Annotated in this window: 56 protein-coding genes, 2 pseudogenes and 1 riboswitch (1 of these 59 running past the window's edge); of the genes and pseudogenes, 17 read left to right on the top strand and 41 right to left on the bottom strand. The window is 33.6% G+C overall.

The window, feature by feature from the left end:
• A protein-coding gene (locus FS935_RS20270; RefSeq protein ID WP_146950465.1) for an FUSC family protein crosses the window boundary here: on the top strand, positions 1-485 show its final stretch. Its footprint begins 583 nt before the window's first position; the window shows 485 of its 1,068 coding nt (coding positions 584-1,068); its start codon lies off the left edge, out of view; it ends in the stop codon at positions 483-485.
• 686 nt (positions 486-1,171) lie between these two features.
• On the opposite strand, the gene FS935_RS20265 is transcribed toward FS935_RS20270, so the two are convergent.
• The 5 genes from FS935_RS20265 to fabL all read right to left on the bottom strand — a co-directional run bounded on the left by FS935_RS20265 (position 1,172) and on the right by fabL (position 5,440).
• Positions 1,172-2,914, bottom strand: coding sequence for an ABC transporter ATP-binding protein (locus tag FS935_RS20265; protein WP_146950464.1), 1,743 nt, complete (start codon positions 2,912-2,914; stop codon positions 1,172-1,174).
• 262 nt (positions 2,915-3,176) lie between these two features.
• Positions 3,177-3,707, bottom strand: coding sequence for a nucleoside tri-diphosphate phosphatase (gene ntdP / locus FS935_RS20260; protein ID WP_146950463.1), 531 nt, complete (start codon positions 3,705-3,707; stop codon positions 3,177-3,179).
• A gap of 146 nt (positions 3,708-3,853) precedes the next feature.
• Positions 3,854-4,114 (bottom strand): YgaB family protein, encoded by a 261-nt coding sequence (locus tag FS935_RS20255; RefSeq protein WP_146950462.1) that lies wholly within the window; start codon positions 4,112-4,114, stop codon positions 3,854-3,856.
• A 206-nt stretch (positions 4,115-4,320) separates the two neighbouring features.
• The gene (locus FS935_RS20250) at positions 4,321-4,521 is read right to left on the bottom strand and encodes a gamma-type small acid-soluble spore protein (RefSeq protein WP_146950461.1); all 201 of its coding nucleotides are present in this window, start codon (positions 4,519-4,521) and stop codon (positions 4,321-4,323) included.
• A gap of 163 nt (positions 4,522-4,684) precedes the next feature.
• Entirely contained in the window at positions 4,685-5,440 is a 756-nt protein-coding gene (gene fabL, locus FS935_RS20245; RefSeq protein WP_146950460.1) for an enoyl-[acyl-carrier-protein] reductase FabL, read from the bottom strand.
• A gap of 117 nt (positions 5,441-5,557) precedes the next feature.
• Here fabL and yfhS point away from each other — a divergent pair, with 117 nt between their 5' ends.
• Complete coding sequence (gene yfhS / locus FS935_RS20240) at positions 5,558-5,782, top strand: mother cell protein YfhS (protein WP_146950459.1); 225 nt, start codon at positions 5,558-5,560, stop codon at positions 5,780-5,782.
• A gap of 56 nt (positions 5,783-5,838) precedes the next feature.
• On the opposite strand, the gene mutY is transcribed toward yfhS, so the two are convergent.
• Positions 5,839-6,939, bottom strand: a complete 1,101-nt coding sequence (gene mutY / locus FS935_RS20235) for an A/G-specific adenine glycosylase (protein ID WP_146950458.1) — start codon at positions 6,937-6,939, stop codon at positions 5,839-5,841.
• A gap of 237 nt (positions 6,940-7,176) precedes the next feature.
• Here mutY and FS935_RS20230 point away from each other — a divergent pair, with 237 nt between their 5' ends.
• Positions 7,177-8,157: a metal-dependent hydrolase gene (locus FS935_RS20230; protein ID WP_146950457.1), complete on the top strand. Its 981-nt coding sequence runs from the start codon at positions 7,177-7,179 to the stop codon at positions 8,155-8,157.
• Between the two features lie 75 nt (positions 8,158-8,232).
• On the opposite strand, the gene FS935_RS20225 is transcribed toward FS935_RS20230, so the two are convergent.
• Positions 8,233-8,502, bottom strand: a complete 270-nt coding sequence (locus FS935_RS20225; RefSeq protein WP_146950456.1) for a YfhJ family protein — start codon at positions 8,500-8,502, stop codon at positions 8,233-8,235.
• A gap of 111 nt (positions 8,503-8,613) precedes the next feature.
• On the opposite strand from FS935_RS20225, the gene FS935_RS20220 reads away from it, so the two are divergent.
• Both FS935_RS20220 and FS935_RS20215 read left to right on the top strand, forming a co-directional pair.
• Positions 8,614-8,778, top strand: coding sequence for a small, acid-soluble spore protein K (locus FS935_RS20220; RefSeq protein ID WP_146950455.1), 165 nt, complete (start codon positions 8,614-8,616; stop codon positions 8,776-8,778).
• A gap of 35 nt (positions 8,779-8,813) precedes the next feature.
• The gene (locus tag FS935_RS20215; protein ID WP_146950454.1) at positions 8,814-8,975 is read left to right on the top strand and encodes a YpzG family protein; all 162 of its coding nucleotides are present in this window, start codon (positions 8,814-8,816) and stop codon (positions 8,973-8,975) included.
• A gap of 24 nt (positions 8,976-8,999) precedes the next feature.
• On the opposite strand, the gene FS935_RS20210 is transcribed toward FS935_RS20215, so the two are convergent.
• Both FS935_RS20210 and recX read right to left on the bottom strand, forming a co-directional pair.
• Positions 9,000-9,332, bottom strand: coding sequence for a YfhH family protein (locus tag FS935_RS20210; protein ID WP_146950453.1), 333 nt, complete (start codon positions 9,330-9,332; stop codon positions 9,000-9,002).
• A gap of 13 nt (positions 9,333-9,345) precedes the next feature.
• Positions 9,346-10,149, bottom strand: coding sequence for a recombination regulator RecX (gene recX, locus FS935_RS20205; RefSeq protein WP_146950452.1), 804 nt, complete (start codon positions 10,147-10,149; stop codon positions 9,346-9,348).
• 205 nt (positions 10,150-10,354) lie between these two features.
• Here recX and FS935_RS20200 point away from each other — a divergent pair, with 205 nt between their 5' ends.
• From FS935_RS20200 to FS935_RS24045, 7 genes and pseudogenes are all read left to right on the top strand, one after another.
• Complete coding sequence (locus FS935_RS20200; RefSeq protein ID WP_146950451.1) at positions 10,355-11,251, top strand: TIGR01777 family oxidoreductase; 897 nt, start codon at positions 10,355-10,357, stop codon at positions 11,249-11,251.
• A 154-nt stretch (positions 11,252-11,405) separates the two neighbouring features.
• Positions 11,406-12,533 carry an amidohydrolase gene (locus tag FS935_RS20195; RefSeq protein WP_146950480.1) on the top strand — a complete coding sequence of 376 codons (1,128 nt, stop codon included), beginning with the start codon at positions 11,406-11,408 and terminating at the stop codon, positions 12,531-12,533.
• Positions 12,534-13,100: 567 nt separating this feature from the next.
• Entirely contained in the window at positions 13,101-13,661 is a 561-nt protein-coding gene (locus tag FS935_RS20190; protein WP_146950450.1) for a GNAT family N-acetyltransferase, read from the top strand.
• Positions 13,662-14,052: 391 nt separating this feature from the next.
• Positions 14,053-14,181 carry a YfhE family protein gene (locus tag FS935_RS20185; protein WP_146950449.1) on the top strand — a complete coding sequence of 43 codons (129 nt, stop codon included), beginning with the start codon at positions 14,053-14,055 and terminating at the stop codon, positions 14,179-14,181.
• Positions 14,182-14,260: 79 nt separating this feature from the next.
• Positions 14,261-14,455, top strand: coding sequence for a YfhD family protein (locus FS935_RS20180; protein WP_146950448.1), 195 nt, complete (start codon positions 14,261-14,263; stop codon positions 14,453-14,455).
• A gap of 301 nt (positions 14,456-14,756) precedes the next feature.
• Positions 14,757-15,257, top strand: a pseudogene (locus tag FS935_RS24050) (peptidoglycan recognition protein family protein); the annotation flags it as partial.
• Positions 15,240-15,818: a peptidoglycan-binding domain-containing protein gene (locus tag FS935_RS24045; protein ID WP_240050980.1), complete on the top strand. Its 579-nt coding sequence runs from the start codon at positions 15,240-15,242 to the stop codon at positions 15,816-15,818. The pseudogene FS935_RS24050 and the gene FS935_RS24045, both read left to right, overlap by 18 nt.
• Before the next feature lie 111 nt (positions 15,819-15,929).
• On the opposite strand, the gene FS935_RS20170 is transcribed toward FS935_RS24045, so the two are convergent.
• Positions 15,930-17,063 carry a DEAD/DEAH box helicase gene (locus tag FS935_RS20170; protein WP_146950446.1) on the bottom strand — a complete coding sequence of 378 codons (1,134 nt, stop codon included), beginning with the start codon at positions 17,061-17,063 and terminating at the stop codon, positions 15,930-15,932.
• 628 nt (positions 17,064-17,691) lie between these two features.
• Between FS935_RS20170 and FS935_RS20165 the strand changes: the two genes are divergently transcribed.
• Positions 17,692-17,889 carry a hypothetical protein gene (locus tag FS935_RS20165; protein ID WP_146950445.1) on the top strand — a complete coding sequence of 66 codons (198 nt, stop codon included), beginning with the start codon at positions 17,692-17,694 and terminating at the stop codon, positions 17,887-17,889.
• A 488-nt stretch (positions 17,890-18,377) separates the two neighbouring features.
• Here FS935_RS20165 and FS935_RS20160 read toward each other — a convergent pair whose 3' ends face one another.
• From FS935_RS20160 to FS935_RS20125, 8 genes are all read right to left on the bottom strand, one after another.
• A complete protein-coding gene (locus FS935_RS20160; RefSeq protein ID WP_146950444.1) occupies positions 18,378-19,574 on the bottom strand; it encodes a class I SAM-dependent rRNA methyltransferase in 1,197 nt (398 codons plus the stop codon).
• Positions 19,575-19,686: 112 nt separating this feature from the next.
• Positions 19,687-20,655: a sugar phosphate isomerase/epimerase family protein gene (locus FS935_RS20155; protein ID WP_146950443.1), complete on the bottom strand. Its 969-nt coding sequence runs from the start codon at positions 20,653-20,655 to the stop codon at positions 19,687-19,689.
• Between the two features lie 28 nt (positions 20,656-20,683).
• Positions 20,684-21,697, bottom strand: a complete 1,014-nt coding sequence (locus FS935_RS20150; RefSeq protein ID WP_146950442.1) for a Gfo/Idh/MocA family protein — start codon at positions 21,695-21,697, stop codon at positions 20,684-20,686.
• Between the two features lie 5 nt (positions 21,698-21,702).
• Positions 21,703-22,734, bottom strand: coding sequence for a Gfo/Idh/MocA family protein (locus FS935_RS20145; protein ID WP_146950441.1), 1,032 nt, complete (start codon positions 22,732-22,734; stop codon positions 21,703-21,705).
• A gap of 41 nt (positions 22,735-22,775) precedes the next feature.
• Positions 22,776-23,498 carry a ThuA domain-containing protein gene (locus tag FS935_RS20140; RefSeq protein WP_146950440.1) on the bottom strand — a complete coding sequence of 241 codons (723 nt, stop codon included), beginning with the start codon at positions 23,496-23,498 and terminating at the stop codon, positions 22,776-22,778.
• A 223-nt stretch (positions 23,499-23,721) separates the two neighbouring features.
• Positions 23,722-24,750 carry a LacI family DNA-binding transcriptional regulator gene (locus FS935_RS20135; protein WP_146950439.1) on the bottom strand — a complete coding sequence of 343 codons (1,029 nt, stop codon included), beginning with the start codon at positions 24,748-24,750 and terminating at the stop codon, positions 23,722-23,724.
• Between the two features lie 565 nt (positions 24,751-25,315).
• Positions 25,316-25,588, bottom strand: a complete 273-nt coding sequence (locus FS935_RS20130; protein ID WP_146950438.1) for a hypothetical protein — start codon at positions 25,586-25,588, stop codon at positions 25,316-25,318.
• A gap of 230 nt (positions 25,589-25,818) precedes the next feature.
• The gene (locus FS935_RS20125) at positions 25,819-26,940 is read right to left on the bottom strand and encodes an NAD(P)/FAD-dependent oxidoreductase (RefSeq protein ID WP_146950437.1); all 1,122 of its coding nucleotides are present in this window, start codon (positions 26,938-26,940) and stop codon (positions 25,819-25,821) included.
• 202 nt (positions 26,941-27,142) lie between these two features.
• On the opposite strand from FS935_RS20125, the gene FS935_RS23505 reads away from it, so the two are divergent.
• Entirely contained in the window at positions 27,143-27,307 is a 165-nt protein-coding gene (locus FS935_RS23505; protein WP_158638676.1) for a hypothetical protein, read from the top strand.
• A gap of 408 nt (positions 27,308-27,715) precedes the next feature.
• A riboswitch (cyclic di-GMP riboswitch) is annotated at positions 27,716-27,796 on the top strand.
• 119 nt (positions 27,797-27,915) lie between these two features.
• Positions 27,916-30,183: a putative bifunctional diguanylate cyclase/phosphodiesterase gene (locus FS935_RS20120; RefSeq protein ID WP_146950436.1), complete on the top strand. Its 2,268-nt coding sequence runs from the start codon at positions 27,916-27,918 to the stop codon at positions 30,181-30,183.
• Between the two features lie 164 nt (positions 30,184-30,347).
• On the opposite strand, the gene FS935_RS20115 is transcribed toward FS935_RS20120, so the two are convergent.
• Positions 30,348-31,277 (bottom strand): SDR family NAD(P)-dependent oxidoreductase, encoded by a 930-nt coding sequence (locus tag FS935_RS20115; protein WP_146950435.1) that lies wholly within the window; start codon positions 31,275-31,277, stop codon positions 30,348-30,350.
• Between the two features lie 93 nt (positions 31,278-31,370).
• Entirely contained in the window at positions 31,371-31,943 is a 573-nt protein-coding gene (locus FS935_RS20110) for a TetR/AcrR family transcriptional regulator (protein WP_146950434.1), read from the bottom strand.
• 199 nt (positions 31,944-32,142) lie between these two features.
• On the opposite strand from FS935_RS20110, the gene FS935_RS20105 reads away from it, so the two are divergent.
• Complete coding sequence (locus FS935_RS20105; RefSeq protein ID WP_146950433.1) at positions 32,143-33,540, top strand: hypothetical protein; 1,398 nt, start codon at positions 32,143-32,145, stop codon at positions 33,538-33,540.
• 212 nt (positions 33,541-33,752) lie between these two features.
• On the opposite strand, the gene FS935_RS20100 is transcribed toward FS935_RS20105, so the two are convergent.
• The 5 genes from FS935_RS20100 to FS935_RS23500 form a co-directional block, all read right to left on the bottom strand.
• On the bottom strand, positions 33,753-33,929 hold the full coding sequence (locus tag FS935_RS20100; RefSeq protein WP_146950432.1) for a Fur-regulated basic protein FbpA: 177 nt from the start codon (positions 33,927-33,929) through the stop codon (positions 33,753-33,755).
• A gap of 73 nt (positions 33,930-34,002) precedes the next feature.
• Positions 34,003-34,419: a hypothetical protein gene (locus FS935_RS20095; RefSeq protein ID WP_146950431.1), complete on the bottom strand. Its 417-nt coding sequence runs from the start codon at positions 34,417-34,419 to the stop codon at positions 34,003-34,005.
• Between the two features lie 70 nt (positions 34,420-34,489).
• Positions 34,490-35,014 carry a hypothetical protein gene (locus FS935_RS20090; RefSeq protein ID WP_158638675.1) on the bottom strand — a complete coding sequence of 175 codons (525 nt, stop codon included), beginning with the start codon at positions 35,012-35,014 and terminating at the stop codon, positions 34,490-34,492.
• A 13-nt stretch (positions 35,015-35,027) separates the two neighbouring features.
• Positions 35,028-35,243, bottom strand: a complete 216-nt coding sequence (locus tag FS935_RS20085; RefSeq protein WP_146950429.1) for a hypothetical protein — start codon at positions 35,241-35,243, stop codon at positions 35,028-35,030.
• Between the two features lie 72 nt (positions 35,244-35,315).
• Positions 35,316-35,459, bottom strand: coding sequence for a hypothetical protein (locus FS935_RS23500; RefSeq protein WP_158638674.1), 144 nt, complete (start codon positions 35,457-35,459; stop codon positions 35,316-35,318).
• A 395-nt stretch (positions 35,460-35,854) separates the two neighbouring features.
• Between FS935_RS23500 and FS935_RS24310 the strand changes: the two are divergent.
• Positions 35,855-36,074: pseudogene (locus FS935_RS24310) on the top strand (ATP-binding protein); the annotation flags it as partial.
• A 91-nt stretch (positions 36,075-36,165) separates the two neighbouring features.
• On the opposite strand, the gene FS935_RS20075 reads toward FS935_RS24310, so the two are convergent.
• The 16 genes from FS935_RS20075 to FS935_RS20000 all read right to left on the bottom strand — a co-directional run bounded on the left by FS935_RS20075 (position 36,166) and on the right by FS935_RS20000 (position 57,556).
• The gene (locus tag FS935_RS20075; RefSeq protein WP_439116682.1) at positions 36,166-36,933 is read right to left on the bottom strand and encodes a polysaccharide deacetylase family protein; all 768 of its coding nucleotides are present in this window, start codon (positions 36,931-36,933) and stop codon (positions 36,166-36,168) included.
• 140 nt (positions 36,934-37,073) lie between these two features.
• Entirely contained in the window at positions 37,074-38,567 is a 1,494-nt protein-coding gene (locus tag FS935_RS20070; protein WP_146950428.1) for a methyl-accepting chemotaxis protein, read from the bottom strand.
• 267 nt (positions 38,568-38,834) lie between these two features.
• Complete coding sequence (locus tag FS935_RS20065; RefSeq protein WP_146950427.1) at positions 38,835-39,419, bottom strand: CBO0543 family protein; 585 nt, start codon at positions 39,417-39,419, stop codon at positions 38,835-38,837.
• 135 nt (positions 39,420-39,554) lie between these two features.
• Complete coding sequence (locus tag FS935_RS20060) at positions 39,555-41,921, bottom strand: polyprenyl synthetase family protein (RefSeq protein WP_146950426.1); 2,367 nt, start codon at positions 41,919-41,921, stop codon at positions 39,555-39,557.
• Between the two features lie 244 nt (positions 41,922-42,165).
• A complete protein-coding gene (gene licT / locus FS935_RS20055) occupies positions 42,166-42,996 on the bottom strand; it encodes a BglG family transcription antiterminator LicT (RefSeq protein ID WP_146950425.1) in 831 nt (276 codons plus the stop codon).
• 259 nt (positions 42,997-43,255) lie between these two features.
• Positions 43,256-44,668, bottom strand: coding sequence for an aryl-phospho-beta-d-glucosidase (bglH, locus tag FS935_RS20050; protein WP_146950424.1), 1,413 nt, complete (start codon positions 44,666-44,668; stop codon positions 43,256-43,258).
• 37 nt (positions 44,669-44,705) lie between these two features.
• Positions 44,706-46,127 carry a 6-phospho-beta-glucosidase gene (locus FS935_RS20045; RefSeq protein WP_146950423.1) on the bottom strand — a complete coding sequence of 474 codons (1,422 nt, stop codon included), beginning with the start codon at positions 46,125-46,127 and terminating at the stop codon, positions 44,706-44,708.
• A gap of 73 nt (positions 46,128-46,200) precedes the next feature.
• Positions 46,201-48,105: a beta-glucoside-specific PTS transporter subunit IIABC gene (locus FS935_RS20040; RefSeq protein WP_146950422.1), complete on the bottom strand. Its 1,905-nt coding sequence runs from the start codon at positions 48,103-48,105 to the stop codon at positions 46,201-46,203.
• Positions 48,106-48,430: 325 nt separating this feature from the next.
• Entirely contained in the window at positions 48,431-49,063 is a 633-nt protein-coding gene (locus FS935_RS20035) for a histidine phosphatase family protein (protein WP_158638673.1), read from the bottom strand.
• A 186-nt stretch (positions 49,064-49,249) separates the two neighbouring features.
• A complete protein-coding gene (locus FS935_RS20030) occupies positions 49,250-49,780 on the bottom strand; it encodes a response regulator (protein WP_146950420.1) in 531 nt (176 codons plus the stop codon).
• A gap of 80 nt (positions 49,781-49,860) precedes the next feature.
• Positions 49,861-50,895 (bottom strand): Delta(5) desaturase DesA, encoded by a 1,035-nt coding sequence (gene desA / locus FS935_RS20025; protein ID WP_146950419.1) that lies wholly within the window; start codon positions 50,893-50,895, stop codon positions 49,861-49,863.
• Positions 50,896-51,352: 457 nt separating this feature from the next.
• On the bottom strand, positions 51,353-52,831 hold the full coding sequence (locus FS935_RS20020) for a protein adenylyltransferase SelO (RefSeq protein ID WP_146950418.1): 1,479 nt from the start codon (positions 52,829-52,831) through the stop codon (positions 51,353-51,355).
• A complete protein-coding gene (locus tag FS935_RS20015; RefSeq protein WP_158638672.1) occupies positions 52,828-53,343 on the bottom strand; it encodes a glycosyl-4,4'-diaponeurosporenoate acyltransferase CrtO family protein in 516 nt (171 codons plus the stop codon). Before FS935_RS20015 ends, FS935_RS20020 begins: the two co-directional genes overlap by 4 nt.
• Positions 53,340-54,452, bottom strand: a complete 1,113-nt coding sequence (locus FS935_RS20010; protein WP_158638671.1) for a glycosyltransferase family 2 protein — start codon at positions 54,450-54,452, stop codon at positions 53,340-53,342. Before FS935_RS20010 ends, FS935_RS20015 begins: the two co-directional genes overlap by 4 nt.
• 50 nt (positions 54,453-54,502) lie before the next feature.
• The gene (locus tag FS935_RS20005) at positions 54,503-56,011 is read right to left on the bottom strand and encodes a phytoene desaturase family protein (RefSeq protein WP_146950415.1); all 1,509 of its coding nucleotides are present in this window, start codon (positions 56,009-56,011) and stop codon (positions 54,503-54,505) included.
• A 309-nt stretch (positions 56,012-56,320) separates the two neighbouring features.
• Positions 56,321-57,556, bottom strand: a complete 1,236-nt coding sequence (locus FS935_RS20000) for a DUF418 domain-containing protein (protein WP_158638670.1) — start codon at positions 57,554-57,556, stop codon at positions 56,321-56,323.
• Positions 57,557-57,671: the final 115 nt, after the last annotated feature.

The following is a 57,671-nucleotide window of genomic DNA, read 5'->3' as shown; positions in this document are numbered from 1 at the left end:
AGCTTTATTTAAACTATAAGGAAGAACGTAATTATTTTAAACGTGAGTCATATGCTAAGTCGCGTAAATTAGTTCTTTTCAGACAAATGATTGTCACGTCAAACCGTTCACTTGATACATTAAAAAAGCTTCACCGACTTGAAAATGATCTTCATCATATGCCAGAGGAATTTCAAAAAGTCCTTAAGGATGAATTAGACTATTTACTTTATTTTCATGAAGAATCATTATTACGATTTATCGGCAAAACAAAAACACAGCCTTCTCAAGAACTAACAGAAGAAGGTCGCTTTAACAAAAAACAACTAACAAAGGTGTTCATGGAATTCCATCAAAACCAAGATCCAACAGACTTTTATCACCTCCTACCCCTAGTTGCAACAATTATCGACTACAGTGAGCAACTAGAGCATTTAGATACACTTATTTGCAGCTTCCAAAATTACCATAAAGAAGACAACGAAATAAAATTATCGACTGAATAAGGCTAGCGTTGATGCTAGTCTTTTTTAGTTGGCGAATTGAGGGGCAAGTTAGCCCTTTTTAGGTTAAAAGGAATGGTTTTGAAGTTCAAATTGGGCTGTTTTTCATCGGAAAGGTGTATCTGGCTTTGAAACTAGGGTTCGTTCTGCGAAATCTGTCCCAAATCACCCCACCATCTCAGAGATTATCTTCGTTTTTTTAGAATATCAGCGATTTTTTGAATTTATCGGCGATTTTGCCGAAATATCAGCGATTCTTCGAATTTATCGACGATTATCTAGATTTATCAGCGATTCTTCAATATCCGACAAATCACGACACAGATTCACACCACTTATATGTAAAAAAAACTCCAAGTCTCAATAACCAACAAAAACAAACTTAAGTTAGTCATTTTTGGATTGGTTTTTAACTTTATAGTTAGGGATCTGATAGAAATTGTTGTTTTAGACTCTAAACTAAGTCTATCCGACTCCAGATGATGCCTCCTAAAACAAGTATCTGAAATTTATCGACGATTTTGCGGATTTATCGGCGATTTCTCCAAAATATCATCGATTATTCGAATTTATCAGCGATTATCCAGATTTATCAGCGATTCTTCAATATCCGACAAATCACGACAGAACGAATTACTCACACCAAACCAAAAAGCCACATCCCCCAAAAGAGGATGTGACCATACCGACTATTCAATCTGTTGAATCTGAAATAATTTATAATAATTCTCTTGTCTTGTCATTAGCTCCTGATGTGTGCCTTGTTCAACTACTTTTCCGTCCTCGATGAGCACAATTTTATTTGCATGCGTAATTGTGGAAAGTCTGTGAGCTACAATAAATGTTGTACGTTCTTTAGCCAGGTTTTCTAATGCTTCTTGAATAAGATGTTCACTCTCTAAATCTAGAGCTGATGTAGCTTCATCTAATACTAAGATAGGTGGATTTTTCAAGAATACTCGAGCAATTGAGACTCGTTGTTTTTGACCTCCAGAGAGCTTTACCCCTCTTTCACCCACTTTTGTATCATAGCCCTTTGGTAGCTTCATGATAAAATCATGCGCATTTGCTGCTTTAGCTGCAGCGATCACTTCTTCTTCAGTAGCGTCTGGTTTACCAATTAAGATGTTTTCTTTGACTGTGTTACTAAATAAAAATGTATCTTGTAATACCATACCAATTTTTTCACGTAAGCTTTGGGCTTGGTAATCTCTAATATCAAGATGATCTAAAAGAATTCTACCATCTGTCACATCATAAAAACGTGGTAATAAGCTGACAAGAGTTGATTTACCGCCTCCACTCATTCCCACTAATGCGACAGTTTCACCTCTTGTTACTTTTAACGACAAACCCTCGATTATTAATGCTTCATCTTCTTGGTAACGAAAAGAGATATTTTGGAATTCGACTTCTCCTTTAATATCCTTTGCCAGTTTTGCATTTGGTTTATCAACCACTTCATAAGGTACATCAATAAATTCAAATACTCGGTCCATTGATGCAATTGCTTGAGTTAATGTTGTTGATGAATTAATTAATCTTCTTAATGGATTATAAAGCTGTTCAACATAAGCAATGAACGCTACCATTGTTCCTATCGTTAGCTGACCATGAATAACCTGATACCCAGCAAAGCTAATGACGATTAATGGAGCGATATCAGTTAACGTGTTAACAACAGCGAATGTTTTCGCATTCCAGCTTGTGTGATCAAGTGCTTTGTCAAGAAAATTTGAGTTTTCTTTTGCAAATTGATCCTGTTCAAAATCTTCTGTAGCAAAGCTGCGGATAACCGGCATTCCCTGAACCCGCTCGTGCAAATGACCTTGAACCTCTGCAAGTGCCTGTGAACGAACTCTTGTTAAGTGACGCAATCTGCCATAAAAATATTTAACAGATAAACCGTAAAAAGGAAACAGAATGATCGAAACAAGTGTTAACTTCACATCCATTGTTAACATAATTGCAACAGCAATAATAATTGTTGCCACATCAAGCCACACATTCATTAATCCTGTTATAACGAAATTTTTCGTTTGTTCTACATCATTGATCACTCGTGAAATAATTTCACCCGCACGAGTATTTGCGTAATAACGTAAGCTAAGCTTTTGTAGATGAGTAAATAATTGATCTCGAATATCGTAAAGAATTTTACTTGCTGTCCATTGTGCAAAATATTGCCTATAATATTCAACTGGAGGGCGGAGAATAACAAATAAAACAAACATCCCGCCCATTAACGTTAATAATGTATTTGTTTTTTCAGCATCTGACCCAGTTCCACCGATAACATCATCCACAACATATTTAATGACTAATGGTAATAATAGTGGAATTGAAAATTTAATAACACCGATCATAATTGTACCGATAATTTGTAGACGATATGGTCTAACAAATTTCATATATCTCTTTATAACCCCCAAAGAAATCCCCCATTTCTTTACAAAAGGCCCTGTCAAACTTGCTCATTGGTCTGTATAAAGTCTTCATTATACTAATGCCTTGAGTTTGGTTATACCCTTTATAGTCTCCCTTTAAATCCTTTTGTAAGCAGAAATTCACGTTTTTACTTAACAGCTCATAAAAAATACGACCACATATGAAAAAGGCTGACTCTTGCTTATTACACCCCAACATCTTATAATGCTGAAGCACAATATGAGCCACCCTTACTACCCACTACTATTACCTTACATATGTTAAGTATCGTTCATACCACTCATCAATGAATTCTGGAGCAAACGGACCTTTTTTTTGCCGTATCCATCGAAGTAAGGTTTCAAGGTTATTTCTTAAAATTATGTCAATTACTTCAGGATAATTCATTAATTGGCTATGTTCTTCATATTCATCTTCATCCAAAATTGTATAAGTCATATCTGGATAAACCTTTACATCGAGATCATAATCTATGTATTTGACCGCTTCCTCATCCCATACAAATGGTGAGCTTATATTACAATAGTAGTAAACACCGTCGTCTCTCAACATCCCGATTATATTAAACCAATGTCTTGAATGGAAATAACATATTGCTGGTTCTCTAGTAATCCACGTTCTTCCATCTGATTCCGTAACAATCGTTCGATCATTTCCACCGATTATACAATGCTGGGAACCCTTTAGAACCGTGGATTCCTCCCAGACTCTGTGGATGTATCCATTATGCTTATAGCTATGTATTTGGATTTTGTCTCCTTCCCTGGGAAAGCGCACTTTTCTCCCCTTCTTTCGATTTCATTGATCGCTTCATGAAGAATTTCATAAACGTCCACGTAATGTATTTCCTTCCATTATAACGTTTGTGAAATAAAAAAGAAAATAAAAGAAGTCATTCCACGAGAAATGACTTCTAACATTACTTAAGATACAGTTTCGAATTTCTGACCTTCTTCATAAGATCGTATCACTTCTTCTGTTTGTTGCTCAAAAACCCTTTGGATTTTATTTAACTCAACCTTCATATTCTCTATCTCAATCTGAACAGATTGCATTTGTGTTTCATCCTGCAATGCAACCAGTTGTTTTTTAATATCTTGACATCTTTCAATCTCAGACTGTAAATATAATAACTTATCCATCGTCTTTAATTGCTCGCCTACTAATTGATCAAAATTCATCATTACTCTCCTTTCCGCTAAAGAGAAACAAAATAGTGTGTATATATTAAATTCTCCATACTATGCATCAACCCTTTGACTACTTATGTAGAGTAAACAGAGGTTTTGTCGTTTTTTTATTTTTTAATCTTTTTTTTTAAGATGGTATGTTAATTCGCACAAAAAAGACACCTCCCCGTTATTGGGAAGGTGTCTTTTGCATCTGCTAATTAAGAGTTTTGGTTCTTATTAGCTTCAGCTTGTTGGTTGTATTTTTTCACGTGTTGAACATCAGTTGAGCTAGCAAATTCAGTGCCAAATTGGCCTGCACCTGCTTGTCCACCTTGTGCACTTTGAGCGTTTTGTTGTTTAACATGTTGGATGTTTGTACCTGATGCTGTTTTACCAGCTTGGTTGTTGTTCTGTGCCATTCGATATCACCTCCACGAAATATAGATTGTCCCGGAGGTGATTTTTATATCCACAAAAAAATAATTTTTTTATAAAGTTTTTTTACCTTCTGTTTTTAAATTCAGGTATAACCTTAATAAACAAGGATTACTTGCTCAAATATATTTGTAGTGCCAAAGATTTTTAAACTAAAATCGAGCGACCGCCATCAACGATTAGTGTTTGACCTCGAATCATCGAAGCTTTATCTGTTAACAAAAATTCTATTGCGTTTACCATATCATCGATTTCAACCATTCTGCCTGCTGGAGTATTCTTTCTTGCATCTTCTAGTAATTCTTCACGATTAGGGAAATGCTTTAGTGCGTCAGTATCAACCGCTCCACCAGAAACTGCATTAACAATGATATTCTTCGGAGATAATTCCACTGCAAGGTATCTTGTTAAAGCTTCTAAAGCGGCCTTTGATACACCAACAGTTGTGTAATTTTCTAAATAACGTATAGATCCTAATGAACTTGTGCTTACAATATATCCTCCACCATTTATATCCATTAGCTTTGCAGCTTCTTGTGCACAGAAAAGCAATGCCTTACTGTTGATATTCATTGTCCAATCCCAATGACTTTCTTCAAGCTCCATTGCAGGCTTTTGAACACCAGATGCTGCATTATTTACGAATATATCTAATCTGCCAAATTGCTCCTCAATTTGTGAAAACATCTCTTTAATTTTTTCTGGCTTACCAACATTTGCTTTTATCGCAACTGCTTTCACACCAAGCTTTTCGATCTCATTAACAACCTCAAGTGCAGCTGTCTTACTTCTTGCATAATTAACAACAATATCATAGCCTCTTTCTGCTAATCGAATTGCAACTGCTCTTCCAATTCCACGGCTACTTCCTGTTATTAATGCCACTTTATTTTGTTGACTCATATTGTCAGCTCCTCATATGTAAACAATCGTATAGATGTAATCATTGTATCAGATACTATAGTGAAACTTCTATTTTGATTTGAATTTTTACTCGGTAGTAAAGGGGGATTTAACTTCATGTACGTAGGACGAGATATGACAGAGCTCTCTATGATGTCAAAAAAAGAGTGGAAGAAGGAAGAATTAGCTTATTTTCATCACTCACTTCAACAAGTAGTACCTTACTTAAATTCTGAAGGTCAAACCATTCATCGAGAAATTGTCGAAGAAATAGAGGCACGTGGTGGATTGAAAAGAAACGAAGCAGATTGGACTCATGGAACAAGAGTTCAGTATGATTGAGAAAAGAGTAAGGCGCGTTTAGCTCTGATTTCAGAAAAAGAAAAAAGGCTGACTCATTAAGACAAGTCAGCCTTTTTGTAAATTTGATATATTTTTTGATGTGAAACAGGAAACGCATATCTTTGTAGCTCTTCTTCTGTTACAGGTAAGAGATTGGTATCATTAACGTTTTTGACTTTCCCTATAAAAACAGAAATATTCCATATCAAATGAGAAAATACGTGTTCAACAGTTCCTGTTAGTTCTGAGAGCTCTGCCTCAATTCCATACTCATTTAATAGAAATTCACCTAGCTGATCGCGATATGTTTTCCCACTCATGGAGTCAAGCTCTAAATTCGGGTATTCCCAAAGGTTTGCAAGTAATCCCGCTGGTGGACGTTTATGGATATAAAGCTTACCCGTATTATCATACAAAACAGCAGCAGCCATTTGGAGCGGCTTTGGTTTCTTTTTCTTACTTTTAATCGGAAGCTCTGATTGAACTCCTTCATCAAATGCTGTGCAATGTTCACGAACAGGACAAAGAAGACATTTTGGTGAGGTTGGCGTACATATTAATGCTCCTAACTCCATAACTGCTTGATTAAAGGATGATGGATCTTCCTTTGAAATTAATTCATATGTTGCTTCTTCGAATATTTTACGTGTTTTAGGTTTTGCGATATCCTCCCATATTGAAAGGATACGTGATAGTACTCTCATGACATTCCCATCAACTGCTGGTTCCGGGATATTATAGGCAATGCTTAAGATCGCACCTTTTGTATAAGGACCAACCCCTTTTAGCTTTGAAATTTCCAAAGGAGAATCCGGTACCTTACCACTGTATGTTTCTTTAACTTCCTTTACAGCCGCTTGTAAATTTCTTACCCTTGAATAATACCCAAGACCTTCCCATGCTTTTAATACCTCTTCTTCATCTGCATCAGCTAAAGCGTTAATGGTAGGAAACTTGGTAATAAATGCGTTAAAATAAGGAATAACTGTATCAACTCTTGTTTGCTGAAGCATAATTTCTGATACCCAAACCTTGTACGGATCTTGATCCTTACGCCAAGGCAGGTCCCTTTTTTCAGCAAGGTACCAATTTATTAAATCGTCTTGAAATTCTTTTATCGGAAAGCTTTGTAGCTTATTTTGTACATCATTAATCATTAAAATTTTCCTCCGCATGTTATTTTCCTTCATTTTTGGGAAAATAAAGAGTAATGCTATATTTATCACAGCAATCACTTTTATAAGAATAGTACAAGAACTAGTCTTTTTAAAGCATAGATGTTTAAAATAATGCACATTGGACAATATTACCACATATAAATTCAAATGAACCTATTAGGGTTATCAAGTATAAGTACTAACTCCTTTTAGAGTAAATATGAGGAGGTTTATTGTTTGGATACTGGAACACATATCGTAATGGGAATTGCACTAGGAGGACTTGCCACACTTGATCCGGCTGTTGGTGTTGATAATCCTACAGCACAAGCCGTAATGATTGGTACAATTATCGGTTCACAAGCTCCTGATCTAGATACCATTTTAAAACTTAGAAACAACGCCAAATACATTCGAAATCACAGAGGAATTACACATTCTATTCCAGCAATTTTTATATGGTCATTTTTAATCACTGGTTTACTGACAATTTTCATCCCAGAAAGCAACATGCTGCATTTATGGCTATGGACTTTACTGGCAATTGTTCTTCATGTTTTTGTTGATATCTTTAATGCTTATGGAACTCAAGCTTTAAGGCCTTTTACAAAAAAGTGGATTGCTTTGGGCATTATTAATACATTCGATCCTTTTATCTTTTTCACACATATTGTCGGGATTATCATTTGGGTCTTAGGTGCTCATCCTGGATATACGTTTTTAAGTGTATATGCTGTGTTGGTTGGATACTATGTGATTCGTTTCTCGATGCAACGAAATATCGTTAAACAATTGCATGAGCAGCTAGATTACATTGAAGAAATAATTATTTCGCCCACCATGAGGTTTAGACAATGGCATATAGCTGTTATGACAAAGGAGCATTTTCATGTAGCAAGATCAGTTAATGAAAAGCTAATTTTTTTAGATGAATTTGACAGGGTGCCTGTTCCTCAGACTAATATTATAAAAGCTGCTGAAGAAGATGATAACATCTCTGCTTTTTTATCATTTTCACCTGTTTATAGGTGGGAAGTTGATGAATATACAGATCATTATGAAGTTCGGTTTATTGATTTAAGATATAGAAGTAAAGGGTATTATCCTTTTGTAGCAATTGCTCAATTAGATCAAGAATTGAACATTGTTAGTTCTTATACAGGCTGGATTTTCAGCGAGGAAAAACTACGTAAAAAGTTAGAGCTTATTCCAGAATGAGTTAAGGACCAGACGTCTTATGTCTGGTCCTTTTTGTGCCATATATTATACTTAATTCATTAAACAAACATTTAATTAATGCTTCAAATAATCATCATTATTTAATAAATGGCTGTATTTAGGGTTTGTTGCAATGAATTCATGAAGCTTATCACCGTAATGTGTGATGAGTTGACGAACCACCATTTCTGTCATTTCTTTTCCTTTATAAGTTCGACCTGCCTTTGCTTGAGTTGATTCAAAATCCTCCCATAGCAGCTCGACCCATGTTCGCGCTTGAGCGTAAGAAAGTGTTTTATTTTTTTCTAACAATTCATTTGTTAATTGTTCAAAGTACATTTCCATTATTCTCACCTCTAGGTAGGATTAGCTACTTATAATTTTCTTCTGTTGCACTATACTATAAATACGCTTCAATTAATGAAGCTACTGAATGATGATTTGGAGGGGATTGCATTGCGTAACAAACAAACTGGATTTCCAAATATGAATAATAACAAGTTTGAAGGCGAGCCAAGAGCAAAAGCAGAATATGCTTCTAAACGAGCAAACGGCACCATTAACACTCATCCACAAGAACGAATGAGAGCTTCTGGAAGTCGTGAAAATCCTTACTCTTAACTTGCAGTAACCAAACTTGCGGAGGTGCTATTGTAATGGGTACAAATAAGAAGAAAAAATTCTATGATAATTTGTATTCTAACGCATTCACTCAACCTTGGGCTAATCCTAAACATTCGCACGCACAAGTGAACGGAGAAACCCAACAAACCCAAGATCTCATCATTCTTGAAAGACAAACAAGAAAACGCTCATAACCGAGCATTTGAAGACTGACAGTCCTATGACTTGTCAGTCTTCATTAACATGGAAATTGGTAAAGCTTCTTCTACCTCTGGAGTTGAAATTCTAGATCCCCATGCAAAAATCCCATTCATATAACTAATTTTAAAAAATTCTCCAGGAGCACCTTCTACTTCATACGTTTCTTCAGGTTTATAATCTTTAGGATCTAATAAATAAGATTTAGCCATCGTAATTTTACGTTCTAGTACAGCAAATTCATTTATGATTCCTAATTGCTCAGCTTTTCTAGCTTTTTCTTTTAGAGTGCCAATTTCAGTTTTTAATTCATACTCCGTCATTTCACTATATCTTTTTTGATTTGTTGTCATCCTTCATGTCCCCTTATGATTCAGCATCTAAATATTTTTCAATTAATTCAATTGGAAATCCTTTTCGGTATAAAAATTGCTTCATCTTCATTTTATATTGATAGGGCTCTTCATTTTGATACTTTTTCTTTGCCTTTTCAGCATGCTTTTCAAGAGCAGACCATTCCTCTGATTCATCTTGTTCAAATTGTACTTCTTCTAATGCAATTGAAATAATTTGAAAGGAAAATCCCTTTCTTACTAAATGTTGCTCTATTTTTTGCTTTAATAGTACTGTTGATAACTTATTGTTTTTTTTCAAAACCTTTTCTGCATGTGAAATAGCTTCTTCTATTTGCGCATTCTCAGTATATAATGATAGTGCTTGTTCAACAAAAGACTGCTCAATCCCTTTTTCATAAAGCTCTCGCTTAATCACAGTTGGTCCTTTACCATTTGTTTGCCATTGTGTTCGAACATACGCGATCGTAAATTCAAGATCATCTACATATTTATAGTCCTTTAATTTAATGATCACTTCAGCAATAACAGCATCATTGTATTCTTTTTTGCTAAGATAGTCTTTCACTTCTTTAATAGACCGCATACGATAGCTTAAATATTCTAATGCTTTATTATAGGCTTTCTTTATCGAGTCTCCGTATTGTATTTCAATAATATCAAATTCATCAAGTTCTTTGCCTTTTTGCAAATTGTATTTTATAAAAACATCTTGATCTACACTAAAAGCATATTTTTCTCCACTTCCATCATCTAAGAAAATATTCAATCGATCATCTGTTTTTTTCTGAGTTGTAATTTTCGTAATAATTGCCAAATCAATCACCTACTATATATAACTAATTTTTAAACACATCGAAATGTGGATATTTCTACTAGAAAGGGTATAAATGAAATAGATCTATTTTTGCATCTATTTTAAGCAAAATAAAAGAAAATGAGAACTTTATATATTTCAACAATTTTATAAATAACAGTTTAAGAAGATACCCCGTTACTACTAGAAAAGGAAGTGAGTATTCATGAAAATAGCGATTACAGGTGGAACAGGATTTGTTGGAAAACACTTAACTAATCATTATTTAAATAATGGTCATGATGTATATATTTTAACACGAAGTGACAAAACATCTTCTCAAAAGAACTTACAATATGTTCAATGGCTTTCAAATGAAGCAAACCCTGCTTCATCATTAGAAGGAATAGATGTCATGATTAACCTTGCAGGAAAATCAATTAATGATCGGTGGACAGAAGATGCAAAAAAGGCAATTGTTGAAAGTAGAGTAAAAGCAACTAGAGAGGTTTACTCCATTATATCTAAGCTAGAGAAGAAGCCCTCTGTCTTGATTAATGCAAGTGCGATAGGTATCTATGGTACATCTAGAGACAAAACATTTACTGAGGATTCTACAGAGAGAGGTACAGATTTTCTAGCAGAGACAGTAAAGGTTTGGGAAAAGGAAGCATCTAAAGTTGAAGAACTAAATGTAAGAACCGTATTTACTCGATTTGGGATTATTTTGGGCGCGGAAGGTGCGTTACCAAAAATGCTTTTACCATATAAATTATTTGCAGGAGGAAAGTTAGGATCTGGGGAGCAATGGGTGTCATGGATTTCTATCGAGGACCTTGTAAAACTTATTGATTATGTAATTCAAAATGATAAAATCACTGGTCCGGTAAATGCAACAGCACCTAATCCTGTAAAAATGAACGAATTTGGCAAAACTATTGGTAATATCCTTAATAGACCTCATTGGCTACCAGCACCTGAGTTTGCTTTAAAAACAATATTAGGAGAAATGAGTATTTTGATCTTAGAAGGTCAAAAAGTATTACCTGAAAAATTAGAGAAACATCATTTTACATTTACCTACCCTTATGTTGATGAAGCATTACGAAACATTTTAAAGTGATCTAAAACAGTTTGTTTACATTCTCGAATTTTAAAAAACAGTGGTATCTTTTCATCTTAAAAAGACAATATAAAACTCTGTTTATAACAACTATCTAGTCTTGTAGCAAAAATACTTCAGAAAAGTGCCTTGAAGAATGGAGCTCAATATGAATATAAAATCGACACTTTTTAAGCAAGCTACAGTTTATCCTGTAACCTCAGCTGTTAAATATGAAACAGATGTTTTAGTTGAAAACGGCATAATTATTGATATAGGGAAAAATCTCCAAGCAACTAAAGAAGTAAACATTATACAATGTAAAAATCAATACCTATTTCCTGGATTTATTGATGTTCACACACATTTAGGTTTATATGATGAAGGCACTGGATGGGCTGGTAATGACGCAAATGAAACGATTGAACCACTAACACCCCATATAAGAGCATTAGATGGTGTTCATCCACTTGATCCTGCTTTTACGGATGCCATAAAGTACGGAATTACAACTGCTCATGTTATGCCAGGAAGTGCAAATGTAATTGGCGGTACAACATCCGTTATTAAAACTTATGGAATAAATATTGAGAACATGATTGTACAAGAAACAGCAGGATTAAAAATTGCTTTAGGTGAAAACCCAAAACGAATGCATAGCCAAGGAAACAAAGATTCCATAACAAGAATGGGAATCATGGGAATGCTACGTGAAGCTTTTTACAAAGCAAAATATTGTGATGAATCAGAGGATTTCCGCTCTATTTCAATAAAGAAAGCATTACGTCGTGAGATACCTGTGAGAATTCATGCTCACCGTGCAGATGATATTATGAGTGCTATTCGGTTTGCTGAGGAATTTGACCTGGATTATCGAATAGAGCATTGTACAGAAGGACATTTAATCGCTGATGAACTTAAAGAAAAACATGCTAAAGTGTGTGTTGGTCCTACCCTCACAAGAAAATCGAAAATTGAATTAAAAAATAAGAGCTGGTCAACTTATCAAGCACTTTCTGAAAAAGGTGTAGAGGTATCGATCACAACAGATCATCCATATACTCCGATTCAATATTTAAATATTTGTGCCTCTATTGCTGTAAGAGAAGGATTTGATGAACAAAAAGCACTAGAAGGAATCACCATTACAGCAGCTCGTAATTTAAGAATTGATGATATTCTAGGCAGTATAGAAATAGGCAAAAATGCAGATTTAGTAGTTTGGAATCATCATCCATTTCATTATTTATCAAAACCTCTTATAACAATGATAAATGGGAATATCGTATATAAAAATTGTTAGAAAACACTGAAAATACTATTTCAATATTACTTCTAACTTGAATACATTACTGTTTAATACTATTTCTAATTAAAGCATTAAACCGTTATCATAATAAACTTTTTTAAATAAAAAAATTTACCAAATACAAAAAAAGCCTTGTAGAATAACAACTATATTAAGATAAATATTTTTTTTTTGTAAATCGACAAAAAAGGAGTATCTTTTTCATTTAAATTAACGTATTATACTCCAAGGAGCGATAAGAAAAAGAAAAAAGAGCAGGTGCTTTGATCAACCCAGGCAGGTTTAAGACTACAGAAAAACAAAGGTGCTCTTCACCTGAAAATGCTGTATGACTTATAGTTTATTTTGGGAGTATATCAACACGAAGCTGCTTACTTTTAATCTTTCTTATCTACAAAACTTAATTAGTAATGGGAAGGCAAATGGTGCGCCACCATCTTAACTGGTTCTAGTGGGTTCGATTCCCACCCCGAAATTTTTTAAACGCAAAATCAATATAAAAAAATTTCGAGGGTGGGTAGACCATAACACGTGGAGTCTGCCCTCATTGGAGGGATCCAAATGCTAAAAAAACGTGATGTACATGATAGTCATGCACTTTATGATCACATGGTTCACCCTGATGTCTTCCCATTTGTGCGCCACAAAGCAAATTCATTTGAAGAATATTTATTTTTAACAAAACAAACGGTTGAGGCCGAAGAACGTGGTGAATTGATATCACGTACCATTTTAGACGAATGGGGCTCTCCAATTGGAACGATCAGTCTTTTTGATATTCAAGATAATGCTGGATTTTTAGGAACATGGATCGGCAAACCATATCACGGAAAAGGCTATAATAAATCGGCAAAAGATGCATTCTTTCATGAGCTTTTTTATGAACTAGATATCGAAACAATCTTCTTACGTATTCGCAAGAAAAATGTTCGATCAACTAAAGCTGCTGAAAAACTGCCATACGTTGTTAATGCAAATGAAACTAGAGCTAATTTACTTGAGCAGATTAATAATGGGGAAGATTTGTTTAACCTATTTGAAATCTCAAAAGATCTATATACATTTTACACTTATCACCAAACATCTGAAGCTGATGAACATCAACATCTTAAAGAAGCATAACGATAATAATAGCCAAGAGAGTTTCTTGAACTCTCTTGGCTTTTTAGTATTTGGCTATGTTAAAGCTTAATGTTGATTTTTAGAACTTTGTTGATTGGAGGTGAATATATGAGACTCCTTCTTAGAGAAGCGTGTCAAAGGGAGACCCCACAGGCGCGCAGCTTACGAGGAGGCTCCCGGACCTAGGAAAAAAGGTACTTTTTTCCCGGGAAAGCGAATGCCTGTAACGGAAATCAACAACAAAGTTTAACAAAGCCTAGTATTTAGCGTAAATACCCTATTCTCATCGTCACCGATATGTAAGCTTCACACCCTTTTCTTGTTTGGTATGAACTATCACTTATTTGTCCACAATAAGGAAGAATACTTTTATTATGAGAGGATGTTTAAAATGGCTGTAGATCGAAAAAAGCGTGATAAGTCAAAAAGTACTCTTTCTAGTATGCAAGAAGTAACATATTCAAGAGAATTCCAAAAAGCTGATCGTGCCGGTGGATACATAAGTAAATCTAAACATTAACTTCCAACATGAAAAGTATGAAAAAAAGCCATCCTAATGATTGAACATTATGTTCAACATTCAAAGGGGGGCTTTTTTCATGGGTAGAGGACATCAGCATAACCATAAAGCACGAGACAAAAATTCAACCACTTTACCACAAACACCAAAAAACCTTAAAAAAGATGGTGTTGATGAGGAATTTTCTAGAGAGTTAGCTGATCAAGAGGATCTTGAGGCTCAAGCAAGAGCAAATGCAGCTAATCAACGTCAAAGTACAAATAGAAATTTATAATGCTTACAGGAAAAAGGGTGAATTTTCACTCTTTTTCCACAATTGTGGATAAGAATAAGGAACATTGTGGATAACATTTATGCCAAACTGTGGATTTTGTGGATATATCTGTTGGTATCTTTAAAATCAATATAACTTTTTCCACAGCTATTGTTAATAAATATTTATTGAAATTACATAGATTTGTTAATATTGTGGATAAAATAGATTCATGCTTTTTTGATACACATAATAACTTCTGACCTCATATACTTAAATGGAACAACTTTGTCAAAATTGTATATGACAGGAGTGAAAATAAATGGCTTATGAGATCACTCGAGATTATATTCGCACTGGTAATTCTAGACCAGGTATAAATATAGGAACAGTTCGGTTTATAGTTAGCCATGATACAGGTAATCCTGGTTCAACAGCGTATGGAAATCGTAACTATTTTGATACACAGCAACCTTCTGCCTCTGCACACACCTTTATTGATGATAATTATATTTTAGAAATCATTCCATTAAATGAAATAGCTTACCATGTTCGTCCAAGTGTTCCAGGAGATAATAGGCGTTATGGAGCAAATGCAAATGACGCTGCAATTGGCGTTGAGTTATGTCATGGTGGTGGCATTAATTTTCAACTAGCATATGATCGGTATGTATGGTACCATGCCTACTTATGTGACAGATTTAATTTAAATCCTAATTCAGATATTATTGCTCATGCGACACTTGATCCCTCAAGAAGAACAGATCCTATAGGTATATTAAGAAGTAATGGAATTTCCTGGTCAATGTTTATAGATGATGTTGTCGAAGAACTACGAGATTTCTCTGGAGAAGTTGATGAAGACACACCATCAAATCCTACACCTTCTCGACCTCAAAGACCTACCGCAACTTCAAGACTACCGATAGGTGAAGGTGATTCAGGCTTATTTGTAAGAGATGTACAGCAGCAACTAATTGATGCGGGCTATGGCTTACCTCGGTTTGGAGCAGATGGAATTTTTGGAGAAGAAACAGAAAATGCAGTAATGAGATTCCAAAGAAATTATAATCTAGCTGTAGATGGCCTAGTTGGTCCAGTTACAATTTCAAAGCTACAGCAAGTTTTACAACAAAAAGTATCAGCACCTGATTTCCCATTACCCAATGGTATTTTAAGACGCGGTGATCAAGGAAATGCTGTTAAACAAGTTCAAAGAGCTCTAAATCAAATTAATTTTAAACCAGGTGCTATTGACGGCATTTATGGTCCTAATACCGAGGATGCAGTGCGAAGATTTCAATCAATGTATGCAGCATTAGCTAATGATGGAATATATGGTCCTAACACAAGACGTTATATTAGAATGGAATTAAATGAGTAAATTATACGTATAACCATTCCGTAGAAAACATATAGTAATATTACAGCAAAGAATTAACAACAAGAATTAACCAAGAGGATCTCTCATAATTTGAGAGATCCTCTTGATTCTTTATTCCTCTATTACAAGCTCTCCTCTGTATAACTGAGCCTTTTTCAATGTTATATTTATTTCTTTTGCAATTTTCTTTAATTCTCTTACTTCTCTTTCTGTGACAATTGAAATGACTGTTCCCTCATTCCCCTGTCTTCCTGTTCGACCTGAACGATGCACATATTGATCACTACTTAATGAAAGATCATAGTGAATTACATGTGTAAGTCCAGCAATATCTAATCCTCTAGCAGCAACATCTGTTGAAAGCAATAACCCTTGTTTATCAGTTCTCAAGCTCTTCAGTGCTGCTTCTCTCTTCTCTTTACTTGTATCACTATGTAATAGATGAAGATCAACACCTTTAAACTCTAATTTCTCTGCAAGAACATCCAGATTACCAATATCTTTAACAAATCCTAAAGCCTTCATTGGGATATTCTTCACTAATCTCTCTAGCATTGATAGCTTTTCTCTCTGTTCACATACAACATAGGTATGATCTACTTTTCCTACTGGCACTTCATCAAGACCTATCTTAACTATTTCCAGGTTACTCTTCATAAAGTCTCTAGCTTTTGATTCTGTACTTTCATTTAATGTTGCAGAAAACAACACAATTTGTCTCTCGTTTAATGTTGTTTTAATGATTTCTTTCAATGTGTTCTTATGTTCTGCTGCTAATAGTTGGTCTCCTTCATCTAATACTAATGCTTGTACAGCATGCATTTTTAGCTTTTTCATTTTTATTAATTCTTGTAATCTTCCAGGCGTACCAACAATAATTTGCGGGCTTTTTTTCAGCTTTTCAACCTGGCGTTTAATATTCGCACCACCAATAAAAGAAGCGCTTGTTAACCCGCTACCTTCAGACCACTTCTTTATTTCATCAAAGATTTGCATAACAAGCTCTCTTGATGGAGCCAAAATCACAACTTGAGCTGATTTTTTATTTTGATCAATACGATTAAGTAATGGTAGAACATATGCTAATGTTTTCCCAGTTCCAGTCGGAGATTCTGCAATAACATCCTTCCCCTCTAAAATTGGTGGTATTGCTTTAACTTGAATAGCTGTAGGTGCTTCAAAAGTAGCTTTCTTCCAGTTATCCTGTATAAATGGTTTTAATTCTTGTAAAAAGTTTTGTGTCATAGTTATTCTCCTTTTGCTTTGTCTACTTTAATATAGTTAAACCTTAATGGTGTTTGCAGAGACCCAATCACCAGAGGAAATGATATGTAGAAATGGACTTGCTTTATAAAAAATTATTTTTCACTAAAGTGGCTATTATTATGAAACATAATATAAAAGTCATCACTTATAGTACAGCTTTATATCAATAAAGGCAAAGATATTTTCTATTAACTGTGAACTGTTATCTTAAGCGTTAACCTAAATCTAGTTTTTATAACAAATAATGACTTCTCCAACTTATGTTTCGCCATATTTCCCCAGAAATAATTTCCTTTCAACAATTACTGATAAGCTAAAAAATTCATAAAAAATCGCTGACAAAATTTCTTTGATTTTTTTATAAAAAAGATGTTTACTCCATTTAAAAACAGGGTAATACCACCATTAGCACAAACAAAAACATTAATGTATGCGGTTATTTTCACATTTAACTTCCTCTTGATTTAGGAGATTTTTTAATAAAGAAACAAAGTAACAGTCTAAAAACGTGCTATATACCTAGAAGAAAAAGATGGTGCAGTTCGGAATTTATTTTATTACACCTGTAGAAGCAGGTAGAAAAATATAGAGATAAGGTGGGAGAATAATGGTTAGACACATCCAAATAAAAAAATTAAACGAGATTAACGGTGAATTATCAACAATTTCAAGTGAATGTGAACGTGCCTTTTCAGCATGGATTAAAGATCGTAGTAATAATACATTATTTAAAGAATATCGTGAGCTTCTTAGTAAACGCGATCGCGTTATAAAAGAATACAAATCTTGTATTGTTGTGAATTAAACTTTTGATGCGTTGTAAAATGCGTTTTTAACGTATTAAGTAAAAGCTTTATTCTAAAAAAATGTCCCTGTGTACCTTTGATATTTCTCCTTAACAATGCTCTCATTGTAGGGAAATATTTTTAAGAGATGGTCTATTAAATTTAATGATATATTAATGCTTAATGCATGAATTCATTTAGGAATTCATGCTTTTTATGTGTTTCTGTAGTTGAAGTTATATATTATTTGATAGGAGCAAGTATTGTTAAACAACTAATGATGACGGACATTTTGGCTGTGGGTGCTTCTGCTTTTGTCCCTCATTCGCTCGATGAGGCCCATTTTAACTGTGGCTGCGCCTGCTTTTGTCCTTCATTGGTTCGACAATAACAATGAACCCTACCCTTTCCTTGTAAGAGCACCACCTTATTAGCTTCATACCGCAAGCACTTCATACTTCCACAACAAAAAAGATCAGCTCTCATTATCAAGAGTCTGATCCCCCGTTTATCCTTCTTTTTTAATAAATACAACTTTTAAATAATTACCCTCTTTAAAATCTTTAGAAGTTTTAAAATCCTTTGGCAAACTATATTCTTCTAGAATGTTATATTTCTCTCCTGATTCTTTAAATGCTTTATCAATAAAGCCTTTAAATTTATTCATACCGAATGTGCTACAGTTCGTTGAAGCAACAATAACACCGTTTTTATTTGTAATTGCGATGGCCTGCTTTAATAAATCAGGATAGTCTTTTCCAGCACTAAATGTATGTTTTTTGGATCGGGCGAAGCTTGGGGGATCCAAAATGACCATATCAAATCCTAATTGTTTTTTAACAGCGTATTTAAAATAATGAAATACATCTTCTACGATAATATCTTGTGCTTCATAATCAATATTATTGATACTGAATTGTTCAATTGTTTTTGACTTGCTCCGATTTGCAAGATCTACACTTGTTGTTTTAGTTGCTCCACCTAGTGCTGCTGCAACTGAAAATGCTCCTGTATATGAAAAGGTATTTAGCACACTTTTACTATTGGCATATTTATCACGAATCGTTCTACGTACATCCTTTTGATCAAGGAAGACTCCAACCATCGCGCCTTCATTTAGATAAACTGCAAATTTGATTCCATTTTCCTTTACGATCAGAGGAAAGCTTGCTCGCTCTCCTGATACAAAATCATCGTCTTCAATATATGTACCTTTGCTATCAAAGCGCTTTTTCTCATAAATCCCTTTTATTTCAGCTACATTTTTTAGTGACTGAATTATTTCATCTTTGAATGTGTAGATACCTTCACTATACCAACTTATCACATAGTAACCATCATAATAATCAATCGTTAATCCACCAACACCGTCTCCCTCTCCGTTAAAAACTCGGAATGCAGTTGTATCGGGATCTTCAAAAAGTGGTTTTCTTGCAGAAAGTGCGAGCTTAATCTTGTCTTCGAAAAACGCTTGATCAATGACTTCGTTAGGATTAAAGCTTAGCACCCAGCCTCTGCCTTTATTTTGGATTCCATAATAGCCTTTTGCAAGAAAGCTTCCTTTTTCATCAACTAAATCAATAATACTTCCCTCTACCTTTAAAACATTGGGATTTTGGATTGCATCATTATTAATTAGTGGATAACCTGATCTGAAAAATTTAACAAAATCTTTTTTCACTTGAACTCGAGCTGCTTTACTCATTTCTTCACCACTTCTTTATATATTTCCGAAAAAACGAACCTCTTCCATCATACCCATTCTTTCATAAAAAATAAAACCCCTCTTGGAAATCAAGAGAGGTTTCTATAAAGAATTATACCCACCACATTTGTGACGGAGATTCTTTAATTAATACAGATTTTAAATTTGTCACAGCGCGTTCAAAGCCTTCGTCAATTGACATAATAGGGTCTTCATGCTCAATACTCACTACATAGTCGTAGTTATAAGTACGAAGTGCACTCATCATGTCATTCCATTCTGTTAAGCTATGTCCACAACCAACAGATCTAAATGTCCATGCTCTTGTTTGTACTTCGCCATATGGCTGCATATCTGTTAGTCCATACATGTTTACATTATCTTGATCAATATATGTATCTTTAGCATGGAAATGGTGGATCGCATTTTCTTTTCCTAAAATTTTAATAGCAGCTACTGGATCAATGCCTTGCCACCATAAATGACTTGGATCTAGGTTAGCACCAATTGCATCACACGTTGCTTCGCGTAGCTTTAGCATTGTGTAAGGAGTATGAACTAAAAAGCCACCATGCAGTTCAAGACCAATTTTCACATTATGCTCTTGTGCATATTTGCCGACTTCTTTCCAATAAGGAATTAGTTTTTCTTCCCATTGCCATGTTAAAACATCACCATATTCATTTGGCCAAGGAGTTACCGGCCAGTTAGGGTATTTTGCATCCTCAGAATCTCCTGCAGTACCAGAGAAAGTATTAACAACCGGAACATCTAGTAAAGAAGCTAGTTTGATTGTTTTTAATAAAGTATCATTGCTTTCCTTTGCAAATTCTTTATCAGGAGAAATTGGATTACCATGACAGCTAAATGCGCTGATAATTAAATCTCTTTCCTTCACTTTTGCTATATATTCGTTACGTTTTTCTTCACTTTCTAACAGTGCATCAAGATCACAATGTGAATTTCCTGGATAACAACCAGTACCAATTTCCACTGCATTTAGTCCTGAAGCCTTCACTCGATCTAACATATCTTCAAAGGATTTATCATTAAAAAGTACTGTAAAAACACCTAGTTTCATTAAAATTCCTCCTTTGGGGTCAGACCCCCTACTTGTTAGCTGATTGATAAATACGATCTATAATTTGTGACACCTGTAATGCTTCTTCCGGCTTTACGACTAGTTCTGTTTTACCAAGACATGTATCAATGAAGTTTTTTGCTTGTTCAACACCAGGGTCGTCTTCTCCTGGAATCCATGCTGCTTGGCTGTTCATCAGCATTCCGTTTTTTGTTGAATATAGCTCTAGTGGGAAAACACTTAAGCCCCCTTCAACTCCTGAAATACTTACATGTTCTTGGTCATCCAGAATATTTGCTGCCCATGATGTTTCTAATAAAAGAGAAGCACCATTTTCAAACTTAATATATGCTGTTACATGATCATCTACGTCAAAGGTTTCATGATCAAATGAGCCCCATTGATTAACGCTATTTGGTGTTTTACTTAATGTATTATATGTGCTTCCATTAACTTCAATATGTTTAGGACTTCCCATTAACCAGATTGCTAAATCTAATAAATGGCAACCATAATCTATTAAGCTTCCACCACCTTGTAGTGTTTTATTAGTAAACACTCCCCAGCCAGGAACTTTTCTTCTTCTTAATGCTTGGACTCTTGTAACAAGTGGTGTTCCAACCTCTGTCATTAACTTTTTCGCTGCTTGAGCGTTTTTCATAAATCGATAATGAAAGGCGATAGCAAGAACCTTATTTGTTCTTTTTGATGCTTCAAGCATTTTCTCACATTCTTCTGCTGAAAGAGCCATTGGTTTTTCACAAAGAACATGAACTCCCTCCTCTAAAGCTGAGATTGTGATTTCAGCGTGAAACTTATTTGGTGTACAAATGCAAACAGCATCAACATGCTCAAACATATCCTTGTACTCTTCAAAAACATGTTTTATCGTAAATTTATCTGCTACTTCCTGAGCTCTTTCTTTATTAACATCACTAACAGCTGTGATTTCACAATCATCACTAAACATTTGAAATGCTGGGATATGACGTCCTTGTGCAATCCCACCTACACCGATGATTCCTATACGTAATTTACTCATAAAAATCACTCAAATACTTTTGCAATTGTTTTAGTTTCATTTGATTTAATTGCAGCAAGAATAACAGCTAAAGACTTCATACCTTCTTCACCAGTAATTAATGGCTCTTTATTTTCAACAACAGCTGATACAAAATGATTTATAACATGTGTTGTTTGTTGGCCACCTTCATCATTTGACTGAATTTTACCTAATTCATAGTTCACTGTTTCACCGTTTGTATATTGAACAACAAGTGAATACGCTGGATTATCTTCAAGGCGAATAATTGCTTTTTCACCATAAATAATTGTTGAGTTATCTTCTTTAGCTGTGTAAGACCAGCTTGCAGCTAACGTTCCGATAATTCCACTTTCAGTTTTAAGTGCACAAACAGCTGTATCATCTACATCAGCAAATTCTTTTGCCGTTGTTTCAATAAATGCTCCAACCTCAACAATTTCTTCTCCTAGTAGATAGCGAAGTAGATCTGTTTTATGAACACCTAAGTCACCCATTGCACCAATATAAGCTTTTTCTTTAACAAAGAACCAGCTATCTTTTCCATCAACACTCCAGCCCTCAGGTCCTGGATGTCCAAATGCTGTTCTAAAGCTATAAATCTTCCCAATTTCGCCACTTTCAATCAATTGACGTGCAAGTTGATGTGAGCGAACAAAGCGCTGATTGTGAGCAATCATTAATTTCTTATCATTTTTCTGTGCTGCTTGGATCATTGCATCTGCTTCTTCCTGAGAAGTTGCCATTGGCTTTTCACATAAAACATGTAATCCATTATTTAATGCCTCAATAGATATTGGAGCGTGTAGATAGTTTGGTGTACAAACACTAACTGCATCAACTTCACCACTAGAAATCAATTCTTTATAGTCAGTAAAGGCTTTTGCTCCATATTTATTAGCAATTTCCTTAACACGATCTTCAACGATATCACACACTGCTACTAATTCTACCTCTTGACTTGCTGCATATTCTGGAAGATGACGAAATTGCGCAATACTTCCACATCCGATAACACCAACTCTTAATTTACTCATCATTATTTCCTCCTAAGATTAGATATCTATATTTAGTTATATTATTTTTCGGAAATTGTTTCTAATGGCTGTGCGTTCCCATAAACAGGTCGCTTACGATCAACTGGCTTCACATAGTTTACTGCGTTTTTAATTACTTGTTGAATTTGTTCATTATGATATGTTGGGTATGTTTCATGACCAGGGCGGAAGTAGAATATTTTTCCATTACCACGCTTGAATGTGCAACCACTTCTGAAAATTTCTCCACCTTCAAACCAGCTAGTGAAAATAAGCTCATCAGGTGCTGGAATATCAAAGTGCTCTCCATACATTTCTTCTTTTTCTAACTCAATATATTCACCAATTCCTTCTGCAATTGGATGAGCAGGATCTACAACCCACAGACGCTCTTTATCATCTGCTTCACGCCATTTTAAATCACAGCTAGTTCCCATAAGCTTTTTGAAAATTTTCGAGAAGTGACCAGAATGTAAAACAATTAATCCCATACCATCTAAAACTCTTTGCTGAACTTTTTCTACTATTTCATCTTGAACTTCATCATGTGCAAGATGACCCCACCATACTAAAACATCTGTATTTGCAAGAACCTCATCTGTTAGTCCGTGTTCTTGCTCATCAAGAGTTGCTGTTCTCACTTCATGATCTTCTTTTTGCAAAAACTCAGCTATTGCGCCGTGAATACCTTTTGGATAAATTTCACTTACTACTGGGTTTTTCTTTTCATGTCTATTTTCGTTCCATACAGTTACTTTAATCATCATTTTCCACCCTAATCTATTATTATTTTAATTTAGTCTACTGCCGTAACTATTATTGCTTTTATAGGTTATTATTCTTCACGTATTCAAGGTGTTGATTTCTGAAAATATCTAAGCCAATAATAAAATGCTCTATATTAACAGAATCTATTCCTATTTCTTTTGTGAACCGGTTAACTAACGATAATAATGTGATGAGATTAGATGAACTCACCTCCTTAATTTATTCCATTTCTTTCGTTGAGCTTCTAATAACAAGTTCAACTGGTAGCATTATTTCTTTTGCTTCAACTTTATTTGTCTCAATTGCTTTTATCGCTAACTCAGCTGAAAGTGCACCTTTCTTAAATACATCTTGACGAATCGTTGTTAAGCTTGGTGAAGAATATTTACTAATCATCAAATCATCAAAGCCTACAATCGAGAAATCATCAGGCACTTTTATTCCATGATCATTCAGAGATTTGATAATACCTAATGCTGTAATATCAGATGACGTGAATATTGCAGTTATTTCTTTATTTCCAGCAATTTCTTTACCAATTTTATATCCATTTTCAAAGGTGTTATAATTTCCTTCAATGGTCATTCCATCTCGAAAAGCAATATTCGCTTCAGCTAAAGCCCGTTTAAAGCCAAGAAAACGTTGACCATCAACAGCTATATCTATTCTTCCATTTGGAATAAAGCATATATTTCTATGTCCTAAATCGATTAAGTGTTTTGTTCCTAGATAACCACCTAACTCATCATCTATCCGAATGTTCGAATAGTATTTTGCATAATCCTCAAAAGAATCAATAAAAACTAATGGTATAGATAGCGTTTTCATTTCTTCAAAAACATGTTCAGGAAATGTTCCTAAAACGAGCAAAGAATCTAGATTACGTTTCATAACCCAAATTTTACATTCATCCGCTTTTGAAATACCTGAAATAACAAAGTCATAGCCGTTTGTACGACATTCATATTCAATTCCACTTAATAATTCACTATAATAAGGATTTTCTTTAAAAAGTGGTGCAAGTGTGTCACCAACTAATGGCAAAATAACACCTAACATTTTAGATTTTCTTTTTGATAAACTTATGGCTGTGAAATCTGGTTGATAATTTAATTCATCAATCGCAAGTAGCACTCGTTCTTTTGTCTCGTCTGAAACTTTGTTTACTCCATTGAGCACATAAGATACTGTTGCTGGAGATACACTGGCATGTTTAGCTACGTCTCTAATTGTGATTTTCTGATTCATTTTGCCTCCGGTTAAACGGTTAACTAACTTTGATGATATTATATAATACGCTTACATTGAGAATCAAGTCTTTCTTTACCATTTATTATTTTTATCTCTAGCTTTTTTATGTATTTTTCTACTTTATTTGCTCTTTTTTTATTTTATTTGCTCTTTGGGTTAGTATATTTGAATCCTTTGTCATTATATTTGCTGTTAATGAACTTTTATTTGCTAATATTCAGCTTATATTAGTTTTTCGACAAAATTCCACAATATTAAATTCAAAACTTCTATTACTATTAGGTATAAATTCTATATAACTGGTAAGAATCTATATTATTACTAATAGATTGCGAGGGTTTCTACATGAAAACTATTTTACCTGCGATTTTCCTAGTGTTTTTTACATTTGTTGGCTTTAGTGTTTATTTCCTTTATCAGCTAAGTGTTTTTGCTATAAAAGTGATGGTTTACACAGTTTAAGTTTTTCATTTAATAGTATTTATATAGTTTCTAGTTATAAGTACAGAAATTCATACTAGTTACATTACACGAAAAGAAGGTGCGCAACTTAAATAGTTGTTCACCTTCTTTTTGGAGAATAATTTCCACGCGGCATATATTTTGTAAAATAAGCACCAACAAGTATGAGAATCATCGTTACTAACCAGCTACCTATTCCTAATAAGTTAAACCAGTACCCAAATAAATTCACTGCTGCAATCAGGAAAAAGCATATCGAGGTTAAGCTAGTTTTAAAACCAGCAATCCCTAATTTCTTCCTTTTTCTCACAGTAAAGTAGATTGAAACAAATAAGCTGATGAAAAGAATTATTGAGAGAATGGTTTCGATCATCTTTCAATCAACTCTCCCTTCTTAAATAAGTGCTGTTTTCACAAACTTTGTTGCTTTTAAATACACGAGAAATCAGCACAGTAGTAAGTCTAGTGGCATCTTTTCTTCTTAAAATGGTTACCTTTTATGCGAAAATATACTATTTCCACTGTATATTTTGGTTACATAGCAACAATCTTTCAGAAAAGAGCCTAAATAAACGTTTAATTAGAAATGTGACTTGCAGCTTCTTACTCCGCAATCGCACCAGCAACCGGGTATTGATCCAAGTCAATTTCCAGATCCATATCTAGTGCAAGGTTTGCTAGCTGTAAACCTAGAAAAGGACCACTTGTTAAACCAGATGCTCCAAGTCCATTCGCTAAAAATAATCCAGAGTACTCTGGTAATGCACCTATAATTGGCAGAAACCCAGGGGTAAAAGGCCTAAAACCCACTCTTGTTTCTACAAATGTACTCTCAGCTAAGCCAGGAGCAATTTCTAGAGCTTTTTCTAATATTGCATGCACTCCACCTGCAGTCACGCGATGATCAAAGCCTGCTTCATCTTCATGTGTTGCACCGACAACTATACGACCAGCTTCAAAGGATAAAATATATTGATTATTCGGCGGCATAATTACTGGCCACTTACCTGTATCAGCATCATTTATTTCAAGATGAACAATTTGCGCTTTTTGAGGGGTTACTTTAAAACAAATTCCTAGAGAATCTAATAATTGCTTTGACCATGCTCCACCAGTAACAATCACTAAATCTGCTGTTAGTTCTTGTTCTTGTATTTTCACACCTAAAATTTTCTTATTGTTCGTGATTAGAGAAACTGCATCATCCTTAATTAGTGTCGCACCATTCTTAATGGCACCCTTCATCAATGCATTACACAGTGCTCTTCCATCAACACGTGCACCTCCACTTACATACACAGAGCCATACCCTGCTGCTATAGGTGGAAATAATTTTTGAGTTTCTTCTGGAGGTAAAATCTTTACTTCTCCGATTTCAGGTGCTTCTTCACGCCGTTTGATTGCTCTTTCAGCCATTTTCTCTAATTTTTCAGTATCCCTATTTAGGCTTATCGCACCAACACGACGATATCCTGTCTCTGTTTCACCATCTTCTTTTAACTTCTCAATGAGCTCTGGGTAATACTTTGCACCACATTTAACCAGATGGTACCAGGCTTTGTTTCGTCTTTGTGAAACCCACGGACATACAATTCCTGCTGCTGCAGCAGTCGCCTGACCCTTATCTTTTCTGTCAATAACCATTACATCAGCACCATATTTAGCTAAATGGTATGCAGTTGACGCCCCAAGAATACCTGCTCCTATCACAATAACCTTCTTCATTCCAAGCACCTTTTCCTTTATTTTATACCTCAATTGTAACCTAACAAGATCAGCAGACTCAATTTATGTTAATAAGATAGCTTTTTGGTTTATCTCATTAACGTACTGGGGGACAGTCCCCATCAAGTCCCCATCAGACGACTTTAACTCCTAAAGATGCTAGTAAAACATAGAGTGAGTTTATAATATAGGGGGGAGTATGATGACAGCTACACGAATTTTTATTTCGTTAACAATGAGAACCGTTTTGTTTATTGTTTTTGGTTTAGTAACTAATAACTACAGTATTTACCTCTCATTAATTAAAACAGATAAAATCTCATCTAAAAAAGATGCACATCAATTGATATGCATCTTTTTTAGGTGAAAAATTTATATCATTCTACTCATGTAATGAAGTGTCCGCCTGTTAATAGGTAAATACAGTTCTTACTGCTAAAACTAAAAAAGTGAATAAACCAACGTTTGATTTCTTCATTTCCACAGCCCCTTTACCTTTTGTTATATTAACTATACAAAAGTAAAAAGATGTATTCTACATTCATGTTATATTAACTGACACTTTTTCTGATTATTCTTAAAATTAATGTTGTTTACATATCTTTTAAATATCACCATATCAAAAATGCTAAATAAATAGTATAATAGAACTATACATTCTACAAAATTTACGAAAATAACGATAGTAGCTACTCAGTTTGGCAGCTTTTCAATTACCAAAAGCCATGTAAGAGTTATTTGCTGTAATATCGACTCAGCAACTCAACAATAAAATAATTGAAAAAGGCAAACCTATTGAAAAATGGGGACGCAAAGCTACAGACCTAAGGGAGACTATGGTGGCTGAGTTACCAATGAGATAAAAGTTATGTCTCTTTGGATATAACTTTTTTTTATTTAGACTTTTTTCTTCAAATTTTGTTCATTCAGTTCAGGGCACTTATTAAGAACTACGCTATACTTCGGGGGATAAATATGACGAAACTAAAGGATTCTCCAGTTTTTTTTCTACTTGCTCATATATCCATATTTTACGTATGGATTTTAACCATGCGCAGCAACGAAGCTCTTTTGTTAGTAGGTACTACCTTCTTTGTTCTACTTGGAAATATAATTAGTTTAACATGGCTCATCAAGACGTATAAAAGGGTTAAAGGGAATGAGAAATATTTCTGGTTATTATTAAGCTTTGGAGTTCTCACTTCATTCATTTCCAATGTTATCTGGTACATAGATGGCATTAATGGAGTTGTCCATCTTCCAGGCTGGACTAACTTACTTTGGGTTTTTACCTACCTATTGTATTTAGCAGCATTAATTTTCAAAATGATTTTGCTGAAGCACACTGTCGATTATCGACCTTATATGTTTAACTTAGTTATTTTTATGACAGTGGCAATTGCTTTAAGTATTCACTTCTTAATCGAGCCTATCTGGATTCAATCAGACTATTCGATTGGTGCTACGATACTCACAATAGCTTATCCAATCTTTGATTTAGGTATCATTTTTTCTTCTGTTTATCTTTATTATATTTCTAGAAATACTCAGTTAAAAAGAAGTTATCTATTTATTACAATGGCATTTACCCTTCAAATTCTAGCAGACTCGATTTATGTTTATTTATTACACTTAGGTATCTATCAAATTGGCAGTATTATTGACCCATTTTGGACAATATCTATCTTATTATTAGGTATAGCTGGATTACAATTTAAGAACGAATCGTCTAATCATAAAATAATTGAAAAAGAACCACTCAGCAATATTGATATCTCTATCCCATATATTTGTGTGCTGTTCCTATTAATTCTCGTTATTTCTAGCTATAAGAACGATCTAAATGCACTAAGTATGGGCTTAACAGTTTCATTCCTTCTTATTTTAATTCGTCATTTTTCGTTCATTCGTAAAAATCAACAATTAGTAAACGAGTACAGATATCTTGCTTTTCATGATCAATTAACTAGTCTATATAATCGCCCTAAATTCCAAAGTGATCTTCAACTAGTTTTAGAAAAAGCTACTAGTGATCAAACAAGAACAGCTCTTCTTCTATTAGACTTAGATCGCTTTAAAAATATTAATGATACACTAGGTCATTATTTTGGAGATTGTTTGTTAGTAGAGGTTGCTAACAGACTAGAAAGCACTGTGGCAGAACATGGGACCACATACAGACTCGGTGGAGATGAGTTTGTTATTGTGCTTCCCGATACAACAAAGCCAAAATGTATCACTGTTGTAAGAAAGTTATTAGCTGATTTTCAATATCCTTTTTTCATTGAAGGATATGAATTAACTGTATCACCAAGTATTGGTATTAGTATGTTTCCTGAGAATGGGGAAACAAGTGGTGGACTGCTAAAACATGCAGATGCTGCTATGTACTTGGCTAAAGAAAATGGTAAAAACACATTTCAATTTTATGATGAAGCATTGCATAGACAGCTAGCTTACAAAATGGAGATAGAAAATGGCTTAAGAAAAGCTTTTGATAATAAGGAATTTTCTCTAGTTTATCAACCTAAGGTTGAATTAAAATCAGGTGAAATCATTGGAATGGAAGCGTTATTAAGATGGCAGCATCCAAAGCTAGGCTTCATTTCACCAATGGAATTTATTCCTGTTGCAGAAGAAACAGGACAAATCGTCAATATCGGCCATTGGGTACTAAAAGAGGCTTGTCGCCAAAATAAACTGTGGCAAGAACAAGGTCTGCATAATCTATCAGTTTCAGTAAATGTATCTGTTCGCCAATTTCAAGATAGTAGCTTTTTAAACAAAGTATCTTCGATTTTAGAAGAAACTGGGCTTAGTCCTAGGTGTCTTGAATTAGAAATAACAGAAAGCATTATGCAAGATATTACCCACTCTGTAGACATTCTAACTCAAATACGAAGTTTGGGAGTTAAAGTATCGATTGATGATTTTGGTACAGGCTATTCTTCTTTAAATGTTCTAAAGGACTTACCTATTGATACACTAAAAATAGATAAATCATTTTTAGAAAATATGTCAGATTCTATGAATTCAACAATGATAAAATCCATTATTAAATTAGGTTTAAACCTCAAATTAAATGTAATTGCAGAAGGAATTGAGACAACAGAGCAAATGGAAAAATTAATTGAAAATCAGTGTAATTTAGGACAAGGCTATCTCTTTTCACACCCACTTCCTCCAGAGGAATTTAGTATGCTTCTTCAAAAAGGTAGCTTTTCAAAGAAATCCCTTACTTAATAATTAATGCTTCAAAGAAGAGGTTGGGACATTATAAAAAAATCATCCACAAAGTCGAAAAAATAAAGACCCGAACTATTAGGCGAAAGATTAATTGAACGTCACCTAGTAATTCGGGTTTTTCACTTTTGCTTAAACACATATGTCCCATTCTCTTTTTACACTTAGTACGAGTTCATCACCTGCAAGGTATGCGCCATACCATCTTGATAGGTTGTTCGTGGTATAACACCCATTCTTTCTTCATATTTTGAACCATCTAACACAAGTGGATCTTCGTTTAAGTAATACATTTCTACATATTCTTTCATCATCTTATCAAAAAAACCACTAAATCGTACCATACTTTTAGTTACAGTCGATACTTTTTTTGAATATCCCGTGGTATTTTTGATTACCTCTACAAGCTCTTCACCGGTAATAGTTCCTGAACCTGGAATATTCCAGCATTCACCATATGAAGCGTCAGAAAGAGCTAATTCAACCAATGCCTTCGCTCCATCTGGTGTATAAATGTATTCTCTTTCAATCTGCTGATTTCCTACAAACATGGCACGCTTATTTTTAACAATAGATTGAAGCATATAATGAAGAACAGTGCTTTTTGCATAAGGTCCATAAAAGTCTGGAAAATGGGCAATCACAACAGGTACCTTTGATGAAAGAGCAATTTGTTCTAGCTTCAAGCGAATATTACCCTTCTTTGTATGAGGCTTTTTTGGAAAGTCTTCTGTCACTTTCTTTCCAAAGCATCTTCCATACGCATAAACATTATCTACAATTGCTAGCTTAGCTTTGTACTTTTCACTAACTTGCAAGATATTTCTTAGCATGATTTCCTGTTTATTATTCCACTCATTATACGGAAGATTCACAGCATGAAAAATTAGGTCAACATCGTGTGCTACCAGTTCCAAATCTTCAATCTTAAACACATCACCTGGTTGAATCGTAATTTTCTGATGTTTATCAAAAATCATGCGAAGTCTATTCTCAGATCTTGCAAAAGCTGTCACTTCAAATCCTCTGTTAGCTAATTCAAAAGTTAACGCACTTCCCATTCCGCCAGACGCCCCTAAAACTAATGCTTTCATTTTTTATTCCTCCATCAATTTATTGGCTGCTTTCGCTTTAAAAAATATTTTATATAGATTTATTAACCAGTGTTCAATAAAACTCAAAAAAATTTATTTTTTTATTGCTTTTATCAACAATCTACAATGTGACTCTGCAGAAACACTTATATCATCAAAGCATTGTCCCTTAAAACAAAAATGTGCTACAAAACCATGAAGTGATAAAAATACAAACCATACTTCCTGTAATGTCACAGAATTATCTGTTAATACAGTTAAAGCTTGAGCAAACTTCTCAAAACTGTGATTTGGTTCTTCTTGAAGAAAGCTTTTGAGTTCTTGGTCTTTTGTTAAAAACATTGTTTCATAATGACTTGGATTATTAATACCAAAACGAATAAACTCAAGAAAGATCTTCATAAGCTTCTGCTCATTTGGCAGCTGTTTCTCCATCACCCGATCAAGCTCAGAATCTAACAAGGAAAAGCCTTTTGCTACTAAAGCATAAAAAAGATCTGCTTTATTTTTAAAATGGTAATAAATTGCACCATGACTGCAATCTAATACTTTGGCAATTTTTCTCATCGAAACATGATCATAGCCTTCTTGAATAAATAATCCTTTAGCTGCTTCTAGAATCATTTCTTTCGTTAATTCTTGTTCAACTGATTTTCTAGGTGTCATGATGTTACTCCTTTTTATTAACCACTGTTCAATAAAATAATAACCCTTTATTTTCCATCAGTCAATACAATATTTTATTAATAATGGTAAACTATAACTAATGAATTCATTCTAAATTCATTACATATAGAGATAAATTTCATATTTTCCTCGACTAGTGTTACAATTAACATAACGATGTGTGAAGGGATTGATCGAGATGAGAAACAACTATATTATTTCTGTGAAAGATCATAAACAAGACATCAATTTAACTGTAAGAGGACTCTATTTTTTTCAAGGATTTCAAGTCCTAGAATCCTACACACCACAAAATGACAAATGCTATTATCTGTTTTTTTATAAAAATCAATTTCTAACTGGAAGAAAAACAACAAAGATAAAGCAACAATCGTTTCTTAAGCAAATTCTTACAAAAGGTGTTTCTATTTCATCTCCTCATCCATTACTCACTTCATTTCTTACAAATTCATCAATTTCTACATTTCCTTCTTTAAATACACTATGGAAAAATATCAATAACATTTTTCCAAAGGATGAAGCCTTTCATATTTTATCTGCCTTTGATTGTTATCTAAAAAAAGAAGATATTTTGGCTTTAATGAAGAAATCATTTCTCCAGTTTCGTAGAAATGGTAAATTTCTTCATGCATATCGTATTCTACAAATAGCTAGAGAAAAATACCCAACGAACAAGTGGGCTACCTCTTTAATAACTCATATGGATTACCAGAAATATTCAATCCATTATCAATCTGAAATTGAAACATTACTCACATATGACCCCCTTTATGCTGAAAACCAGCTTTATCTTCACAAAGAAACCGACCACATATATGCTCTCCTCCAAAAAAAATTACGATCTGAATCAAGAATAATTGAATGCCTTTCATTGCATTGCAACTATTTATCAACAAATCCCCAGAAATTTGACGATTATTTTCATGATATTAAGACTATTCTTCAATCTAATTTCACAAAACAGGAAACAATAGATATCCTATATATTCTATACAATCAACAAAGCTTTATTGAGAACAAAACAAAAATTCAAGAGCATTTACTATCTCATCTGAAATCTGAAAAGCTCTACAAAGATATATTCATGATACTAACAGAAAACAAAATACCTCAAACTTTAAACCAAACTGATTTACTAATAGAGGCAATTGCACATTTAGATGCAAAAGCACTTTCTTTTGATACCTTTCTAGCTGAAAATCTTACTTCTACAAATAATCAGCAGCTGGAGAAATTAATTGTCACTCTTCTTCCTAGATTATTTGAAGCACATGATATTAAATATACTTATAACTGGCTAAAACCCTTGATGCATATGTCATTACCATCCATTAATACAATTAAAAAGATGTATGAAATCAGTGAAGAACCTGACAAACAACTGGATATGGGAGAGTTATATTATGAATTAAAACAGCTTCCACAAGCTATCGACTGTTTCCTCTGGGATATTGAGATGAACCCGACTAACTCAAGTCCAATCAAATGGTTAATCAAGCTTTATGGAGAATTAGGAATGACTGAGGAATCAAAAACTTATCAATACTTATATAAAGAGATTCAAAAGAGTTCTTAAAGTATGAGGTAATAGGGATCAATAAGAATCTAGATGTTATTAAAGAAAGCAAATAAAGACCCGAACTATTAGGCGAAGGATTAATTGAGAGATCACCTAAAAATTTGGGTTTATCATTTGCTAAAATAAATACTTATATCCAGTCTCTCCTGATCTTTGAAATTAAATTAGTGTCCTATATAATGCAGTAATCACTAATTTGTAGTTCTATATTAAATTGAGTCGCTAACACGCCTTCCTGTTAACAGTTTATATTCATTTTCTAACTCACTTAATGTTAATTCATATAACTGACGATTATCAGTAGATTTATAGCAATCTAATTTTATTAACAGTTGAATTGTTTGCTCTTTTCTATGTTTGATTGCTTTTTTAAATATATCTCCCATTTTTCTTCACACCTTTTAGAATATTACTTTTACGTATTTTTCTATGTAAGTGTTTGGCAGCAAGATCATCTCTTTATGACATAAATAGATTTTCAGACACATGACTTAAATAACTCTCTAGATTGAGTTTAAGCTGTTTTGATTCTTTTAGGCTTTTGGTAGATTGTAAAAATGCTGCTTCATCACCTTTACCTAGTGATTGATCAATAACGTAATTTAAATGATTAATTTTTAGCTCTATATCTACTAAAGAAATGATCATTCCTTGTGTAAAATATCTTTCTAAATCTTCTAGAGCCATATGAAAATGCCAATCATTATTAAGCACAACTTTGATATACCAGCCGTTATCAAACATGTATTGACGATCATTTGTTACTTCAATAATATCCTCTTTCTTGATCTCTAATGAATCTTCATGAGCTCCATCTGGACAGAAGCATTCAATGATATGCTCAAACGTTTCTACAGCAATGAAATAATGATGCATCAAAATCTCTCCTTTACATTTTCAACTGAGCTTTTAAAAAATACATTTTACCCTGAGAACAGTTATCTATTTAATGCAGATACTTAGTCTTTGTAGTTGCTAAAGAGTTCAAGTTAATGTTATTTTCCATACATTGATCTGTGAACGGACAATTCAAGCACTCTTTCAGTGAACCTACTTTTTGATAATCCTTTGGTTGAATTAAAGCACTCTTTAAATAATCGATGTACATAACACCCTTTGGAATATCTTCCTCTTTTGGAATATGTGTAAACCTTCTTCCTTCTAATAAAGTAATTATTTCTATTTTTTTAGGAAGTATTCCAAATGCTTCGTATGAAAATACCGCAATTAAACTGCTATATAACTCTATTAATTCTTGATTTACTTCAAGAAGAAACTTTTTTATCTTAAAATCATTTGGCGAAGAATCAACTTCTTCAAATGTTAGTGAAAGCTGTGCTTCTAATTCTTGTTTATTTGTATTAAGTTTTTCATACAGAGCAAACGGTGACTGATAAGGTGAAATAAATTTCAGCAGATGATCTGTTGTTTTTGCTAAAACAAGATAGTAATCTTCTTTTGAATGAAACAATGAAGGATTAACCTTACTCCAATTTTGTTTGTTTTTCACCAGGTAGCTGGTGATATGCTTGAACAACCCAATTGATATGTACCTGAACAACCTGCCTCCATCTTATTTGTCCTTCTTTGAAGGCTAATATATGTTGAAAGTATAGCTTATAGGGACACTTTATAAATGACTCTAAATGATGAATTTCATCATTATATTTTTCTGTAATTTGATGGATATTATTGATCATATAGGGAATTATTCCTTTCACTATATTTAAAGACTCGTTCAAGCTGTGAGCTTAGTTAACTATCTGGTGATATTACATTTTCAACATAATTATGTCGAGCATATCTATTCCACAACAAGAACAATAGTCCCTTGTGAAATCATCTTCTATATCAAGAGTCTCAGTAAATCCGCAATCATTACAAATGTTAACCTCAACAGAACCTGTTCTCTCCATAGCTTACCCTCACATCTTTAATTGAAAATGATTATCATTATCTATTTATCATTCTAATTGAAAACAGTTATCAATGTCAAGACCCTGAATCCTTCCTTCATTACATTATTTGGATAAATATTAGAAAAAAGGCAAAACCCCTTGGGTCATGCCTTTGTTTTATAGTGTTTTTTTAAAATATTGACTCTGTTAAACTTTGTTGATTTCTGTTACAGGCATTCGCTTCCACTGGAAAAAAATTACCTTTTTTTTTATTAAGCGAGGGAAAAGCCCGATTATAGGGTCGTCATAGAGCTTATGAAGGACATGAGTGAGGGGAAAGCCCTATCAAAAGTCCGTCATAAAGCTGATGAAGGACTTGAGCGAGGGAATGCCCTATCAAATGTCCGTCATAAAGCCGGAAGGACTTGAGTACCTATTTTATTAAATGTTAATGGACTTATTGAACTTAAAAAGACAAAGCTAGAAAACCGTTTGTAATCTCAATTCAAGCACTATGGAAAGTATAAATTTTTAATTATTGATGAAATTGGTTACCTTTCAAATGACAAAGAAGATGCCAATCTACTTTGTCAGCTAATTGATTTAAGATATGAAAAGAAAAGTACTATATTCTTGGATTTTTGCTGAATATCTTAATGTAAGGTAATTCCACAAAAAAAGAATAAAGAGCTTTCACCTCTTTATCCTTATCTAAATCCTATTTTTACTTTTTATAAGGTATATTTAACAATTCAGGAACAGTTTTAAATGCCATACCTTGTTCTCTTAAAGCAGGGATTATTAGCTGAAGGGATTTTATCGTATTTGTACGATCAGCATCCCATTCTCCTCCGTCGTGCATAAGAACAATTGCACCAGGCTCAAAGTTACTTAACACATTATAAGATATTACCTCTGGAGGTGACTCGCGCCAATCTAATGAATCTACTGACCAGCCAACAATTGTATAATTCATTCCTTTTAGCTTTTCTACTAGTTCATTATATAAAAATCCATATGGAGCACGAAATAGCTTAGTTCGGTAATTTATTTGTTTGGCTAACACTTCTTCAGTTGTTGAGACTTCTCTTTCAAGTGTATTTATATCTGCTTCTTTTACAAGATTAGGATGCCAATAAGTATGATTTCCAATAACATGTCCTTCTTCAACAATCCGTTTAACTATATCAGGGTATTTTTCTACCCGTGCTCCCATTAAAAAGAAGGTTGCTTTTATATTATATTCCTTCAGGGTATCTAAAATTTGCGGAGTAAAACGTGGATCTGGTCCATCATCAAATGTTAAGGCAACACTATTGTCAGTTTGTTGACCTCTTAACACAACCGTTTCAGGATATCTTTGCTGTAAGACGATATTTGAAACAGGATATCGAACTCTTTCCTTTTCTTCTGGACCACCTTCTAAATTAGGTATATCCTGTTGTGCATCTACTTGGGAACTTAGAGATATGATGATACTTGTAACAAACATAATCATTACGAAACCCATTAAACTACGTTTTTTCATATATTTCTCTCCCTATTAATTAATCACAGTATTATTTTTCCATAAAAAAATCCCCTTATCCACTTTATAAAAAGTTAAAATAAGGGAATTATTTTATCATCTATTTATGAAATAGATGTAAGTGATTTCTCGACTGCTTTAATACTACTTACACTTGTTGTGTTAGCATCTAATATATTTTCTAAAGTAGCCATTAACTCCTCTAAAGAAGCACTAGATTGTTCACTGACTGATGCCAACTCTTCTGTAGAGCTGTTAATCACTCCTACAGTTGAATTTATTTCTAAAATTAAATTATTACTAATATCAGCTAATTGGGAGAGATTTACGATAGCCGAATTGATTTCAGAAAATGATTGGTTTGTCTGTGTTGTTACTGCATAGCTTTTAGCCATTTGTTCTGCTATATGAATCATCCGATTACGTGTGTTGTCCGATTGCTTTGTAAATTCACTAAGTTGCTCTGAAATTTGTTCTGCTGATTTTGTTGTCATATCAGACAAATTACGAATTTCATTAGCTACTACAGAAAAACCAAGGCCATGTTCTCCAGCCCTTGCTGCTTCAATACTAGCATTCAAAGATAAAAGATTTGTTTGATTTGCAATTTCTTTAATCGTATTACTAAATTGATTTGTTACGGCTAATTTAGTGTTTAATTCACTTATTTCATCTGACATTGAGTCAATTTCTTCTTTAAATTTGCTAATTATTTCCGTTAGATCTTGCACTTGTCTTTGACCATGCTTGGAAAGCTCACTTGTTCCTTCTGTTTCTGCTTTTAAAGTTGTTATTGATTGTAACATCTTTTCTACCACTTCTGTCATTGATGAAACAGATCCATTAATTTCGACTGTAGCTTCATTTTGAGCATTTACGCCAGAAGCTATTTCTTGAAAGGTTGCATTCATTTCGTGAAATGATTGGTTATTTGTTTCACTTGATTTCGAAACAACGCCCATATTTTTCGAAACCTCACTCACCAATTGAACAACTGAGTTTTTCTGTTCACTTTGCAAAGCTAAGAGAGACTCAGTTTCCTTTCTTGACTCTACCATTTGCTTCGCAAGATGAAGTGTAACTTGTAACAAAGAAAAGATTAGTATTGTAATTAATCCATAATAAATTATATAAGTAATCTTGTCTTCTTGAGAAATACTGATTACATCAGATTGACCATACAGTAAATATAACATCATCAACAACCCATAAACTTGAGTCAATATTGATAACTTTTTATCCATATATATAAGTGCTAATATAATGAGAAAGTAGATTGAAAAAACGTTTGAAACTGCTGGTTGTAAAACTAATGTAATTGTAGTGGACATGGCAGATCCAAAAACGGCGATATATCTTATGTAATTAATGAATACCTTTTTAAAATGTAAAAAAGTATAGCTGCCCCAAACAAGTAACTGAATGACTACTAAAAGTATTTGGTGAGTTTCCATTGCAGCTCCCATTGTAAAAATAGCAAACAGTGTAAGTGCAGTGACAAATGTAATCGCTTTAAAAACTATTGAATTGCGTCTAATAATGTTTTCCTCTATTGTTGTAAGATTATTATTTACAACTTTCTCTTCTTGTTTCTCCATAGTAAATCTCCATTCTCATATTAACTTGTTATTCGATATAGTTAAATTATACTATGGAATTCTATATTTCGACATATTTTTTATAAATAAAAATACTTTCTAAGTATATTTACATATTTCTATTAACCAATGACCAACCCCATACAGAAATTTTAGATATTTTTATCATTATAGATAAACAAATTTCTTCTCTTGTATAAAATAAGGCTTTTAGCCATCCTAAAAAGAATGGCTAAAAGCCTTATGGTGCATCCAAAAATAAATTTACTATTTGTAATTTAGCTCTATTTTTTTAAATCTCTTGATTATTAACCAACAAATCACTCCTAATAACCAATAAATCGGAAAGGAATAAATATTTCTCCATGTTATTTCTTGATAAATATTTAGCATTTCCATTACAGGCTCTGCGATAAAAGCTAAAAATGCTGATAAAATACCGTTTGCAATGAGGAATTTAGAAGCTTTGTCTCCAAAGCGTTGATAAACATACATAAATGGTACGATTACGATTCCAACATCATAAGGATATAATTGTGGAATTAAATATGGAGTCAATCTTACAGGATACGTCCAGACCATTGCATTACTTCCAATTGAATCAAGGATAATTGCTGAAACACCATAAAATAAACCAAAGGAAGTAATTTCGATTAGCCTTTTCTTATCTATAAATTTCCACCATGTAATTGGGGCCAACACACTAAGAATAACTAAAAACCACCATCTTGCTGTTAAATAGTTATGATTTTCCCAATATTGATTAAGAGATTCAAAATATGTTTTCTCAACTTCTATTAAATGATCTATAGGTAAGGAATTTAGTGTGTATAAATTAAAAAGCTCGAACATAAAGATTTACACCACATTTTTCTTTTTATAATCTATTCTGTCCAAAAGAAAGATATGTAAGCAAATATAGTACAAAAGTATGGATTAAATTCAAAAAAACAAACACTCATTGAGCATTTGTTTTTATGTTTATTTCTATTTTTCCCTGTGCACAATGTAATTAACTAAATGCTTTAAAAACGTTGTACTACGAGGTATATGCTGTAAAGATTCAATTGCGGTACAGTAGTGCTCCCACATCATCTTTTGTGCACCTAATGATCCTAGTATCGATACAAAGGTTGAGTTGTTGTTTTCTGCATCTTTTCCAACAATTTTCCCAAGTACCAGCGAATTTCCCTCAACATCAAGAAGATCATCCTTAATTTGGAATGCTATCCCCGCATGATAAGCAAATTTTTTCAATGCATCTATTTCTAGAGTTGGTACATTAGCAAGGATAGCTGGCATGATAAGAGAAGCTTCGAATGCTAATCCTGTTTTGTAATAGCTCAACATATTCAATTGTTCCTCTGTTAATGGCTTTCCTTTCGAATCCAAATCCATAATTTGACCTTTACACATGTCCTCGGTTGTTTTTGCTGAATATTGAATTAACCGAAGAACAGACTTCGTGTCAAACGTATCAAGAGATGCTTGTTCCCAGATTGCTTTTTGTGTTAAAAATAGACCTGTTAACTCTGCTGTTGCAATATTATAAACTTCATGTAACGTTCGATGTCCTCTTCTAATTGATGCATTATCCTGTGACGGAAGATCATCAAAAATTAAAGAAGCTGTATGCATATATTCTAGTGATCTTAGAAGTGGTGTTATGGCAGACTTATCAAGACCATACTCATCTACACCCATGATCCATGTTATGATTGGCCTCAATCGTTTACCATCACCTGTTAAACTATAGTTGGCAGCAGCTGTTATTGGATCATTGATCATTGATTCGTCAACAATTCTCTCAATAGGTAGGATCATATTAATCTCTTTACGAACTGTTTCGATCGTTTCTGAAAATGTGTCCTGCTCCTTTTGCTCTTCTCTTAAATTTGTAACCATATGATCTCGTAGCAGTTTGTCAAAAAAATCAACATCATCAGCTTTATTAACAAGCTTTTGAATAAGGTCATTAAAATTTGTGTTTCCAGTCGTAAATAACTCCATGACTTCGTTATACTTTTTCTTACCCATTTTCTCTTTATATCTCTTCAATCCATTTATTGCACGATTCAAGATAATTTCACGTGCTTTTGAGTCTGATTTATACACATTATGAATCAAATTTGAGATAACTGCCCAGTATAATTCAAATGGGTTGATAAGATCAGATCGTTTATCATGATATGTTAGATAATAGGTATATGGTGTGACAGCACCCTCGTCCAAGTCATCGAACATATCTGCAAAATCATCTGCAAGTTGATTGTAAATACCATAATAAAATGTTCTTTCATCAAAGCCCTCATCTTCTTTTGCGCTTATAACAGATCTGATAATCAAACGTGATGAAGAGGATTTTAAAATGATCGGGATATAAAGCTCTTCGTTCGTGTAGGTAGGATCAGACAGGTGCTTTAGCCGATCATCTTCCTGTGATTGAAAGAATATATAAGATTGCTCAAGAAATGAAGTAATTGTATCTTGCTGCTGATTATCTTTAATATATTGAAATGCAGCTTTTAGTTCAGCATGAATATAAGATATTAACTCCTTATTTTCACCCGACCATTCATTAATGTCTGGTACAACCCCTGTTAAAAGTGATGTTCGAATCAACCTTGAATATTGCTTCTCTTCATGGGCGGATAAAATTTTAGCATCAAGCAGATCATCTATAAAGGGATATGTTAGACCATAGCAATACCCAAGCCTAATCGCTACATCAAGCTGCTTTGTACGGTCCTGTGGGGTTACATCTTCATCCATTTCTTCATTCACATGCAGTATAACTCCAGCAATAATTTTAATTAGCTTCCTTTTTGCATGTGCAGCATCCATTCCCTCTGGGATATTTGCTGATACAGTTTTTAACTTATTCATTAACCAAATAAATGTAGCTTCTACATCATCTTTTTGTGCCATTCTGTATAACATAGCCATACTGAAATCTTTCTTTTTTTCTCTATCTATTAATCTACTTTTTAAATTGCTAACAACTTTTCTAATTTTATCTTGCGTTTCAGGTGTATCCAATGCTTTTCCGAGATCACGCATATAAATGTAAGAAATGCTTCGATCAAGATAGCTATCAAGCTTACCTGTATAATTTAACCACTGGATATAATTGTGATAGTCGTTTGAATCCGGCTTACCTCTTTTTCTAGAAAAAATGGAAAACAACGAGGTATGACGAATATGATTTTGTTTCCACTGTTGAAAATCCTCTGTCAGGTTAGAAACATAGGTCTTATTCGTAACTTGCTCATAAAGCGAATTAAAATAAACAGCAGCCCTCTGCTCACCCAGCTCATAACATGTATCAGCATTCTGTATTAACTCCTCATTCATACACACATTACCTCTACTTAATGAATTTCTTATCTATATATAACATCTTAAAGGGTGCCTGTCACTCCCCGTTTTTTCTTGTTTCACAAATGTTCCACATGTTTTCAAGTGAATCAGTCTTATTTTTAGAAAAAACCCCTTATTTTCCTTCAACTAGGGAGATAAGGGGTTTATCATTTATATTTAATTAATATTGAAGTAAAAATTAAAATATTCCTCTATAGAAGGTTCCCTCGCTAGTTAATTAGCGATTAATCACTCTTTCAATATGGATTGTTAAATATAATTTCTCATCGTTCGTTAGTTTATAATCAAATTGTTTTCTGACATAATCATTTATTTTTTCCGTGCATTCATAGGCTTCTTTGTGTTTATTTTTTACGGCCTCAAAAAGGAAGTCATCATCATTTTCCATATACGTTTTATTATATAATCTTTGGGCAAAGAACTTTAGGTGAGTAACGAATCGAAAAAAGTTTAATGATTCTTCATTAAACTCCATTTTAAAGTGATATTTAACGATCTTTAAAATATCTTGCATCACTTTTGTAATGTTAACAATATTAGGCATTTCCTCATTTAGTTCTGCATTAACAATATGCATAGCAATAAAGCCAGCTTCATCTTCAGGCAAAATAATTTGTAGGTTTTCTTCTATCATTTTGAGAGCCTCTAAGCCTAAAGAGTACTCATCTCTGTAAAGCTTTTTAATTTCCCACAACAATGCATTTTTTATATCTAACCCTTTTTTATTTCTTTCAATTGCAAAATTGATATGATCTGTAAGTGATATATAAATGCTATCGTTTAACTCTCTACCAAGCTTAACCTTAGCTGACTTTATAATTTCTTCTGCTACCTCCATAATTTCAATGGAAACTTCATATAGAAGGGTTTTGAATCGTTCAGTCATATCTTTATTCTTCAATGTAAAGGTTTTCTCAATCTTTTCTTCATCTATTGAATCACCTGGTCTTTTTTGAAAAGCTATACCTCTTCCCATAATGACTAGTTCAACATTCTCTTCATTAAATACACTGACTACATTATTATTAAATACTTTCTCTATTTTCATATAATCACCTAAGTCTTTGATTTTAATGTTTTCCCGTTCATATAACGTTTTTTGTATTTAATAACAGATTTTCTCATATAATCTCTATATTTTAAATAAACATATTTAAAGCTATACATTGAAGTAATCGCTTATATATCATCTCAAAACTAAATATAATGTCTTAATATACTGATTTGTTAAAGACCATAGGAGAAAGACTGTTTCATTTCAAAGAAGGAAAGCTACTGTAATGAGCTTTCCTCTCTATGATATAAATTTAAAAGTCTTCTCCATTTGTTGCAATTACATTTTTATACCAATCAAAACTTTTCTTTTTATAACGATTATTCGTCCCTTTTCCTTCACTATCACGATCAACATAAATAAAGCCATAACGCTTTTTAAGCTCTGCAGTTGAAGCACTTACTAAGTCAATTGGGCCCCATGAAGTATAACCCATAATTTCTACTCCGTCGCCAATTGCATTTTTCATTTCTTTAATATGTGCATCTAAATAATCAATGCGATAATTATCTTGAATAGATCCGTCTTCTTCAACTTTATCAACAGCTCCAAGACCATTTTCTACAATGAAAAGTGGTTTTTGGTAACGATCATAAAGCTGATTACATACTGTTCTTAATCCTACAGGATCAATTTGCCATCCCCACTCTGAAGATCTTAGATGAGGATTTTTCACACCTGCTAGTAGATTTCCAGCTGTTTTCTCATCATTATGTTCAGGCGCTGTACTTGCCACAAATGACATATAGTAACTAAACCCAATATAATCCACTGTGTTGTCTTGAAGAAGTGCTAAATCTCCTTCCTCCATTTCAATTTCAATGTTTTTTTCATTGAAATAATTCATCATATAAGTAGGGTAATAACCTCTTGATTGTACATCTGAGAAGAATAATGTTTTACGATCTTGTGTTAGTGCTGCAAACATATCTTCAGGTTTTGATGTATAAGGATACGTAATCATTGATGCAATCATACATCCAATTTGTGCACCTGGGACTATCTCATGACCTGCTTTTACTGCAAGTGCACTTGCTAAAAATTGATGATGTGCAGCTTGGTATATATCTTGTTCATTCTTTTTACCATCTTCAAATAATAAGCCTCCACCTGTAAAAGGCGCGTGTAAAAGAACATTAATTTCATTAAATGTCATATAATATTTTACTTTATCTTTAAAACGAGTAAAAATTGTTTTTGATAATCGCTCATAGAACTCAACCAGTTTACGATTTTTCCACCCACCATAGGTTTTCACAAGTCCAAGTGGCATTTCATAATGAGAGATAGTAATCACTGGTTCAATATTATATTTTATCAGTTCATCAACAATATTTTCGTAAAATTGCAGTCCCTTTTCATTCACTTCTACTTCATCACCATTTGGAAAAAGACGTGGCCATGAAATTGAGAAACGAAATGCTTTAAATCCTAATTCTGCAAATAATGCAATATCTTCCTTATATTTATGATAGAAGTCAATACCATCATGATATAAATTAAATTGCTCCATAGAGAAATCTGGAGGACACATAATACCATTAGGTGAGACATCTGCAGTTGATAGACCTTTGCCATCCTCATTGTATGCACCTTCTAATTGGTTAGCTGCAACTGCACCTCCCCATAAAAACCCATCTGGAAATTTTCTAGTCTTTGTATTCATTATGACTCACCTCTATAAATTTTTTGGTTATCGTTTATTAAAGAACTTCTCCATTACTTTCAATAACCTTCTTATACCATTCAAAACTATCCTTTTTAGAACGTGATAATGTTCCTTTTCCTTCATTATCCTTATCTACATAAATATAACCATAACGTTTATTCATCTCGCCTGAAGAAGCACTTACTATGTCTATCGGGCCCCAGCTAGTATATCCAATAATTTCGACACCATCATCAATCGCTTCAGACATTTCTGTAATATGCCTTTTCATGTAGTCAATTCGGTAGTCATCATGTACTTCACCATCATCTGTTAACTGATCCAGAGCTCCTAGACCATTTTCTACTACAAATAACGGTTTTTGATAGCGGTCATATAATTGATTTGCTGTAATGCGGAATCCCTTTGGATCTATTGTCCAGCCCCATTCCGACTTATCCAAATATGGATTTTCAATCGATCCAAAAACATTACTAGATGTCATATTATTAACCTTAGGATCTGTGCTTGTCGCGCGACTTGCATAATAACTAAATCCAATATAATCTACTGTATGTTTTCTTAGAAGCTCTTCATCTTCTGCTTCCATCTCAATCGTTAAGTTATGATCTTTTAAAAATCTCTTCGCATAACCTGGATATGCACCGCGTGATTGAACATCAATAAAAAAGAATGATTCACGATCTTTCTCCATAGCATCAAACACATCGTCAGGGTTACATGTATACGGATAAGTCATTCCCGCAGCTAACATACATCCAATTTTCGCATCTGGACTAATTTCATGACACGCTTTTACTGCAAGTGCACTTGCTACTAGCTGGTGATGTGCTGCTTGATATTTAATTTGATTTTTGTCATCATCTTCTTCAAAAACAAGACCAGCCCCTACAAATGGTAAATGTAAAAGCATATTAATTTCGTTAAATGTCATCCAGTATTTCACTTTATCCTTATATCGTTTAAACAGTGTTGTTGCATATGTTTCAAAGAAGCCAACAAGTTTACGATTTCTCCAACTTCCATAATGTTCAACTAAATGTACAGGAACATCAAAATGAGCAATTGTCACAACAGGTTCTATATTATGTTTTAATAACTCATCAAATAGATTGTCATAAAATTTTAATCCAGCTTCATTCGGTACTTTATCATCACCTTTTGGAAAAATTCTTGCCCAGGATACAGAAACTCGTAGAGACTTAAAACCCATTTCTGCAAAAAGAGCAATGTCCTCTTTATAAAGATGATAAAAATCTATGGCATCATGTGATGGATAAAATTCTCCCTCAATTGGTTGAAAAGAAGGAAGTTTTCCAAACATTATGTCCCAACGTTTTGATCCTGTTGGTAATAAGTCAACTGTAGTTAATCCTTTACCATCTTCTAGATAAGCTCCTTCAGCTTGATTAGCAGCAATTGCGCCACCCCATAAAAATCCTTTTGGAAATGTCATGATAAAACTCCTTTTTAAAACGATATGTAGAAAGGTAGATGGATTTATCTCCATTTACCTTTCCTCTTATTAATTATTTTGCATTAATATGAAACAAAGACTCTCCAAGCTTTATTGGTTTTTCTCTAGCCATCTCTATTTCATAATCCTTATGGTTTGTAATCACGATCGGTGTAGTGACTGGTAAACCAGCTGATTTGATTTTCTCAATATCAAATTCAATTAATAGTTGACCTTTTTCTACACGTGCTCCTTGACTAGTATGAGCAGTAAAATGTTTTCCCTCAAGCTGTACAGTATCCATTCCAATATGAATTAAGATCTCTACACCTTGATCTGTTAAAATACCAATCGCGTGGTTTGAAGGGAATAATGCAGAAACTGTTCCAGCAGTAGGTGCTAGTAACTTACCTTCAGAAGGTTCAATTGCTACTCCTTGACCTAATGCCCCAGAAGCAAAAGCTTCATCATTAATTTCTGCTAAATTCTTAACTTCTCCTTGCAATGGACTACCAATCACTTCACCTTTACCTGTTGCATCCATTGCATTTGTAACTGTTACATTATTTACGTCTTCTTTGTTATTCTTATCTTTACCCATTCCGAACAAATACGTCAGAATAAACCCTAAACCGAAAGCTACAACAAAAGAGATTAATAATCCCCAAACTCCAAATGTAATTCCTTCTGTTGGACTAATGAATGATGGAATTCCAAAGATTCCAAGACCACCAATCATATAAATCTGTGAACCTGCTGCTCCAATAATACCGCCACCAACACCTGCAGCAATACAGCTATAGATAAATGGCTTTTTAAGTGGTAATGTTATTCCATAAATGGCTGGCTCGGTAACTCCGAAAATACCTGATATGAAAGCAGGAATACTTAATGTTTTCAATTTCTGTTGTTTTGTTTTTATCCATACTGCCAGAACAGCACCAATTTGTGCGAAAGATGCAGCAAAAGTTGTAGCTAAAACAGGGTCAGCACCCATTGTTGTAAGGTTATTAATAGCTATTGGTACAAGTCCCCAATGAAGACCAAAAATAACTAATAGCTGCCATAATCCACCAACGAAGATCCCTGCAATAATCGGGCTTAAATTATAAATAGATAGAGTTGCCATTCCTAATAAATTACCTGCCCAAGTTGCTATAGGGCCAATCACGATAAATGTAAGCGGTACCACGATTAAAAGTGTGAAAAAAGGTACTAAGAATGTTTTTACTACATCTGGTATAACTTTTCTTAAACGCTTTTCAACTATTGATGCAAAATATGCTGCTAAAATAACTGGAATAACCGATGAAGCATAACTCATTAAGATAACTGGTACACCTAGAAATGTTATATACACTGGTGATTCAAACATAGTTCCTGTAAATAATGTATAAAGCGGTTCACCAGCTGTTAAACCTGCTAAAGTCGGATAAACTAACGATCCCCCAATAGCCATACCGATAAATGGACTTCCACCAAACTTCTTAATTGCTGTATATCCTAAAAATATTGGGAAGAAGTAGAATAACGAATCTCCAACAGCATTTAGTATTTGATAAGTACCTGATGTTGTTTCTAACCAACCTAAAGCTAAAAAGAGTGCATTAAATCCTTTGATCATACCTGTTGCTGCTAATACACCAAGAATAGGTGTAAATATGCTTGCAATAATATCTATTAAGCTAGCTTTTTCCTTCGTTTCTTCTCCATCAGCTGGAGCTTGTGCTTTTAAACCACCTATTTCTAATACCGTTTTATAAACATCTGGCACATGGTTACCAATAACTATTTGATATTGGCCGCCACTCTTCATTACTGTGATAACACCATCCATATTTTTAAGGGCATCTGTGTTTGCTTTGCCTTCATCTTTAAGCTTGAATCGTAAACGAGTAATACAATGGACTACACTGGAAACGTTTTCTTTTCCACCGACATTTTTAATAATATCTTTAGCCAACTGTTCGTATTTCATCATTTGTCCCTTCCTTCTCGGGTGTTTTTAGCCAAATAAAAAACCTGAGCCGAATAGAATACACATCTCGCGAAAATGTGAGTTTCTATTCAGTCCAGGTTATGCCCACTTAAGGTAACATTCCTATAACGGAATTTATTAGGTTTTATTTGATATATGTAATTTATCATGAAAAAAAGTATATGTCAACGCTTTCATAAATGTTATTTTTGGCTTTTTAATATAAAGTGAAGTTTCGTTATCAGAGTATATTAATTAGGTGAAGTCTATATAAAATTAAAGTTCTCTATTTCTATATTCATGTAATTAGAAGAGAAAAAAGATATTACAGGTCTTTCTTTCCCTTTTCTTGAAATGAAGTATCAGCTACAGTCTCAATTACACGCTTACCATTTAAGTAGCTAACTACTGTTACACTACAATTTTCATGAATAGTAAATTCTTTGCTATTGGTTAATTGAATAATGTAATTGCCGATTGTAACGCCATGAGAAAAAATCAAAACATTTCCTCCCTTTGATTCATGCTTTTTCACAATTTCTTCAACTGCCTGTTCAGTTCTTGCAAAAAGCTGTGAATAAGACTCACCTTCTGGAGCTGAAGCATCTAACTCTAAACTAAATAAGGTTTCAAGTGCATTGCCATATTGTTCTGAGATTTCTTGTGGTAATAAAGATTCAAAAACACCAAAATTCATTTCCTTTAAGCGCGTATCAACTGATAAAGGAATGTCTCGATCTCCGATAGCATATTTTGCCGTATCAAGGACTCTCTGACTGTCGCTAGCATATGCTGCTTCAAAATGTATATCAGTTAAACCCTTTCCAACAGATCTTGCTTGTAGAATTCCTTTTTCAGTAAGTGGTGAATCACAAAATCCTTGCATTCTTTTTTCAACATTATATTGAGTTTCACCATGACGAATAAAATAAAGGGTAACTTTTTTTTCATTATTCAAGTGTACACACATCCTTTTTTCGGTTAACTAGCATTTTACCATATTAATTTTAAATTTATTTACCTTTTACTAGCTGTTTATCTTATTGATCCTATTAAATAACTACTACCTTACTATTAATTTGAGCGTTAACATGCACATGAAAAAGAAGGATAGATTATTTCATCCATCCTTCCTTTTCATCTCTTACCCTGTAGGCAGCTTCATTTTATCCTTTATAGTCGTCAAATAGCTTCTGACAGTTCCTAACGTTTTGTTATGTGGTTTAGAAGTGTCAGTACTGTTTTGATTACTTATCAAAGAATTAACATTTTCACTATTTGTATCATGTTGATTTTCTTCCAATAAATTAGGAGAATATATGCGGATTTCATTCATAATGCTTCGAATTGCCTCAGTTAATTCCTCACTAGGAGTATCCTTTAAAAGATAGCCTCTTACATCATGATTGATAATTTGTTGAAAGCTGCCAGTTTTTGCAAATGTCGTTAAAACCATAATTTTACTATTATAAGGCTTTAATTTTTCTACAATACCTGTTTCAAACATATCTAAATCCATTAAACATATATCAGGTTGAAGTTCGTTAACAAGTGTAAGAACTCCCTCTACACTACTTTCTTGCCCGACCACTTTCATATCATCCTCTAAATCGAGCAGGGATCCTATTGTCCCTAACACTAACTCATGATCCTCTGCAATTACAACTGTAATCATTTATGTTCTCTCCTTATGGGTGTTACTAAGTAAAGATTCTCCTTTACTAGTGAAAGGAGAATCGGTCAGGTCTTCTAAAATTAAAGCTCAGGCTTTGGTTGAGTTGAACGTGTAGTTATAGCTTTTCGAGCTAATGACTTCACTTCTCTAAAGCTTACAAAATTCTTAGCATCTTCATCCCAAAGACGGAAACGAAGTGATTTTAAGCTTGTTGCAAGTGAAATGGTTGGTACATTTTGTAATGGCTCTGTATTATTATGAGCTTCTTCAAGCTTATAGTTAGGCACTCTTGGGCTCAAGTGATGAACATGGTGATAACCAATGTTTCCAGTTAGGAATTGCATAAATTTAGGCAGTTTATAGAAAGAACTTCCTTCAACAGCTGCTAAAACATATTCCCACTCACTATTTACTTCAAAATAAGAATCTTCAAATGTGTGTTGTACATAGAACAACCAAATACCAATTGATCCTGAAATCATGAAAATCGATCCTTGCACAAGTAGGAAAGATTGCCATCCTAGTGTTACACATAAAATTGCTACTAAAGCTGCAATAATTAGATTTGTTAAATATGTGTTGTTACGCTCTTTCTTCCTTGCATTTTTACGGTTAAATCTATTCTTCAAAAGGAAAACATAGATTGGACCAAGGCCAAACATAACAATTGGATTACGGTAGAAACGATAAGCTAAACGTATTTTTAGTGGTGCTTCTTTATATTCTTTTACAGTAAGTGTCCAAATATCTCCTGTTCCACGCTTATCTAAATTACCACTTGTCGCATGATGAACAGCATGATCGTGTCCCCATTGATCAAACGGGAATAATGTTAACACACCCATCATTGTTCCAAGAATTCGATTAGCACGACGACTTTTAAAGAAAGAGAAATGCGTACAATCATGGAATATAATGAAAATCCTTGTTAAAAATCCTGCTGCAATTATGATTGGTACTAAAGCTAACCAATAAGATATTGCCAAGCTTTGATAAGCAAGAATCCACAAAATTAGAAACGGGCCAACAGTATTAATTATTTGCCATATACTTTCCTTTGTTGTTGCTTTTTCATAGGGAGCAATTTCTTTTTTCAAAGTTTTAAGATTTGACATTTAGTTAATTCCCTTCGTATGTGATGTTAAGTCTTATTATAGAGATCAAAAAATATCATTGTAAGTAGTAGGTGTCATATGCAGGGTATGACATATGTCATATGATAAGAAAAAAGCCTGTATTCACGCGGGTTTTTTCATTTCCGATAGTTATTATTTCCATTTTTTATTTTACTATTATGTGTTTTTATCTTCTTTTTTCAGTGAGAATTTATTCAAATATCATATCAGCATCTATTGACTTAAGTGATTGTTAGCAGCTTTGTGTGAATGAGTAAAAGTGACTTATACGATAGTTACAGGTTTCATTAAGTACTATCCTTCAAGAAGCGAAAAGCATAGGTTCCGAAAAAAAGTACAAATAAAAAAGATCTGACTCAACTCTACTAATAATAAAATTCCCTTTAACAGGAAAATGTTTCTTATTAGTAAGTGGGGTCAGACCCTCATTTAAGTATTACGTTCCACAGTAAGTTCGATAAGGTCCTGATGATTCAGGTGGTAACGAACAGTAACTTGGTTCCATAGTGTCTTTATATGGATTTGAAAGTATTTCAAGTAAGTTCTCCATTACACTATAGTCTTCATTTTCTACTGCTGCCTTTAATGCTTCTTCTACCCTGTGATTTCTCGGAATTACTGCAGGATTACTACTTTTCATCAATTCATAGGTTTGTTCTAATGACTCCTCTTGTTTACATAATCTTTCATGCCATTTTTGATGCCACTCAGAAAATTCTGGTGTATTAAACATATCTACATTGCTATCTTCACTTTTATCATGAGATAAGGCTCTGAATGTATTCGTAAAATCAGCACGATTGTTTTTCATTATTTCTAGAAGATTTTCAATCAACGATTCATCTTCTGCTTCTTCTGTAAAGAGACCTAGCTTTGCTCTCATTCCTGTGAGCCAGTTGCTATGATACAATTTTGGAAACTCTAAAACAGCATCCTGTGCCAATTTGAGAGCTTTTTCCTCATCTTCATCTAATATAGGAATCAAGGCTTCAGCAAATCGAGCTAAATTCCAGCCACCAATTTTAGGCTGATTTCCATAGGCATAGCGACCTTGAACGTCAATCGAGCTAAATACTGTTGCTGGGTCATATTCATTCATAAAGGCACATGGACCATAGTCAATGGTTTCGCCACTGATTGTTACGTTATCAGTATTCATCACACCGTGGATAAATCCAACTAGCTGCCATTTTGCGATAAGTGCAGCTTGACGTTTAATTACCTCATTTAATAAAGATAGATATTTATTTTCATCTGAAGCAATCTCCGGATAATGACGTTTTATTGTATAGTCAGCCAAGTCCTTTAATTCTTCAATAGTAGTAAAGTTGGTCGCATATTCAAATGTACCTACGCGTAAATGACTAGATGCTATACGAGTTAAAATTGCACCAGGAAGCTCTGTTTCCCGTCTGATCTTTTCTCCAGTTGCCACAACAGCTAAGCTTCTTGTTGTTGGAATACCAAGGGCATACATGGCCTCACTTATAATATATTCTCGAAGCATTGGTCCAATAGCTGCCCGACCATCACCACCACGAGAGTACTTTGTTCTACCTGAGCCCTTAAGCTGTATATCAACTGTTTCACCCTTAGGGGTAATTTGCTCACCAAGCAGCAACGCACGTCCGTCGCCTAGCATATTAAAATGTCCAAATTGGTGACCAGCATAGGCCTGAGCAAGAGGTTTTGCATCTTCTAGCTCCTTGTTTCCAGCAAACATTGATAAAGTCTCTTTACTTTGCAGCTCTTTCGCATTTAAACCTAAAGTCTTTGCCAATTCATGGTTAAGAATTATCATCTCCGGTGAACTCACAGGATTTAGATCTTGAATTGTGTAAAATGATTGAGGCAAACGAGCATAACTGTTATCTATATTCCAACCTATTTGATTACTTTCTTTACTATTAGTCATGTTATCTCCTTTATGTTTGATTGCGTGCCTGTCACGCCCCGAGATTTGTCGAAAGAATTTCGACAATATCCGGGTCGTGACAGGCACCGTATCAACCGATATCGATTGTATCGCTGAATTATTATAAACGGGATGTTAAAGGAAAATGCATAGATGATCATAATAATTCCTGAGAGTGGATCATTAAATGTGAAGAAAATTGGAGCAGGAAGGATTTGTAGCCAGTGAGATAGTTCTGCTCTTTTTGTTTCAAGTAAAAATCGTTCGATTCCTTCCTTACTTCTAATATTAATATTCTTCTTTTTTATTCCGCCCTTCGTCCAATCTCCGCCATCTGGAAGCTTTTCTTTCCATCTTTTCACTTTTAGTTTCTCATAAGTAATGATTTCCCACTGGTTAACAGCGTCAAGAAGGGTGAATTTATTTATGAAAGCTGCATTAAACTTAGAAGGAATATAAGCCCCAAGCAGATGAATTATTAGCCATAAAAGCACATTAAGTAGGAAGATCATAGCTCTTGATCATCTCCATGCTTTGTCATAATAATTGTGCGACCCTTCCATGATGTATTCTTTAAAACATACGTTTTAAACAATGAAAAACAAAAAACAGCGAGAAAAAAGAGTATATGTAACGGAAATAGAAAAGCATCTAAAATAGTAAAATTGCCGATCACTTTTAACATTTTATAAAATAAAAAAGAAATTGTACTATATATAATAAGAAATATATAAGGATTATCCACTATTATCGTGAAACTGTTTGTTAAAAAAGTAAACAAACTTGAAATCCACAGCACTATAAAAATCATCAATACAGGCTGTGTCTTTTTTGAGCCAGATGCAAAGCTTTTACCCCAGCCTTTAAAAACACTTGAAATTCCATTATGATACATCCTCATATTAATCACATCATATCCACCCACAGCATAAACCGAATTGTTACGTGCAGATGCATGCTGAACAAACGCAAGATTCTCTACTACTTCACCTTTAATCGACTCGTGTCCACCAATTGCAAAATAGCTAGTACGTTTGCAAAGCAAACTTTGGCCAAAACCACCTTTTTTGATTAATCTTTTGCTTAACAAAGTTGTCACACCACTAGAGATAAATACAATAAGATGAAAAAAACTAGAAAATTTCTCATAAAACTTATTCATATGATGATAAGGATGTATCGTTATTATTTCATATTTGCTGCTTTCAAAGAAAGAGATAGCTTTTTTCAACCCATTTGGTGCAAACCATGTATCTGCATCTACAAACATAAGATAATCACCTTTTGCAACTCTTGCTCCATTCCAGCAAGCCCACGATTTTCCTAGCCAGCCTTGTGGTAACGGTGGATTATCAACTACCTTAACATTATATTCTAAGGCAATATTTTTTGTTTGATCTGAAGAATGATCATCAACAACAATAATCTCAAGCGGTTGATCAGCTTGAGATTTAATTGAGTTAAGAATTGTACGAATTGTTTCTTCTTCATTTCTTGCAGGAATAATAATAGACAGTGATTTTAGAGCACTTTCTACATTCTCGAGATTTTCTAGCTTAATTTTCGGTACATGATAGCACAAAATCAGAAATAAACTAATAGCTAATATCCCAGCAATCATCATTTATCTCCTTTTTGAATAAATTTCATTGATTATTACTTGTTATCACATTATCCGATTCTTTTTCCTTCCTTATTTTCGTCCTCTAAAATAAGATCTGCTGTTAACTGACCTGACAATGTAACCATCGGAACTCCTCCACCTGGGTGAGTTGATCCTCCTACAAAATAAACATTTTCAAATAGCTTACTTCTGCTAGGAATTTTAAATCCACCATTCATCTTCTTATCTGTGACAACACCATAAATAGAACCACCATTTGCCCCATATAATTGCTTTAAATCATCAGGAGTAAAGCTATATTCAAACTCAATTGATTCACGTAAATCTGACATTCCCATACGCTCTAGCTTTGAAAGCACTAGCTCTCGATAAGAGTCTTTATACTGCTCCCATGTTTCCCCTTCCTTAAGAGGTGGAACATGAGTGAGAACAAATAAATTCTCTTTCCCCTCAGGAGCTTGAGAGGAATCTGACTTTGATGAAATACCAATATATACGGTAGGATCATCAGCTAATTGCTTTTTATTAAAAATTTGATCGAACTCTTTCTTTGGATCTTCTGAAAAGAAGAAATTATGATGAGCTAAATGGTCATATTTTTTATTTACACCTAACAATAGCACTAACCCTGATACAGTTGGTTCGTATTTCTTCTTCAAATCCATTGTTGCCCGATTTTTTTCTGCTTCATCACTTAGCATTGATTGATAAAAAGGAATAACTTCTAAATTTGAAACAACTAAATCAGATGAATATTGCTCACCATTTTCAGTTATCACCTTATTAACCAAATTTCCTGTTTTTGCGATTTCTGTAACTGTACTATTTAGATGCACCTTAACACCTAGCTCTTGTAGAAGCTGTTCCATTGCCTCTGCAATCTTGTACATTCCACCTTTTACATAATACACACCAATTCCAAGCTGAACATGTGCAAGCTGACTAAGTATTGCAGGTGCTTGATATGGTGATGATCCAATATACATTATTAAAAAGTTCATCAATTGTTGAATATGTTTATCTTTGAAGAATTTACTTGTTGCTTGATCAAGAGATTTCATCGGATCCATCATTAATAATTCTTTTAATGGATGTTTTTTACGTAAATCTTGTAACCCACTTATATTCTCTTTATAGAAGCTTTTCATCATGAGGTCATATTGCTTTTCGCAATATTGAAGATAAGAAAGAAAGGATTGAGAATCTTCAACAGATACTTTTTTTATCTCTTGAAGCATTGTTGGTAAATCACTTGTTAAATCAATTTTAGTTCCATCCTCAAAAAAAGTTCGCCAACCTGGCTCAACTCGTACAATATCAAGATAATCATGAACATTTTTCCCAACATCTGAAAATAGCTTTTCAAGTACCCATGGCATCGTTAAAATCGAAGGACCTGTATCAAATGTAAACCCACTACCTTTACGAATATTAAGCTTTCCACCAAGTCTTTCACCTTTCTCCAAAATTGTCACATCATATTTTTCAGCTGCTAAACGAATTGCCACAGACATACCGGCTAATCCTCCACCAATGACAGTCACTTTTTTTCTCAAAATATTTTTCCTCCTAATTTAAACTTTTTTGCTTTTAGACTTCAAAAAATGTACCTTAAGATAAAAACAAATTGTTAACAATCTCTCTTTCAGTTAGTAGTCGTCTATGTAAATCATTATTTCCCTTTTTTACTATGATCAACACATTTGGTAGAAAAATCAATAATGTGTGTGTTGTCATGAACGTTAGTAAATAAAAAAAGTCCATTTAAGGACTTTTTAATTGTAAAAATATACCGTTTTTCACTCTTTTCAATTGAGCCAATTTCATACCACCATAACGTATTTCTCTCTGATAAACGATATGATTTATTTAGAAACTTTATTCTTAACAGTGCTCACCTTTTTAATTGCTTGAAGCTTTCCATAAGTAACAGATCTCCATAACCATTCAAATGGTCCGAATTGATAAGTTTTTAGCCAGTAATAACTTACTAAAATCTGGAGTCCAAAAATGACAATACAGATAATTGTTCCTGTTAATAAACTAATGTTATTATACAAGCCACCTAAAACAAAAAGTGCCATACAAATAAAAGTCTGTAATAAATAGTTTGTAAGAGCCATCTGTCCGACGTAACTTAATGGACGCAGTCTTTTTTGCCATTGCTGTTTTCTTAATAGTAGAGTTAACGTTGAAATGTAAAAGAAACATAAAGTTACACCAGTTAAACTCGTAAATAACTCAATATAAATAATGCTTTTAAATCCTGTTGCAAGCATTTTGAATTTAGCTAAAGCCAAGAAAACCAGCAATGGAATGCTAACAACACCTATTATTATCTGGAATTTTCGGATAAAACCATGGTGGATTGTATTTGGTTTAAAAATCCCTGCTTTTCCTGCAGCCAAACCAAATAGAAACATCGCCAATATAGGTATCATATTTCCGATTAAATTAGATAGCACTGGTATTACTTCTGTTTGAAATCGATAAGACACCCACTCGGCAAAACCTGCAGATTCATAAGTCTCTACATATTCATCTATTTTTTCTTCATAAATCAAAATCGATTCTTGGTTTATTTCATCAAGTATAGATTCAGGTAAAATTAATGATAAACTCAAAAACAAATTGAATACAACAAGTAAACTAATTGCCCAGATAATCATCGTTTTTATTTTACGGTTATAGAAAAACAACAATAAAAATCCTGTTATTGCGTAAGTATGTAAAATGTCACCAAACCATAATAAAATTAAGTGCAATAAACCTATTACAAGCAAAGCAACCATTCTTCTTGTAAAAAGTCTTTTCATTTTCAAGCCCTTTTCTTCTGCACGGTTCATAAAAATATAAAAACCTAGCCCAAATAAAAACGAAAAGATCGTAAAGAATTTCATATCTATAAATAATGTAAAAAAGAAATCTAACCAATAATCTGCTCCTGTATGTGCATGCTCAACACCATATAACATCGATAAAAATTCAGACGAATGAAAAGCTGGCATATTTACAAGAAAAATCCCAAACAACGCAAACCCCCGAATAATATCAATCGTCACAATCCGATCTTTCCCTAAAACAGACAAAGAAGAACTCATCATTTCCTCTCCCTTTATAAAATATAATGATTCCTACAACCATTATATCTTAAGGTGCCTGTGGTCAAGCCCCCAATAAATAGACACATGTAAAATACGACATTTTACACTGCAC

The organism is Metabacillus litoralis (assembly GCF_007994985.1).
Taxonomy (GTDB): Bacteria; Bacillota; Bacilli; order Bacillales; family Bacillaceae; genus Metabacillus; species Metabacillus litoralis.
The sequence above is the reverse complement of the archived record's forward strand: the minus strand, read 5'-3'. Positions and strand labels throughout refer to the sequence as shown.

Coding starts and splice junctions, on each gene's coding strand:
- FS935_RS20255 (WP_146950462.1), bottom strand. CDS start 4,114: ATGATGAATTTTGATCAATTAGTAGGCGAGCAATTAAAGACGATGGAT.
- FS935_RS20250 (WP_146950461.1), bottom strand. CDS start 4,521: ATGGCACAGAACAACAACCAAGCTGGTAAAACAGCATCAGGTACAAAC.
- fabL (WP_146950460.1), bottom strand. CDS start 5,440: ATGAGTCAACAAAATAAAGTGGCATTAATAACAGGAAGTAGCCGTGGA.
- yfhS (WP_146950459.1), top strand. CDS start 5,558: ATGTACGTAGGACGAGATATGACAGAGCTCTCTATGATGTCAAAAAAA.
- mutY (WP_146950458.1), bottom strand. CDS start 6,939: ATGATTAATGATGTACAAAATAAGCTACAAAGCTTTCCGATAAAAGAA.
- FS935_RS20225 (WP_146950456.1), bottom strand. CDS start 8,502: ATGGAAATGTACTTTGAACAATTAACAAATGAATTGTTAGAAAAAAAT.
- FS935_RS20215 (WP_146950454.1), top strand. CDS start 8,814: ATGGGTACAAATAAGAAGAAAAAATTCTATGATAATTTGTATTCTAAC.
- FS935_RS20210 (WP_146950453.1), bottom strand. CDS start 9,332: ATGACAACAAATCAAAAAAGATATAGTGAAATGACGGAGTATGAATTA.
- FS935_RS20200 (WP_146950451.1), top strand. CDS start 10,355: ATGAAAATAGCGATTACAGGTGGAACAGGATTTGTTGGAAAACACTTA.
- FS935_RS20190 (WP_146950450.1), top strand. CDS start 13,101: ATGCTAAAAAAACGTGATGTACATGATAGTCATGCACTTTATGATCAC.
- FS935_RS20185 (WP_146950449.1), top strand. CDS start 14,053: ATGGCTGTAGATCGAAAAAAGCGTGATAAGTCAAAAAGTACTCTTTCT.
- FS935_RS20180 (WP_146950448.1), top strand. CDS start 14,261: ATGGGTAGAGGACATCAGCATAACCATAAAGCACGAGACAAAAATTCA.
- FS935_RS24045 (WP_240050980.1), top strand. CDS start 15,240: ATGTTTATAGATGATGTTGTCGAAGAACTACGAGATTTCTCTGGAGAA.
- FS935_RS20170 (WP_146950446.1), bottom strand. CDS start 17,063: ATGACACAAAACTTTTTACAAGAATTAAAACCATTTATACAGGATAAC.
- FS935_RS20165 (WP_146950445.1), top strand. CDS start 17,692: ATGGTTAGACACATCCAAATAAAAAAATTAAACGAGATTAACGGTGAA.
- FS935_RS20160 (WP_146950444.1), bottom strand. CDS start 19,574: ATGAGTAAAGCAGCTCGAGTTCAAGTGAAAAAAGATTTTGTTAAATTT.
- FS935_RS20155 (WP_146950443.1), bottom strand. CDS start 20,655: ATGAAACTAGGTGTTTTTACAGTACTTTTTAATGATAAATCCTTTGAA.
- FS935_RS20150 (WP_146950442.1), bottom strand. CDS start 21,697: ATGAGTAAATTACGTATAGGAATCATCGGTGTAGGTGGGATTGCACAA.
- FS935_RS20145 (WP_146950441.1), bottom strand. CDS start 22,734: ATGAGTAAATTAAGAGTTGGTGTTATCGGATGTGGAAGTATTGCGCAA.
- FS935_RS20140 (WP_146950440.1), bottom strand. CDS start 23,498: ATGATTAAAGTAACTGTATGGAACGAAAATAGACATGAAAAGAAAAAC.
- FS935_RS20135 (WP_146950439.1), bottom strand. CDS start 24,750: ATGAATCAGAAAATCACAATTAGAGACGTAGCTAAACATGCCAGTGTA.
- FS935_RS20130 (WP_146950438.1), bottom strand. CDS start 25,588: ATGATCGAAACCATTCTCTCAATAATTCTTTTCATCAGCTTATTTGTT.
- FS935_RS20125 (WP_146950437.1), bottom strand. CDS start 26,940: ATGAAGAAGGTTATTGTGATAGGAGCAGGTATTCTTGGGGCGTCAACT.
- FS935_RS23505 (WP_158638676.1), top strand. CDS start 27,143: ATGACAGCTACACGAATTTTTATTTCGTTAACAATGAGAACCGTTTTG.
- FS935_RS20120 (WP_146950436.1), top strand. CDS start 27,916: ATGACGAAACTAAAGGATTCTCCAGTTTTTTTTCTACTTGCTCATATA.
- FS935_RS20115 (WP_146950435.1), bottom strand. CDS start 31,277: ATGAAAGCATTAGTTTTAGGGGCGTCTGGCGGAATGGGAAGTGCGTTA.
- FS935_RS20110 (WP_146950434.1), bottom strand. CDS start 31,943: ATGACACCTAGAAAATCAGTTGAACAAGAATTAACGAAAGAAATGATT.
- FS935_RS20105 (WP_146950433.1), top strand. CDS start 32,143: ATGAGAAACAACTATATTATTTCTGTGAAAGATCATAAACAAGACATC.
- FS935_RS20100 (WP_146950432.1), bottom strand. CDS start 33,929: ATGGGAGATATATTTAAAAAAGCAATCAAACATAGAAAAGAGCAAACA.
- FS935_RS20095 (WP_146950431.1), bottom strand. CDS start 34,419: ATGCATCATTATTTCATTGCTGTAGAAACGTTTGAGCATATCATTGAA.
- FS935_RS20085 (WP_146950429.1), bottom strand. CDS start 35,243: ATGATCAATAATATCCATCAAATTACAGAAAAATATAATGATGAAATT.
- FS935_RS23500 (WP_158638674.1), bottom strand. CDS start 35,459: ATGGAGAGAACAGGTTCTGTTGAGGTTAACATTTGTAATGATTGCGGA.
- FS935_RS20075 (WP_439116682.1), bottom strand. CDS start 36,933: ATGTTTGTTACAAGTATCATCATATCTCTAAGTTCCCAAGTAGATGCA.
- FS935_RS20070 (WP_146950428.1), bottom strand. CDS start 38,567: ATGGAGAAACAAGAAGAGAAAGTTGTAAATAATAATCTTACAACAATA.
- FS935_RS20065 (WP_146950427.1), bottom strand. CDS start 39,419: ATGTTCGAGCTTTTTAATTTATACACACTAAATTCCTTACCTATAGAT.
- FS935_RS20060 (WP_146950426.1), bottom strand. CDS start 41,921: ATGAATGAGGAGTTAATACAGAATGCTGATACATGTTATGAGCTGGGT.
- licT (WP_146950425.1), bottom strand. CDS start 42,996: ATGAAAATAGAGAAAGTATTTAATAATAATGTAGTCAGTGTATTTAAT.
- bglH (WP_146950424.1), bottom strand. CDS start 44,668: ATGAATACAAAGACTAGAAAATTTCCAGATGGGTTTTTATGGGGAGGT.
- FS935_RS20045 (WP_146950423.1), bottom strand. CDS start 46,127: ATGACATTTCCAAAAGGATTTTTATGGGGTGGCGCAATTGCTGCTAAT.
- FS935_RS20040 (WP_146950422.1), bottom strand. CDS start 48,105: ATGAAATACGAACAGTTGGCTAAAGATATTATTAAAAATGTCGGTGGA.
- FS935_RS20030 (WP_146950420.1), bottom strand. CDS start 49,780: ATGATTACAGTTGTAATTGCAGAGGATCATGAGTTAGTGTTAGGGACA.
- desA (WP_146950419.1), bottom strand. CDS start 50,895: ATGTCAAATCTTAAAACTTTGAAAAAAGAAATTGCTCCCTATGAAAAA.
- FS935_RS20020 (WP_146950418.1), bottom strand. CDS start 52,831: ATGACTAATAGTAAAGAAAGTAATCAAATAGGTTGGAATATAGATAAC.
- FS935_RS20015 (WP_158638672.1), bottom strand. CDS start 53,343: ATGATCTTCCTACTTAATGTGCTTTTATGGCTAATAATTCATCTGCTT.
- FS935_RS20010 (WP_158638671.1), bottom strand. CDS start 54,452: ATGATTGCTGGGATATTAGCTATTAGTTTATTTCTGATTTTGTGCTAT.
- FS935_RS20000 (WP_158638670.1), bottom strand. CDS start 57,556: ATGAGTTCTTCTTTGTCTGTTTTAGGGAAAGATCGGATTGTGACGATT.